The sequence below is a fragment of the Agrobacterium tumefaciens genome (assembly GCF_005221385.1).
In the GTDB taxonomy this organism is placed as follows: domain Bacteria; phylum Pseudomonadota; class Alphaproteobacteria; order Rhizobiales; family Rhizobiaceae; genus Agrobacterium; species Agrobacterium tomkonis.
Genome location: NZ_CP039903.1, coordinates 847,250 through 904,920, shown reverse-complemented (window position 1 = coordinate 904,920; position 57,671 = coordinate 847,250). Strand labels below are relative to the sequence as shown.

The following is a 57,671-nucleotide window of genomic DNA, read 5'->3' as shown; positions in this document are numbered from 1 at the left end:
CCCAGGAACGACAAACCACCGACCGTGATGAGCTTGTGGCCGAAACGCAGGAACGCCACGGCCGCAATCGGCCAGATCGTGTTCGGAATGATATGCCGGAAGATGATGAAGCGCCGCGTGCAGCCAAGCACTTCCGCCGCGCGGATATATTCGCGGGAATTGATCGACAGCGTCAGCCCGCGCGCCAGCCGCGCAAAAGGCGTCCAGCCGACAATCGTCAGCGACGCGATCAAGGTTCCATATCCCGGCCCGAAGATGGCGACGAGGAAGATGGCGATCACCACGTCTGGAATGGCGATGAGCAAATCGACCACGCGCATCAGGACTTCGTCAAGGATACCGCGGCTGCGGCCGCTGATGATGCCGACAAAAGTGCCGATGGCGACCGACAGAATGACGGTAATGGCGGCAATCGTGACCGTGAAACGACCGCCTATCAGCAACCGGCTGAGCACGTCGCGGCCGAGATGGTCCGTTCCCAGCCAGTAGGTGGCGCTTGGCGCATTCAACCGCAGGCGAAGGTTCTGCTGTGCGGGATTATAGGGCGATATCCATGGCGCGATGACCAGCAGCAGGATGATGACGAGAAAGATCGCCGATCCCGCATAAAAGGTCCAATGCCGCCGGCTGATGAAGTCCGTGAACCGGCTGAAGGCCGACGGGCGCTTGGGGGTGGCGGTCATGGGCGTGTTGCTCAGGGGCAAGGCGGCTACCGGCGCGCTCGGGAACTGGCTAATGGTCATTGTGACCTCGCATTGCTGGATTGATCAGGACATAAAAGCCGTCGGCCAAGGTATTGATCAGGATGGAGAGGGCGACGATGCAGATGAAACCACCCTGCAGCATGGGGATGTCGCGATTGACCACGGCGTCGTACAGAAGCCGACCCATGCCGGGGATGGCGAAGATGACTTCCACGACCACCGATCCGCCAAGCAGGCCCGCGAGCCACAATGCAAAGAAGGTGACGACCGGCAGCGAGCCGTTGCGGACGCCGTGCCGCAAGACTGTGCTATGCATGCCGAGACCCCGGCTGCGGGCCGCGGTGATATAGGGTGCGCGCAGAACCTCGGCCATCGCTGCACGTGTCACCTGCGTGAAATAGGCGAGCGGGCGCAACGTCAGGGTCAAGGCGGGAAGCACCAGTGAACGCCAGCTGTCCCATCCCGCCGACGGCAACCAGCCGAGATAGAGCGCAAAGACCAGCGCCGACATGGGCGCGAACCAATATTCCGGCGTCGCAACGAAGGTCTGGATCATCAGCGTCGCGAAATTGTCGAGCCGCCCGCCTGGGCGCATCGCCGCCAGCGTGCCGAGCGGCAGGGCAACGGCGACCGCGATTGCAAGCGCCGTCAGCGCCAGCGTTACCGATACGCCGAGAGAGCGCAAAAGCTCACCGGCCACGGGTTGGCTGCTGGTGAAGGAAAAGCCCAGATCGCCGCGCAGCGCGTTTGAGAGCCAGGCGAAATATTGCACATAGAGCGGCCGGTCGAGCCCGAGACTTATCCTCAGCGCCTCCACCGCGTGCGGATCGAGCGCGGTATCGCGCATACGGGAAAACAGGATGGTGCGGGCCGGATCGCCACCCGCCATATAGGGCAAAAGAAACGCGATGACGGAAACGATCGTCAGCATCAGGCACAGAATAAGGAAGCGTTGCAATATCTGTATCCACATGGCCCGGTTCCCTTCACCACAATTGGCGTTTGCTGCAATCGACGATCAGTTCCCGATGGGAACCGCTGTTTATTTCATAAGGCGCGATAACTCCGTCGCCGCGCCGGAGGTGCCCTTCAGCATTCCGGAGCGCTTGGGCACAACCGCCACCGGAACAAAATCGGGATCTTCGGATTGCGCCAGATCCTGAATGATCGGGCAATCCGGCTCGCCATTGTCAGGGCAATAGGTTGCGAGATTTCGAAGCGTGTCGGCCATGTCGCGGAGCGAATGCATCTTGGCTTCCAGATCCACGACATGTTCCATGACGATGCGTTTGACATCGCAGGACGCACCGCCGGGATCACGCCACAGGGTCATCAGCTGCCTGATCTTTTCTATCGAGAAACCAAGGTCGCGTCCGCGCCTAATGAAACGCAGCGTTTCCAGATCATTGGCCGTGTAGACCCGGTATCCGGCATCCGTGCGGTTTGCCGATTTGATCAGGCCGATCATCTCGTAATGACGGATCATCTTCGCAGAAACACCTGAAGCGGTGGCGGCTGAGCCGATATTCATGGATCCTGCTCCTATCTGTCCGGGGTGAAAAACACGTCTGCATGAATGTCGGCGGTGCGCATACCCCGCGCCACCAGTTGCGGCACGGTCGCCTCGATCATCGCCGGCGGGCCTGCGAGATAGGCTTTCCAGCCGTCAAGGTCGTCGAAATCATCCGCCACCGCATTGCCGACATAACCGCACCGCATCTGCGCATGTGGCTCATTGGAGAGAACCGGAACGAAGCTCAGATTGCCGTGCCGCGCGGTGAGCGCCTCGAAATGATCGACCATATAAAGGTCACGCAGGGCGCGGGCGCCGAAATAGACATGAATAGGACGGTCCCGGCCCGTCATCTGCCCCGTTGCAAGAGCAGCCTCGACAACCGCCTTGACCGGTGCCAGACCCGAGCCGCCGGCAATGCCAAGGATGGGCCCGCAATGTTTTTCCCGCAGGAATGATGACCCGAAAGGCCCTACCAATATGACAGGATCGCCTGCCTTGGCCTGCGCGAATATATGGCCGCTTGTCAGGCCGCCCGGCACATGCCGGATGTGGAATTCGATCAACTCCTCGTCGATCCGGCTGGCGATGGAATAGTCGCGCGGCGAACAGTCCGGGTAAAGCAGGCGCACATATTGACCGGGTTTGAAGGCGAACTGCGCCCGATCGTCGAGCCTGATGCGGATGAGCTTGATATCATGTGTCGCATCTACAGTTTCCGCCACCACGCCCTCGAAGCGGCCGGTCGGAATATCGGCGAATTCGTCCTCGCCATTGAGCCAGCCGATCGTCACGTCGCTCAACGGCACGGCGCGGCAGGCGAGCGTCAGGCCTTCCGCCTTTTCCTCATCGGTCAATGAAAAGGGCGTGTGCTTGAGAAGATCGACCTCGCCGGAGACGAGATGCGATTTGCAGGCGCCGCAGCGGCCCATGCGACAGCCGTGCGGATAGGTGATGCCTGCCGCCAGCGCGGCCTGAAGCACGGTTTCACCTTGCGCCACCATGATGCTGCGTCCGATCTGCGGCAGATAGATTGTGTTGCCAGGCGTCATCATATCCGCCCTCCTATTCGGCCGCTGCGAGCTGCATGCCGGCCGCTTTGTCCACCAGCGGGGCACGGAAGCTTTTCAGGCGCAGCGCGTTCGTCAGGACAAATACGCTGGAAAGCGCCATGGCTCCGGCGGCAAGGACCGGCGACAGCAGAACGCCGTTGACAGGATACAATATTCCGGCTGCCACGGGAACTAGTGCGGCGTTGTAGGCGAAGGCCCAGAACAGATTCTGGCCGATATTGCGGATCGTCGCCTTGGAGAGAGCGATGGCATTGGCAACGCCGCGAAGATCGCCCGACATCAGCACCACATCGGCGCTTTCAATGGCGACATCCGTGCCCGTGCCTATGGCAAGGCCGACATCGGCTGCCGCAAGCGCCGGCGCATCGTTGATGCCATCGCCGACAAAGGCGACGCGTCGCCCGCCGGCGGCAAGTCTCTTCACGGCCTCGACCTTGCCATCCGGCAGCACTTCCGCCACCACCTCATCGATGCCAAGACGGCGAGCGATGGCTTCGGCGGTGCGGCGGTTGTCGCCCGTAATCATCGTGACCTTGAGACCCAGCGCATGCAGCGCCGCAATCGCTTCCGGCGTCGTCTGCTTCACCGGATCGGCAACGGCGATGATCACGGCCAACCTGCCATCGACGGCGGCATAAAGCGGCGACTGCCCTTCCCTACCCAGCCGCTCCGCATCACCGGCGAACATGGCGACATCGTATCCGAGCTTCGTCATGAAGCGATCCGCGCCCGCCTCGACCTTACGGCCGTCGACTATCGCCGCCACGCCAAAACCGGGGGTGGCCTCAAAACCTTCCGCATCGGCAAGCGTCAGGCCGCCATGTTTCGCAGCCTCAACGATTGCCTCGGCGATGGGATGTTCGGAACGGCTCTCAAGCGAGGCAACAAGACGCAGCACCTCGTCAGGGTCGAAGCCCTCGGTTGTGCTGAAATGTACCATTTTCGGCTTGCCGAGCGTCAGCGTGCCGGTCTTGTCTACGGCGATAACATCGGCGTCGCGCAGGGTCTGAAGCGCGTCGCCGCGCCGGAACAGCACACCCATCTCGGCAGCGCGGCCGGTGCCGACCATGATGGAGGTGGGCGTGGCAAGGCCCATGGCGCAGGGACAGGCGATGATGAGGACGGCAACAGCGTTGACAAGCGCGAAGGTCAAAGCCGGGTCCGGCCCAAACACGAACCAGACGATGAAGGTGGCGAGCGCCGCCAGCATCACCGCCGGCACGAACCAGTTGGTCACCTTGTCCACCAGCGCCTGAATGGGCAGCTTGTCGGCCTGCGCTTCCTCAACCATGCGGATGATCTGCGCGATCAGCGTGTCAGCGCCCACCTTGGTGGCGCGGAAGGTGAAGGAGCCATTGCGGTTGACCGTGCCGCCGACGACTTCGGAACCCGCCGCCTTGGTCACCGGGATCGGCTCACCTGTTATCATCGATTCATCGACATAAGAGGAGCCATCGAGCACCAGGCCATCGACGGGCACCTTTTCGCCCGGACGAACGACGATCACATCACCCGTCTGCACATCCTGCAACGGCACATCGATGGTTTCGCCATTGCGCAGGACACGGGCCGACTTGGCCTGCAGGCCAACCAGCCGCTTTATCGCCTCGCTGGTGCGACCCTTGGCGCGCGCCTCGAGAAAACGGCCGAGCAGAATGAGCGTGACGATGACCGCCGCCGCCTCATAATAGACATTGGCCGTACCGCTTGGCAGGATTTCCGGCAGGAAAGTCGCGACCACCGAAAATCCCCAGGCGGCAGCGGTGCCAAGCACTACCAGCGAATTCATGTCGGGTGCGAGCCGTAAAAGTGCGGGTATGCCCTTTTTGAAGAAGCGCAGACCGGGTCCGAAGAGAACAAGCGTGGTCAGCGCAAATTGCAGATACCAGCTTTCCCGCATGCCGACCGTTTCCATCACGAAATCATGGATGGCGGGGACCAGATGCGAGCCCATCTCCAGCACGAAGACCGGCAGCGTCAGGACAACGGCCACGGCAAGGCTGATTTTCAGACCACGCAATTCGGCTTCGCGCCGGTCCGGCTCATCACCCTTGGTCTTATCTGCGGCGATCTCGCTCGCCTTGTAGCCAGCCTGGCTGATTGCTTGCGCCAGCCTGGCGGCAGAGACGGCATTGCCGGCAACGCGGACGGTGGCGCGTTCCGTCGCCAGATTGACGCTTGCATCGGCGACACCGGCAACAGCCTTCAGCGCCTTCTCTACACGCCCGACGCAGGAAGCGCAGGTCATGCCCTCAATATCGAGTTCGATGGTTTTCTCATCGACGCCATAACCCGCATTCCGCACGGCTGCGATGACAGCCAACACATCGGGCGGGCCGGAAAAGGCAATATCGGCGCGCTCCGTGGCCAGATTGACCGAGGCCTTCAGGACCCCCGGCACCTTGGCAATCGCCTTCTCGACACGACCGACGCAGGAGGCGCATGTCATGCCATCGATCGCAATCTGATGACTCGCCCGGATCTCTATTTGTGACATGCGTATGACCCCTCTTTTCTTTATATCGAAAAAGATAGGGCTTCCCATCGTGGCAAGGTCAATAGGTTCTTTTTGATGATTTTCAAGAACGGACGACGGCACATGAACGGGCGTTTTTACGCCGGCTCAGGACTTGGGATAGGGTATAAATCAAAGGGAAGATGGTGCGGACGGCGGGACTTGAACCCGCAAGACCAATGGTCGGCAGATTTTAAGTCTGCTGCGTCTACCGATTTCGCCACGTCCGCATTACCGCGCCGCCTGCCGATCCGGCTCCGGCGCTGCAACTTGCTTCGTCATTATTCGGTACAGGATTAAACAGTTCCGATCCCGAATGCTGACAGCGCCTCATCTACACAGGCAGAACGGTCTCGGTCAACGGGGCCTCAGCCACACCAGGACTGATTTTTTGCAGATGCCGGATGTGCCAGTCCTTCGCGTACGAGCTGATCGGCAAAGGAGACGCCTGAACGCGAAAGACGTTTGCGTTCCATGGCTTGCCCGCTGGCACCCGCGAAAGAGGCGACATCGAAGGTACCGGCATTCAACATGTCCCGAAGCCTGACCTTGGCGACGAAACCGCGCTGGCGTTCTTCCATGCAGCGCGCCCGGTCGATCTGCGGAACCTCGATGCCGGCGAGCTGCATTTTCACACCCTTCATCCAGAACGTGTTGCCGTCGGCCACGCAATTGTTAAGCCCGGAGCGGCCACAAAAGGCAAAGGCACCGCTCTTTTCGCCAATAGAGATTTTTTCGACCGTGGGCCGGGCTTCCGGCAGAATGGCGGCGACCTGGCTCTGCGATGATGGGGATGGCATGGCGATGGAGCGTGGCGGAACCGGTCCGTTGCCGGGCGAAACCGGCGATGCAGGCCGAATGCTCGCCACTTTTTCCGGTGCGGCCTCGCGTTTCGCTGCGGTTGCGAGTTTCGGGGGATTTGTTGTCGCGGATGTCGCCTTCGCAACATGGCGCTGCGGCAGAAGACTATCGCGATATTCGTAAGCCTGAATACCGCCGGCGACGAGGCCCAACATCAGCACCCATGGCCAGACGCTGCCACCAGCCGATTTCTTCGCCGTCCGGCGTCGCCCTGTCGATTTTCGATTGCTCACGATCGGACTCCTTCTTTACGGAGCCGCATTATCAGCCAAAGGAGTTTCCGAAAGGTTGGCATTTTAGAGCATTTGCGCATTCTTCGAATCACGAAAGCGCTCTAACTCTTTGTTTTGGCGCATTTCCGGACGGAAAATCGGGATTCATTTTTCCTGGAAATGCTCGAACAGACCTGTGGATAAACGATCAGCGAACCTGATCGAGAAGCCGCTTGCATTCGAGCAGATCGAACAGGGCTTCCTGAAGCAGCGCCTGATCATCCTTGCCGATGCCCGACTTGCCGACCGATATTTCCGCATCGCTGTTGCCGCCGCCGAAGCCGAAGAAGCGACCGCTCGGCTTGGCCTTTGGACGGCCGACGACCTCGTCCCCATCGGTATCGATGACGCGCGGTTCGGCAACTTCCTTCTCACCGCTCGCCGCCATTATGGCTTCCATGGTGGCGAGATCACCCGAGGCAATGGCCGCCACGAAACGGTTGCCATTGGCTTTCAGCAGCTTCTGCACGCCCTTGATGGTGTAACCATGGTCATAAAGAAGGTGACGAATGCCTTTGAGGAGATCGATATCATCAGGACGGTAATAACGGCGGCCCCCGCCCCGTTTCATCGGCTTGATCTGCGGAAAGCGTGTTTCCCAGAAACGCAGCACGTGCTGCGGCAGGTTCAGCTCATCCGCCACTTCACTGATCGTCCGAAACGCGTCGGGGCTTTTGTCCAAATTTCCACTCCCATCCGGACCTGGAGCGCCATGCATCCAGCCGGGTGCTGAACAGAACGCCTATCATCCGCCGCACATTGCACCGTCGCGAAAACCGTATTCGATCTTCACGCCGATGCCCGTCACGGCAAGATACCAATTATTAAAATTGATTATGATGCGAGTCGACCGGATTTCAACGGCTTGCACGTTGAAATTCAAGCATGTTCACAAGAAGAATGGGGAAAAGGGCTTGCCATATGGCAAAAATGCCGTGCCGCAGCCGGCTTACGCCCCGGCCTTTTGGCCCTTTTGCTTGGCCTTGCGGGCCGTGTGCGCCTTGAGAATGCGCTGCTTCAGCACATTCGACGCCTTGAAGGTCATGACCCGGCGCGGCGAAATCGGAACTTCCTCACCCGTTTTCGGGTTGCGCCCGATACGTTCGTTCTTTTCCCGGATCTGGAATGTCGCGAAGGACGAAAGCTTGACGACCTCGCCACGGGTGATCGCGTTGCAAATCTCGTCGATGATCGTCTCGACCAGTTCTGCGGATTCGGTGCGGGACAGCCCGACTTTACGAAACACAGATTCTGCAAGATCTGCGCGTGTCACTGTCTTCCCGGCCATTTTTCCCCACAAACCGTGTCTGAATTTTTCTCTAGGAGCCGCCGAGATTATTTCCCTTGTGGCGACCGGTCAAGGGATTGTTCCAGATTCATTTGAGGCTTTCGGCAATCAGTGCAAGGGCTTAGGGCGCTGAGCGCGGTTTTGCCGCAACGACAGGGTGCTAAGGCGCGACAGATCAGGCCCCGACTGCGAAAAACACAACCGATTTCGCTTCGACGCCTGCCCGCGCAATGAATTTACCGTTACCAGCGCAGCAGCACCGCACCCCAGGTGAAACCGCCGCCCATGGCCTCCAGCATGACCAGATCGCCCTTCTTGATGCGACCGTCGCTGGCCGCAACGGCAAGCGCCAGCGGAATGGATGCGGCCGAGGTATTGCCGTGCTTGTCGACGGTGATGACCACCTTTTCCGGATCGATGTTGAGCTTCTTCGCCGATCCGTCGATGATGCGCTTGTTGGCCTGATGCGGCACGAGCCAGTCGAGATCATCAGCCGTGGTGCCCGTCGCTTCGAAAGCCTGTTCGATGACGTCGGTGATCATGCCGACGGCATGTTTGAACACTTCGCGGCCTTCCATGCGCAGATGGCCGACGGTGCCTGTCGTGGACGGTCCGCCATCGACATAAAGCTTTTCCTTGTGCGAACCGTCAGACCGCAGCTGCGCGGTCAGGATGCCGCGATCGTCAGAAGTCCCCTCGCCTTCACCAGCTTCCAGAACGAGAGCGCCTGCGCCATCGCCGAACAGAACGCAGGTGGTGCGGTCTTTCCAGTCGAGAATGCGCGAGAATGTTTCAGAGCCGATGACCAGAACGCGCTTGGCCATGCCGCCGCGAATATAGAGATCGGCGGTCGAAACGGCATAGACGAAACCGGAACAGACGGCCTGCATGTCGAAGGCAAAACCATGGGTCATGCCGAGGCGATTCTGGATATTCACCGCGGTTGCCGGAAAGGTGTTGTCCGGAGTGGACGTCGCCAGAATGATGAGATCGATATCATCAGGGGTCAGGCCGGCATTGTCGAGCGCAGCGCGGGCCGCAGCCTCGCCGAGCGAAGCGGTCGTTTCGCCTTCGCCGGCGATATAGCGCTGCCGGATGCCGGTGCGCTGCACGATCCATTCGTCGGTCGTCTCGACGACCCCTTCGATTTCGCTGTTGGTCATGACACGCTTCGGAAGCGCTGCCCCGAAACCACGGACTATAGAGCGGATCATTCCCTTATTCCTCGTCAGCCACGAGAGCTTCGGGCGCCGGGGGCGGAAGCCGTCTTGCGTGGTAAATTTTCAGATCATTTTCAATCTTGGCCGTCAGACCGTTGTGCACCATGTCGTAGCCGACATCCACGGCGGAGGCAAAACCGATGGCATCCGTGCCGCCATGGCTCTTGATGACGATGCCGTTGAGGCCGAGAAACACGCCGCCATTGACCTTGCGCGGGTCCATCTTTTCCCTGAGCACGTCAAAGGCGCTTTTCGCCAGAACATAACCGATCTTGGCAAAGAAGCTGCGGGAGATCGCCTCACGCAGAAGCGTGGTGATCTGGCGTGCCGTGCCTTCGGCGGCCTTCAGCGCGATGTTGCCGGTGAAACCTTCGGTTACCACCACATCCACCGTGCCCTTGCCAATATCGTCGCCTTCAACGAAACCGCGATAGTCGATGGTGCCAAGGTCTGCCTCGCGGATCAGCCGTCCGGCCTCACGCACCTCTTCCTGACCCTTGACCTCCTCAACGCCGACATTCAGCAGGCCGACGGTGGGACGGTCGATATCGAACAGCGCACGCGCCATAGCACCGCCCATCAGGGCGAAATCCAGCAATTGCTGGGAATCGGCGCCGATCGTCGCGCCGACATCGAGAACGATGCTTTCACCCTTCAAAGTGGGCCAGATGCCGGCGATGGCCGGACGTTCCACCCGCGCCATGGTGCGCAAACAGAATTTGGCCATGGCCATCAGCGCGCCGGTATTGCCGGCGGAGACCACGACATCCGCCTCACCAAGCTTCACGGCCTCGATGGCGCGCCACATGCTGGAGACGTAGCGGCCGCGACGAAGCGCCTGGCTCGGCTTTTCGTCCATGCTGACCGAGACTTCACAATCGTGAAAGACCGACTTTTCCCGAAGTGCGGGATATTGTGCCAGAATGGGGTCGCATTTGCTCTTCTGCCCGTAGAGCAGAAAAGTTACATCGTTGTGCCGTTCAAGCGCCTTGGCGGCACCGGGTATGGCAACATCTGGGCCGAAATCGCCACCCATGACGTCAATTGCAATTCTGATCACTCGTCCCTTATCCTTTTTGCCGCCACTCAAGCGGATTTTGCGCGAAAATACCTTTTCCGGCTTTTGTTACAATAAAATTATTTCAGCCCAACCGGGCCATTCAGTCTTTTTTCCAATCTTTCAACGCGGCGAAAGGCGACGGGCGCTTTTCCTCTTCGGGCTCTTTGTCTGCTGCTTCCGGAAATTCCGCATCCGACTTGCGTGGATAGGGATCGATCGCAAGGGCGGCGAATTCGGCAACCGCAGCGCCGACATCGATGCTGTCACCGGTGAACTGGTCGGGAATGTCAGGGCCATCGGGGTCGAGTACGATCTCGCCCTCCTCATTGGTGACCATCCGCGCCAGTTTCGATCCCTCCGGCACGAAAATATGCTCCACAGGCTCGTCGATCTTGCTCGTGACCGGCTCCAGCGTCACGACGCAGGATTGGGTCACGGCCGCATGCACCTCGCCCTTGATCTTCACGCCGTCCTTCTTCCAACGGGTAACCTGCAATTCCGCCTTCAGATACTCGACAGAAACCACATTCCAGAATTTCGCCAGCGCCTTCAGCTCCTCGGCGTTGGCTTCCAGACCAATCCTGACGGGATTGGCGGAAATATGGCCTACCTTTACGGGATAGGAAAAAGGCAGGTCGTCATTTGCGGCGTGTCGCGTGTTCATGGTGAACCTCATCGTCCAGGCAAGGGCAGCGTCAGGCTTCCGGTTGCTATTGTTTCTTCGGAGCCGGCGGAAAGGGCTGAAGAGGCTTCCATCATCCAGCCCGCCAGCCCGTCCAGCGCCGGCGCCGTCTCGTCTGCCTGCGGATATATATTGCGCCGGAGCGCTGCGGCAAGGGCAACGGGGTCGGATGCATCCAGTGCCGCCGCATAGGATTCGAGCCGCCCGTAAAACATGCCGGCGAATTTCTTCATGCGTTTCGGCACACCCTGGTCACCGATACCGAGTTCACGGATGGAATGATCGATATCCTGAAAAAAGGCGTCGACGATCTCCTGCGCAATCTCCTGGCCGCTGACCCCGGAAGATTTGGTGCGACGGAAATAGAGAATCATGATGACCGACAGCATCTCGAAACGGCCCATCACGGTATCGGGAACGCCGAGATCGAGATAAAAACCGGGCGTGCGGGCAGCAGCCGTCAAGGTCTCATATTGCCGGTCGACTATGGCGCGATTGTTGTTTTTCTTCTTGAACAGCCCGAATATCATCGTTTTTTTCCGAACGTGACCGGTGAATTCACTTACCGCCCCTCGCACTTGTTGCATGATCGTCAAAGCTGGTTTACCGAAGCATCCACGAATTGCAATGCTGTCGCGGTCACGTTCGTCTTTCGGCTGAAACAGTCGAAGAGAACCGGAGGAGTTCCAAAAGGCCGGGAAAGCATTGAATTCGGGGGGTGATCGGGATTTTCCGTCCCCGGATTGACACAATCATGTGCACAGACACTGTGCACCACGCAATGCCGGAAGGTGCCATTCATGATCGCAGTCGGGGAAAAGCAGTTGAGCAAGCAGAAATCCGCAAGTCACGGCAAAATTCTGAGCAAGACGGCCATCGCAATTGTTCTCGCATCCGGCCTGCTTTCCGCCTGCACCAGCACCACCGACGTGTTCCACAATGGCTACGTCATGGACGAGCAGTCGCTGCAGCTGATCCCGGAAGGCTCCAGCCGCGAACAGGTTCTGCTGACCATGGGCACGCCCTCCACAACAGCGACCTTCGGCAACGAGGTGTTCTATTACATCTCGCAGAAGCGCGTGCGCCGCGCCGCCTTCATGAAGCCGACGCTGGTCGAGCAGAACATTCTCGCCATCTATTTCAACAAGGACGGCGTGATCGAGCGTAAGGCCAATTACGCGCTGCAGGACGGCAAGGTCTTCGACACGATTTCGCGCACCACCCCGACAGGCGGCAAGGATCTGACGTTCCTGCAGCAGCTGCTCTCCGGCGGCACCTCGGGCGCCAATATCGCCAAGAGCATTCTCGGCCAGGGCAACAATACGCCCTGACCGGCAGGCAAAAGCATTCGCAAAAAAGGCCCGAGGATTGCTCCCCGGGCCTTTTTTGTGTGTCAGGCATCAAGCTTTCAGTGAGCAAGAACCGCAAGCAGCAGCAGCGCCACGATATTGGTGATCTTGATGGCCGGATTGACGGCGGGGCCGGCGGTGTCCTTATAGGGGTCGCCGACGGTATCACCCGTCACAGAGGCTTTATGGGCATCCGAACCCTTGACGTGGCGCACGCCATCCTTGTCGATGAAACCATCCTCGAAGCTCTTCTTGGCATTATCCCATGCACCGCCGCCTGACGTCATGGAAATCGCCACGAACAGGCCGTTGATGATGACACCGAGCAGTGACGCCCCAAGTGCGGCAAAGGCTGACGCCTTGGAGCCCGAGATCAGCAGCACGCCAAAATAGACGACGAAAGGGGCCAGAACCGGCAGAAGCGACGGGATGATCATTTCCCGGATCGCGGCTCTCGTCAGCAGATCCACCGCCCTGCCATAGTCAGGCTTTTCCGTGCCCGCCATGATGCCGGGTTTTTCGCGGAACTGGCGGCGTACTTCCTCGACGATGGCGCCTGCCGCCTTGCCCACCGCCGTCATGGCGATCCCGCCGAAGAGGTAGGGGATGAGGCCACCGAACAGCAGGCCGGCAACGACGTAAGGATTGGCAAGGCTGAAGGAAATCTCGCCTATATCCTTGAAGTAAGGATAGGTATCGCCATTGGCGGCGAAGTAGGAAAGGTCGTTGGCATAGGCCGCAAACAGCACCAGCGCGCCAAGACCGGCAGAGCCGATGGCATAACCCTTGGTGACCGCCTTGGTGGTGTTGCCGACGGCATCCAGCGCGTCGGTCGCCTTGCGCACGTCCGGATCAAGGCCCGCCATTTCGGCGATGCCGCCGGCATTGTCCGTTACCGGGCCGAAGGCGTCGAGCGCGACGATCATGCCGGCAAGGCCAAGCATGGCGGTGACCGCGATGCCGGTGCCGAACAGGCCGCCGAGCTGGTATGTGCCGATGATGCCGCCGACGATGACGATGGCCGGCAGCGCCGTCGATTCCAGCGAGACCGCAAGGCCCTGGATGACGTTGGTGCCATGGCCGGTAACCGATGCCTGGGCGATGGAGTTGACCGGGCGCTTGTTGGTGCCGGTATAATATTCGGTGATGACGACGATCAGCGCCGTTACGACGAGGCCGACCAGACCGCAGAGGAAGAGGTTGGTGCCGGTGATTTCCATTCCGGCGACCGTTCCTACCGTTCCCCAGCCGACGGTTGCATAGGTGGCGACCGCAAGACCGGCGACCGAGAAGATGCCGGTGGCGATAAGCCCCTTGTAGAGCGCGCCCATGATGGAATTGTTGGTGCCGAGCTTGACGAAGAAGGTGCCGGCAATCGAGGTCAGGATGCAGGCGCCGCAGATCGCCAGCGGATAGACCATGGCGCTTTCCAGGATCGGCGTTCCGGCAAAGAAGATCGCGGCGAGAACCATCGTCGCAACAACGGAGACGGCATAGGTCTCGAACAGGTCGGCCGCCATGCCGGCGCAATCGCCGACGTTGTCGCCGACATTGTCGGCAATGGTTGCCGGGTTGCGTGGGTCATCCTCCGGAATGCCGGCTTCGACCTTGCCGACGAGATCACCGCCGACATCGGCGCCCTTGGTGAAGATGCCGCCGCCGAGACGGGCGAAGATGGAAATCAGCGATGCGCCGAAGCCGAGCGACACCAGCGCGTCGATGACCGCGCGCGAGCCGGGCGGATGACCAAGGACCGAAGTCAGGATGAAATAATAGATGGAAACGCCAAGCAGCGCGAGGCCGGCAACCAGCATGCCGGTAATGGCGCCCGATTTGAAGGCGATATCGAGGCCGGCGCCAAGGCTGTGGGATGCGGCCTGCGCGGTGCGCAGATTGGCGCGCACGGAAACATGCATGCCGACAAACCCGGCGACGCCGGACAGTACCGCGCCGATAACGAAACCGATGGCTGCGATTGCCGACAGCAGATACCAGGCGAGAACGGCGACGATCAATCCGACGATGGCGATGGTGAGATATTGACGGGTGAGATAAGCCTGCGCACCTTCACGGATAAAACCTGCTATTTCACGCATACGCTCGTTGCCCTGATCGGCATCGAGAACGCTCTTGGTCGTCCACACCGCGTACACCACGGACAGGACCCCACATAAAATCACTAACGGTATTACGGTCATGCGCACTTACCTCCCAAAAGGCCGGGTCTCACTCCCTCCCCGGCGCGGCGAACCATGTGCAAGGACATGGGCGTTCACACGCGCACCAGGTCCTGTCGGGGCCGTTTATTCCCCTCCCAAGGAAAAACAACCTGCGCGGCAAGATTGCGTTGGCGAAAGGTGCGGCGTCAAGCCCACAAATTTGCCTGAAACATGAAAGGGGTAGAGAAGGAACGCGACCTTATGCGGCGGTTTTGCGCTGCCTCAGCAGCAGCGAGAGGACGAGCAGCAGGCAAAGGCCTGCAACCGGCCAGATGACGAGGTTCATCACCGACCAGCCCCATGCCGTAAACACCTTGCCGGAAGAGAAGGACGAGAGCGCCACGGTGCCGAACAGTACGATATCGTGGAAGCCCTGCACCTTGTCCGCTTCATGCGGGCGATAGCTTGACGTGATGATGGCGGTTGCGCCGATAAAACCGAAATTCCAGCCAAGCCCGAGCAGAATCAGCGCCGCCCAGAAATTCCACAATTCGATGCCCATATGGGCAACGATGGCGCAGGCCATCAGCACGATAAGGCCGGCCGCCACGATTTTTTCCGCACCGAATCGGGAAATCAGCATGCCGGTGAAGAAGCTCGGAGCGAACATGGCCAGAACGTGCCACTGGATGCCGAGCGTGGCGAGTTCCGTGGGGAAACCGCAGCCGACCACCATGGCAAGCGGCGCACCGGTCATCATGAAGGTCATCAGCGCATAAGAACCGATGCCGCAGATCATGCCGGTGATGAAACGCTGGGTGCGGACGATTTCCGACAGCGGCCGCACGGCCTCCGTATGGGTGGATGCGGCCTTCGGGTCAGGCAATTTCAGGAATGCCAGAATGGCGATCGAGACAAGGCCGAGTGGCACCAGTGCGATGAACGCGCCGGCAAAAGTGACCGGTGCGAGCAGGTCCTTGCCGAGAATTGCCAGTTGCGGCCCGACGATGGCCGAAATGATCCCGCCTGCCAGAATCCAGGAAATCGCCTTCGGCTTGTAAAAGGATGGCGATGCGTCGGCTGCGGCGAAACGGATTTTCTGCGTGAAGCCGCCTGAGATACCGATCAGCAGCAGGCCGACGGCAAACAGCCAGAAATCCGTGCGAAAGAGCGCCACCGCGGCGATGCCGCCGCCAATCGAGCACATCAGCGCGCCGACCATGAAACCGGCCTTGCGGCCGAGGAACCGTGAGGCCGCCGCAACGCAGATGGCGCCGAGCGCCACGCCGATATTGAAGCCGGTGAGCGGCGCGGTTGCCAGTGACTTGTCCGCGCCCAGTAGCTGATAGCCGGCAAGCGCGCCGACCGAAAAGCTCAAAGGCGCGGCCGATCCCATGATCGCCTGCGCCATAGTCAAGAGGAAGACGTTGCGCTTCGCCTCGTCCAGTTGAACTTCAAGCCCGGGGACGGAAACGGCGCTCATGTCTTCCTCACTTAACGTATCTTACCGTTTTGCCTCGCCGCGCACCTGCTTGGCAATGCGGTCAAGCACCGCATTCACCAGCTTCGGCTCGTCGTGTTCGAAGAAAGCACGGGCGATTTCGACATATTCCGTGACGATGACGGCGACCGGCACGTCATTGCGCTCGAGAATCTCGAAGGTGCCGGCGCGAAGGATGGCGCGCACGGTGGCATCGAGACGCGACAGCGGCCAGTCTTCCAGAAGGGCGGAACGCACCAGGGGATCGATCTTCGTCTGGTCACGGACGACGCCGGAGACAATGGAACGGAACCACGACGGATCGGCCTTCAGATAGGTATCGCCATCGACTTCCTGACCGAGACGGTGCGCCTCATATTCGGCCACGACTTCCATCACGCCGGTTCCGCCGACATCCATCTGGTAGAGCGCCTGCACGGCCGCAAGGCGGGCGGCGCCGCGCTGGTTGGCCGGCTTTACCGAAGGCTGGCGCGGTTCGCCGCCATTATCAACATTCGACATGCGCTCAGCCACCCAGTTTTTTCTTCAGTTCGATCATGGTCAGCGCTGCACGGGCGGCAAAACCGCCCTTGTCCTTGTCGGAACGGCGCACGCGCGCCCAGGCCTGCTCGTCGTTTTCGACGGTGAGGATGCCATTGCCGATCGGCAGCGATTCGCTGACGGCGAGATCCATCAAGGCGCGGGAAGATTCGTTGGAGACGATATCGAAGTGGTAGGTCTCACCGCGGATGACCATGCCGAGCGCGACGAAACCGTCATATTCCGTGCCGTCATTGTCGGCACCGTCAAGCGCCATGGCGATGGCGGCGGGAATTTCAAGCGCGCCGGGAACGGTAATGACGTCATAGGTGGCGCCAGCCTCATCGAGCGCGAATTTCGCACCTTCGAGAAGGGCATCCGCCATATCGTCGTAAAAACGTGCTTCCACGATAAGAAGATGGGGTTTGGACATGATATTTTCCTGAAAAGCTTGATGCCGGATCATACCGGCTTTTGCGGCGGTCAAACCACGGCTGGCCGTTTTTGGCAAGTAATTTCATATGTCACAGGCGCAGGAGGCCGCGTTTGCGGGGCATTTGGCCGGGTTTCACGCCTCCCGGCGCGGCTCCGCGACAATCAGGTTTTCTGGAAGGCCAGATGCACGCCAAGCCCCATCAGCACCGTTCCTGCAGCGCGCCGGGCGAGCACCTGCACCGCGCTGGAGCGCTTCAAACGCCCGACCATGGCGCCTGCCAGAAGCACGCCGACGAGATCGGCAGAGGAAAAAATGAAATTGACCGCGATGCCGAGGATCAGGAGCTGCAACCAGACCGGAAAGGCGGCTGCCGGATCGACGAATTGCGGCAGGAAGGCCAGAAAGAACAGCGCGGTCTTCGGGTTGAGCACATCGACGATGATGCTGTCGATGAAAGCGCGGCGGGCCGATTTCGGCTCGATGGTCAGATTGACCGCCTCGCCCTCAAGCTTGCTGCGCAGCATCGAGAAACCGAGCCAGACGAGATAAAGCGCGCCGCAGAGCTTCACGGCGAGATAAAGCCAGGGAACAGCCTGAAACAGCACTGAAAGCCCTGCCGCAGAGGCAAAGATGTGGAAATAGCAGCCGACATGGATGCCAAGTACCGCCATCAGCCCGGCAAACCGGCCGCGCGCCATGGTCTGCGCCGCCGCATAAAGCATGGCCGGGCCGGGAATATAGGCAAACAGAGCGGTGGTGACGAAAAAGGCTGTCAGCAGTTCAAAAGACGGCATGATGTGTTCCCCTACCCTGTTTGGCTCGCAGTCGATTTCAAACGACCGAACGACGTCTTTACAATCTTTCCGGTTCGACCGGAAGCGCGGCCGCGACGAACACCCGATTGGGAGCAAGCTAGTTGCTCCCCTTCCGTCATTCCGGCCCTGAGCCGGAATCCAGCCAACGCGGCTCTCGCGCGTTGGAAAGAGTCTTTTCAGCCCAAGGACTTGGGCTGGCTGGATACCGGCTCAAGGCCGGTATGACGGAGGAGAAAGTCGCGGCCTTGGAGCACTATCAGATTAGGCCGAGGGAAATTCCGCAAGCCTTGCGGCGTAGCGTGCCATGGTGTCGACCTCGAAATTGACGAAATCGCCCGGCTGGCGCTCGCCCCATGTGGTGACGGTGAGCGTGTGGCGGATCAGCAATACGTCGAAATCCGTGCCTTCGACGGCATTGACGGTCAACGAGGTGCCGTCGAGCGCCACTGAACCCTTGGGCGCAACGAATTTCGCCAGATGCTCCGGCGCGCGCAGGCGGATACGTACCGCTTCGCCTTCCGGCTCCACGGCCAGGATTTCCGCCTTGCCATCGACATGGCCGGAGACGATGTGACCGCCAAGCTCGTCACCGATCTTCAGCGCCCGCTCCAGGTTGACATGGGTGCCTTGTCTCCAGCCGGCAATCGTCGTCAGGCGCAGCGCTTCTTCCCAGGCTTCGACCTCATACCAGCGCTCGTTGCTGCCGTCTTCCGGCAGCCTCGTTACCGTCAGGCAGATGCCGCCATGGGAGATGGACGCGCCCATATCGATGGTCTTGGGGTCGTAATTGGTCGCCACCCGCAGACGAATTCCTTCAGCCAGGGCTTCCAGCTCGGAAACGGTTCCAACGTCGGTGACAATTCCGGTAAACATCAAATCGGCCTTTCATAATCGAAGCAGCGATCCGGCCCATAGGCGGTTTCGCTGACCAGAGCATAATCGCCCGTGATATCGGCACGGCGGAGCGGCGTTTCAATGCCGCCCTCACCGATCACGACCGGGCTTTCGAACAGCATGATACGGTCCACCAGCCCGGCTTCAAGGAATGATTTTGCGGCAAAGGCGCCACCTTCGACCAGAAGTTCCGACATGCCGCTATCGGCTAGGGTGTGGAGGAGGTTTTCGAGGGTTGGGGCTTCGAGGATCTGGACGCCGGCGTTGGTTAGTTGCTGGCGCCGGTGGTCGGGGCTACCCCCCTCTGCCCTGCCGGGCATCTCCCCCTCAAGGGGGGAGATCGGCAAGGGGCTGGCCGCTCGCGCAGATTTTTTCCCGTTTTCCCATTCGCCTTCGTTGGAAAGCGGGCTAGACGGCGCTCCATCGATCTCCCCCTTTGAGGGGGAGATGCCCGGCAGGGCAGAGGGGGGTAAAGCGGCAACGACCACCGGCACCTCCCGCGCAGTCCTCGCCAGCTTCGACGTCAGCGGCAACTCTAACTGCCGATCCAGCACGATCCGCACCGGCGAGCGCTGTTCCATGCCGGCAATACGCACCGTCAGCTCAGGATCATCCGCAATCGCCGTGCCAATACCCACAAGGATGCAATCGCAACGCGCCCGCAGCTCATGCACGGCATGGCGCGCCTCAGGACCGGTGATCGCGACCTGCCCCTCGCCTTTCCTGCCGATCATCCCATCAGCGGAAACAGCAAGCTTCAGAATCACATGCGGACGTTTTTTCATCTGACGCGTGAGGTAGCCGGCAAGCGCGCGCTCGCCTTCCGCGCGCAGCAGGCCGGTTTCCACGACGATGCCGGCATCGCGTAAAATCGTATAACCTCTACCGGAAACCCGCTCATCAGGGTCATTCACCGCCACGACGACACGCGCGACGCCGTATTCCACCAGCGCATTGGCGCAGGGCGGGGTCTTGCCCCAGTGGGAGCAGGGTTCGAGCGTCACATAAGCGGTTGCACCACGCGCCGCCTCACCGGCCATTTCCAGCGCCTGCCGTTCAGCATGGGGTCGGCCGCCGATGGCGGTCACGGCTTCGGCGATGATTTTCCCGTCCTTGACGAGCACGCAGCCGACGGAGGGATTGGTAAGCGTCTGGCCCTGGTGGCGAAGCGAAACCTCGATTGCCCTTGCCATGAACCTTTCGTCATCGGCACGGCTCGTCACGGCTAGACTCCGGCGTCCGTATCGCGGGCGATCTTGGCGTTGATTTCGGCGATCACGTTTTCAAAATCCTCGGCATGGCTGAAATCGCGATAGACCGAGGCGTAACGCACAAAGGCGACGTCATCGAGGCTCTTCAGTGCTTCTAGAACCTGAAGGCCGATTTCTTCCGAAGGGATTTCCGTCTCGCCAGAACTTTCCAGGCGACGAACGATGCCGGAAACGGCCCGCTCGATCCGGTCGCGATCAACCGGGCGCTTGCGCAACGCGATCTCGAAAGATCGCACCAGCTTTTCCCGGTCGAAGGGCAGCTTGCGGCCGCTTTTCTTGATGACCATCAGCTCGCGCAGTTGCACGCGCTCATAGGTCGTGAAGCGGCCGCCGCAATCGGGGCAGATGCGCCGCCGGCGGATGGAGGTATTGTCCTCCGCCGGACGCGAGTCCTTGACCTGTGTGTCTTCGGAACCGCAAAATGGGCAGCGCATCGTTTTCCTCTCTTTTCAGGTGCATGTACAGGTACATGCGGCCTTTCTTACATGTACGGGTACATCGGGAAACGGTCGGTCAGGCCGACGACCTTTTCACGCACCGCAGCCTCGACGGAGGCGTTGCCCTCGTCCGAATTGGCAACCTTCAGACCATCGAGAACCTCGACGATCAGCTTGCCGATTTCGCGGAATTCCGCTTCCTTGAAGCCGCGCGTCGTGCCAGCCGGCGTGCCGAGACGGACACCGGAGGTGACGAAGGGCTTTTCCGGATCGAAAGGAATGCCGTTCTTGTTGCAGGTGATGTAAGCGCGGCCGAGTGCGGCTTCTGCACGCTTGCCGGTGGCGTTCTTCTTGCGAAGGTCAACCAGCATCAGGTGGTTGTCGGTGCCGCCGGAGACGACATCCAGACCGCCTTCGACCAGCGTTTCAGCCAGAGCCTTGGCGTTCTTGACGACCTGTGCGGCATAGTCCTTGAACTCCGGCTGCAGCGCTTCACCGAAGGCAACGGCCTTGGCGGCGATGACGTGCATCAGCGGGCCGCCCTGCAGGCCGGGGAATACAGCCGAGTTGAACTTCTTGGCCAGATCCTCTTCATTGGTGAGGATCATGCCGCCACGCGGGCCACGCAGCGACTTGTGCGTTGTCGTCGTTGCAACATGGCAATGCGGGAACGGCGACGGGTGCTGGCCACCGGCAACGAGACCGGCGATGTGGGCCATGTCGACCATCAGGTAAGCGCCGACTTCATCGGCGATCTCGCGGAAACGCTTCCAGTCCCAGACGCGCGAATAGGCGGTGCCGCCTGCGAGGATGAGCTTCGGCCGGGTTTCCTTGGCCTTGCGCTCCACCTCGTCCATGTCGAGCAGGTTGTCGCCTTCGCGCACGCCGTAAGACACGACGTTGAACCATTTGCCGGACATGTTGACCGGCGAACCATGTGTCAGGTGACCTCCCGAGTTCAGATCGAGACCCATGAAGGTGTCGCCCGGCTGCAGGAGCGCGAGGAACACGGCCTGGTTCATCTGCGAACCGGAATTCGGCTGGACGTTGGCGAAGTTGACGCCGAACAGCTTCTTGGCGCGCTCAATGGCAAGCTCTTCAGCAATGTCGACAAACTGGCAGCCGCCGTAATAGCGCTTGCCCGGATAACCTTCCGCATATTTGTTGGTCATGATCGAACCCTGCGCTTCAAGCACGGCGCGGGAAACGATGTTTTCCGAGGCGATCAGTTCGATCTCGTGGCGCTGGCGACCCAGTTCCTTCTCGATCGAGCCGAAAATATCCGGATCAACTTCGGCAAGCGGACGGGAGAAGAAAGCATCTGTGTTCGACATGGTGAAGGCTCCTGAAACAGTAATGCGATGGCGTCTTAGCGTTCCGCCCGGACAAGAGCAATACGAGGTGCGAGATTTGCCCGTCAAAACGCGACGTTGCGACAAAAAACGGCAGGTGTTTTTATGAAAACCGCAAGAAAAAAGCCGCACCGAGTGGCGCGGCTTATAAATCCCACGTTCCACGTCATCCTCGGGCTTGACCCGAGGATCCATTCTTTGTGCGGCTGTGGATCCTCGGGTCAAGCCCGAGGATGACGGAGGAGAGGTTTTCGCGCCTACATCAGCGATCAGAGCGAAGGGAAAACAATATCATCTCCGCTGCTGAAAGCCGCACCGAACCGATGCAGCTTCCTTTCACAAAACAGACGGCAGAGATCAGTTGCGCGGCAACAGGTCGTCATCAACAGGGCCGGCCGGCTGCTCCATGCCGGTGGTGGTGTTCAGCGCCAGTTCGGCGTTGCCATCCTTTTCATAGATGTCATCGCGGAACTGCACCACGCCGTCCTTTGCAGACCATGCGGTGATGTAGACGAAATAAACAGGCACTTCCTGCGCCAGCTTGATCGGCGTGTTGACGCGGGTGGCGATGACGCGTTCCATTTCCTGACGCGACCAGCCGGGCGTGTCGCGCAACAGCCAGCTCGTGAGGTCGCGCACGTTCTGCACACGCACGCAGCCGGAAGATTCGAACCGCATCAGCTTGTTGAACAGGCCCTGCTGCGGCGTGTCGTGCATATATTCGTTGTTGGGATTGTGGAAGTTGATCTTCGTCGAGGACATGGCGTTGATCTTGCCGGGGTCCTGGCGGAACATCAGGTTCGGAGCCTTCGGCGCGAACCAGTCGACCGCGGTCGGCGACACTTCCTGCCCCTTGCCGTCGATGAGGCGGATATTGTTCCGCTCCAGATAGGTCGGATCCTTCTGCATCAGCGGCACGATGTCCTTTTCGACGATCGAGCGCGGCGCGGTCCAGTAAGGGTTGAGGATGACTTCGTAGACCTTGGAATTGATGACGTGCGTCGGGCGGCTGGCGCGGCCGACAACGGCCGTGTTGCGCAGGACGACGCGCTCATTCTCCACGGCCTCGATGGCGGCGGCCGGAATATTGACCATCAGGTGACGCTGGCCAAGATCGCCCGACATGGACTGGATGCGCACGAGGTTGGTCTGCAATTGTGCCAGACGGATCTGGGCCGAAACATTGAGCGCCTTGGTGGTATACTCACCGCTGACGCCATCGGCCGGAAGGCCGTGGCGGGCCTGGAAGCGCTTCAGTGCGCCATCGACATAACTATCGAAAGCGCTGGAAATGCCGGCTTCGCGCGGCAGGTCGCCGGAAACCATCAGTCGCTGGCGAAGCGCCTGTACGGAGGGATCAGAGACGCCGATCTGAAGACGCTGCTGGCTGACCGGCACATCCGGCCAGCCGCCATTCTGCACGATCTGCTGATATTGCATGATCGCCTGCTGCATGTAGACCGGTGCTTCCCGACCGAGAACCGGATTGTTGGAAACGACGCCCACCGTGGAACGCGACGTATTGGCGTCGAACTGGTCATCCCAGTTGCCGCGGCGCGACGAACCCATAAGGTCGTTCAGAGCATTCTGCGCCAAGGCCGGCGCGGCAAGTGCTGCAACACCAACGGAAACGGCTGAGCGCAGAAGCGCGCGGCGCGATACGGAATCGGAAACGGATTTCTTTGTCATTTTACCTACCAGCCACTCTCTTCGGCATTCTCAACAATGCCTAAATCAATATGATTAACAAACACGTACAACGTGCCTGCCGGCCGGTAATGCTCGAGGCCCAGGGTCTGGGCACTACAGTCTGGCGGAACAGTCGGGACTTGCCGCGACAGCAGGAGAAACAGCCGGCTCCCTCACCCTTGCCGGTCCCATATCAATATGGCCAATTCGTGTCACGAGCCTTTTCTCACAAAGCTGTGTTGCCTGAAAATAAAGGCGAAGGCTCGGATAAGACACCGGGCTTGACATGAAAAATGAGCGCCGGCGTTGCGCGGAATCCGCAAGCCGGAGGCAAAGCGTTGCCCCCGGCTTAAACAGTGAAACCGTCGCGGATATTAGAGACGATAAGCGATCGAGTCGTTCCAGAAGCGATCGAGGCGCTGCAGCAGCTTGTTCATTTCGGAGAACTCGCCGGTGCCGATGCCGCCGACCTTTTCGATCGAGCCGACGTGGCGTTCATAAAGGCGGGCAACCGTTTCGGCGATGGCCTGGCCTTCTTCGGTCAGGCTGATGCGGACCGAGCGGCGGTCGACACGCGAGCGCTGGTGGTTGATGAGACCGAGGTCGACCAGTTTCTTGACGTTGTAGGAAACGTTCGAGCCGAGGTAATAACCGCGGGAGCGAAGTTCACCGGCCGTCAATTCGGAATTGCCGATGTTGAACAGCAGGAGAGCCTGTACGGCGTTGACGTCATCACGACCCTGACGATCGAACTCGTCCTTGATGACATCGAGGAGGCGGCGGTGGAGACGTTCCACCAGATGCAGCGACTCCATGTACAGCGAACGGATGGTATCTTCGTGTGCGTCGGCAACAACGGCCTGCGGCTTAACTTTGCTATTGATCATGACTGCCTCACTGTTTTGTTTGGCGGTGTGTTTGTTTGTCTCCCGCCTTGAGTGAGAACCTAATCAATGCGCATAAAATTCTACTTAAAAGCTACGATTAACAAATGGTAACCTGCATTTTCCCATGAGGACCCAACTTGTGGCGAAGCGGGAATGGTCAGAGGCCATGCATTATAAATCAATGACTTAGAGATAAAAAACAGCCTGAAAACAGGCCGCATTGCTTTATTCTTATGGTAAATCAATTCTTGCGCGTTCTTCATTCTGGCGGTGATCCAGCCAGAAAGCGACCAGAAATAGTATATAAATGGTTGCCACGAGACCGTGCATGACGGGTACCAGCGTGTTGGCGCCGAAGATATGTGGCCACACCTTATACATGGCGATCTGCGCGCCTGCCCCCATGACCCACATGACAGCGCCCCAGGAGGCGCCAAGCCAGAGGCCGAGTGCCGCAACCGGGAAAATAACCGCCAGTGCACTGCCCGCCACCCGCCAGGGCAGGTTCAGCATATCGAACCGCCCCTGCCCGCCCAGCGAGTACCCCGTGAGCATTGCCCAATATTGCAGGCCGAACCAGAAACAGGAGACCGCGACCAGCCTCATGAAGACCAGAAAGAGGATTTCCGTAAGCGGACGCTTCGGCAGAGGTTGAGAATCAGGTTCCATGGCCGGAAGATACGGCCTCGACGGGCGGGCGACCAGCCCATATTGAATCCGGTGGTCTGCCTTGTCAAAGCATCGCTGCCCGGCAAGGTAGGCAAGAGGGAAAGCCAGGGCGACATTGTCGCATTCGCACGGCGCATGCTTCATGTTATGCAGCTTGCGAAATTTGACCGAAGGACATTCTGACATGCAGGACAAAACGCATCTGGTCGACGAGATAACCGGCCATCGCCGCATGCGGCGCAATCGCAAGGCGGATTGGACGCGCCGTCTGGTGCAGGAGAACCGCCTGACCGTCGACGATCTCATCTGGCCGGTCTTCATCGTGCCCGGCAGCAATATCCTCGATCCCATTCCAGCGATGCCCGGCGTCAACCGCATGAGTATCGACAAGCTCGTCGAAGCGGCGAAGGAAGCCGCCGACCTCGGCATTCCGGCGATCGCCACCTTCCCGAATATCGAGATGGACCTGCGTGACGAGACCGGCTCGAACGCGCTCGAGGCCAACAATCTCATCAATCAGGCGACGATTGCAGTCAAAAAAGCCGTTCCAAATATCGGCATGATCACCGATGTCGCGCTCGACCCCTTCACCAGCCACGGGCATGACGGCATTTTGCGCGGCGACGAGATCGTCAATGACGAGACGGTCGATCAGGTCGTCAGGGCGGCGATCCTGCAGGCCGAGGCCGGTTCGGACATTATTTCTCCGTCGGAAATGATGGATGGCCGCATCGGCGCCATTCGTCGCGGTCTTGATGCCGCCGGGCACCAGAATGTCGGCATCATGGCTTACGCAACGAAATTCGCCTCCGGCTATTATGGCCCCTATCGCGAGGCTATCTCCACGGCCGGCCTGCTGAAGGGCGACAAGAATAGCTATTATATCAGCCCTGCCAACGGCATGGAAGCGATCCGTGATGCGGCGCTCGATGTGGAGGAAGGCGCGGATATGCTGATGGTCAAACCCGGCCTGCCCTATCTCGACATCTGCTGGCGGCTGAAGGAGAATTTTGGGCTGCCGACTTTCGCCTATCAGGTGTCCGGCGAATATACCCAGATCAAGGCGGCGGCCATGAATGGCTGGATCGACGGCGAACGGGTGATGATGGAAACACTTCTCTGTTTCAAGCGTGCAGGCTGCGATGGCATCTTGAGCTATTTCGCCATCGAGGCTGCACGCAAACTCGCAAAGGGCTGACGGCCACCTCTTATTGTATTCGGTCGTTTTCTTCCCATATTGTCTGCTGACACGGCATATAAGCCGCGCTGTCAGACCTTTTCAGGAGAAAATGAAAGATGAGCCTCGACCAGAACCCCACTTATGCCGCACCGGACGACTGGCGCGCCTATAGCGGCGTCCTGAGCCGGCGCGTCTTCGCATTCCTGATCGATTATGCGATCGTTCTGCTGCTTTGCATTCCGGCCGCCGTGATTGTCTTCTTTCTCGGCGTGATCACGCTGGGTCTCGGCTTTTTCCTCTACCCGGCGCTGTTCGTCATCGTCGCGGTGCTTTATTTCGGCGTATCGCTCGGCGGTCCCTCGCAGGCCACACCCGGCATGCGGGCGATGGGCATCGCGATGGCGCGCATGGACGGACGGCGAATCGATTTCCTGTTGGCGACCGTGCACATCGTGCTTTTCTGGGTCATCAACTCGGTTTTGACACCTTTGATTCTTCTGGCAGGCCTGTTTACCGAGCGCTCGCGCCTCGTTCACGACTTCCTGCTCGGCACCGTCATGGTCAGAACACGCTGATATCGAAGAAAGCCACGAAAACGTGGCTTTCAAAGACGGTAAATACCTCATCCCGCAGTTGACGTTTTCCGTCATTTTGCCATTCTGTGACATTATGCATGTCGCTTGAAGCGCCGCCGCCAACCCCGTGAAATCGCGGCGCGCTTTCATAACAGACGCAGGAGGCGATCACGGTTCGATGAACACGCAGGCGACGCCCTCCCCCCAATTCTATCTTACGGCGCCGGCCACCTGCCCCTATCTGCCGAACCAGATGGAGCGGAAGGTCTTTACGCATCTGGTTGGCCCGCGCGCCTCGGAAATGAACGACCTTCTGACCCAGGGCGGTTTCAGGCGTTCGCAAAACATCGCCTATCGCCCCGCCTGCGAAAACTGCCGCGCCTGCGTTTCCGTGCGCATCCTGACCGAGCAGTTCCAGCCGACGAAATCGATGCGGCGCGTATTGTCCATCAACAAGGATGTCGTCGCCACCGTTCACGCCGCCGAGCCTTCCACCGAGCAGTTCTCCCTGTTCCGCCGTTATCTGGACCACCGCCACCAGTCTGGCGGCATGTCCGACATGTCGGCGCTGGACTATGCGATCATGGTCGAAGACACACATGTGAACACCCGCATCATCGAATACCGCGTGCGCGAGCCGGGCTCAGGCATTGATTCCAGCAAACGCGGCGAGTTGCTGGCCGTGGCGCTCAGCGACGTGATGAGCGACGGGCTGTCGATGGTCTATTCCTTCTTCAACCCCGATCTCGAAAAACGCTCGCTCGGCACTTTCATGATAATAGATCACATCACCCGCACCCGGGCACTTGGCCTGCCGCATGTCTATCTCGGCTACTGGGTCGATGGTTCGGAAAAGATGGGCTACAAGACCCGCTACCATCCGCAGGAACATCTGACGCCCCGCGGCTGGGAGGTTTATGAGCCTGGCGAAGAATAACGGGGGCGCCACGTCCTATTCAATTCGGATAGCAAAAACACATGAAAGACGTCCCGAGTAAACTTCCGGGACGCCACTAAAATATTACCCACCAAACTTCCCGCTACGCGGAAACCCCTTTGGCACGGTGCGGCCCGCCGTTGCCCGGTCGGCCAGCCATTCGCGCAATTCCTCACCCACCTTGTTAAAGAGACGCCCGGCCGTGTCGGACCAGCTCAGACCCTCGGCAACGGCGAAACATTTCACGTCAATGACGCCGCCATCCTTGTAGCGTTGCAGGCGCACGCCCTTGCCGCGTGACATTTCCGGCACCTGCGACAGCGGGAAGGCCAGGAGCTTGCGGTTTTCGCCGACAACGGCGACATGATCGCCCGTCACCGGCACCGCGAGCTTGGCTTCATCAGGCATCGAGACATTCATGATCTGCTTGCCCTTACGGGTATTCGCGACCATTTCACTTTCCGCCACGACGAAACCGTTTCCAGCCGTGGAGACGAGCAGCAGCTTGCGCGACGGGTCGTGCACGAAGGCGGTCAGGATGTCCTGATCGTTCTCCATATCAACCATGATGCGGATCGGTTCGCCATGGCCGCGCCCGCCGGGCAGCTTGTCGGCGCCGAGCGTATAGGCCTTGCCGCCGGTGGTCAAAAGCAGCAGCTTGTCGGTGGTCTGCGCCGGGAAGGCAAGCTTCGGGCCGTCACCTTCCTTGAAGGTCAAGGCCGACGTATCGGACATGTGGCCCTTCAACGCCCTGATCCAGCCCTTCTGCGAGATGACGATGGTGACCGGTTCCTTTTCGATCATCGCCTGCTGGATGGCCTCGATATCGGCATCCGGCGCATCCGCGAACTGCGTGCGGCGACGGCCGATCTCGGTTGCCTTGGCATATTTCTTTTTGACCTCGCCGATTTCCCAGGCGACGGTCTGCCACTGCTTGTCGTCAGACGCGAGCAGACCTTCGATCTCGGCCTTCTCGCTGCTGAGTTCATCGAACTCCTTGCGGATTTCGAACTCCTCGAGCTTGCGCAGATTGCGCAGCCGCATGTTGAGGATGGCTTCGGCCTGATTGTCCGTGAGCGACCATTTGGCCATCATCACCTGTTTCGGCTCGTCTTCCTCGCGGATGATGCGGATAACCTCATCCAGATTGAGATAGGCGACCAACAGGCCGCCCAGAATCTCAAGCCTGCGGTCGATGGCGGCAAGACGGTGGCGGGAGCGGCGGACGAGAACGTCCTTGCGGTGCGCCAGCCACTCGCTCAGCACCTCATTCAGCGCCATGACCTTCGGCACCTTGCCAAGCGACAGCACGTTCATGTTGAGCGGCAGGCGGCTTTCGAGGTCGGACAGGCGAAACAGCGATTCCATCAGGAGCGTCGCATCGACGGTGCGGTTCTTCGGCACCAGCACAATGCGCACATCTTCAGCGGATTCGTCTCGAACATCTTCCAGCAGCGGCAGCTTGCGGGCGAGCAGCAGTTCGGCGATCTTTTCGATAAGCCGCGATTTCTGCACCTGGAAGGGAATTTCGGTAATGACGATCTGGTAACCGCCGCGGCCGAGATCTTCCGTTTCCCACTTGGCGCGCACGCGGAAACCGCCGCGTCCCGTCTTGTAGGCATCGAGAATATTCTCGCGGCTTTCGATGATGATGCCACCGGTCGGCAGGTCGGGGCCGGGAATGAACTCCACCAGCTTCTCGACCGTCGCATCGGGATGCTTGATGAGATATAGCGCCGCATCGCAAAGTTCGTGGGCATTGTGCGGCGGGATCGATGTCGCCATGCCGACGGCAATGCCGGAGGCGCCATTTGCCAGAAGATTCGGGAAAGCGCCCGGCAGGACCACCGGTTCCTCGTCTTCCTCATTATAGGTGGCGCGGAAATCCACGGCGTCCTCGCCGATGCCTTCCAGCAGCAGCGCCGCCACGTCAGTCATGCGCGCTTCGGTGTAACGATAGGCGGCAGCACCGTCGCCATCGATGTTGCCGAAATTGCCCTGCCCGTCGACGATCGGATAACGTTGTGAGAAATCCTGCGCGAGACGCACCAGCGCATCATAGACCGACTGGTCGCCGTGCGGGTGGAACTTACCGATAACGTCACCGACGATACGGGCGCATTTCTTGAAGGCCGAATTGGGACGGATGCCCATTTCGCTCATGGCGTGAATGATACGGCGATGCACCGGCTTCAGGCCGTCACGCACATCCGGCAGCGCACGATGCATGATCGTGGACAAGGCGTAAGCGAGGTAGCGCTCTTCAAGCGCCGCCTTCAAATCGACCGGATGAATGTTATCGTCTCCGCCAGACGGAGGTACAAGATTTTTTCCCATGGTGCTTGACTAGCGGAAATGCCGATTCCCGGCAAGAAATTCGGGGGTCTGCCCTGTGGATGAAAGCACCTCTCTCACGAGGTTTTTTGTTAACCGCGATCTAAATGCCGCAATGCCGCCGTCATGCGAATCGATCTAAATCCTATAGACCTTTGAATAATCGTGAATATAAGTATCACCATTAGCATTCTGACACGGTGCACATCCGTACGTTGAGGGAAGAAACATCATGAGACTGAAATCCACCCGGCAGGTTCTTTTCGCCAGTGCCGCGCTTCTTACGCTTTCGGCACCGGCTTTTGCGCTGGATGGCGGGGATGTGCTGAAGAAGATCAATGCAGCCTATGCCGCGCAGGGCGGCGAGATCGCCGCCGGCTCGGTTGCCGTCAACGGCTCGACGGTAACTCTGAACAGCGTGACCTTCAACGCAGCTGCCGATCCGGCCAAGAAAATCCCGGTCGGCAACATCACGCTTGAAGGCGTCGAGGAAAACAAGGGCGGTTATACGATCAAGAACGCCCGTTTCGACAATATCAACTACAGCCAAGAAAACGTGGAGATCAAGGCAAGCGACATCTACATGTCGGGCCTCGTCATTCCCGCCGATGCGACCACGGGCACCGTGGATGCACTGATGTTCTATGACGAAGCGCATAGCGGTCCGGTTTCGGTTTCCATCGACGGCAAGCCGGCTTTCTCGCTTGAAGAAAGCACCGCGACGATGTCCGTCAGCGATGACAAGGCCTCAATCGGTTTCGAACTCGATGCATCCGGCTTCAAGGCCGATCTCAGCGAAGTCACCGACCCGGCCACGAAGGACGCAATCGAGAAGCTCGAGCTCAAGGCCCTTTCCGGCGACATGACCATGAGCGGCAGCTGGGAAGTCGCCTCCGGCACCGTCGATGTCGAGGAATATGCCATCGACCTCGACAATGTCGGTCGCCTCAACATGTCATTCGGCTTCTCCGGCTACACGCTCGCCTTCATCAAGTCGATGCAGGAGACGGTAAAGGCTCAGGCCGCCAATCCGAACAAGGAACAGGCGGACCAGGCGGCAAGCCTTGCCATGCTCGGCCTGATGCAGCAGCTTTCCTTCATCAACGCCGAAATCAGCTTTGAAGACGCCAGCATCACCAAGCGCGCCATCGATTACGCGGCAAGCCAGCAGGGCATGACGAGCGACCAGCTTGCCCAGACCATCAAGGGCATGGCCCCCATCATGATGGCCTCGCTCAACGTTCCGGAATTGCAGAACATGGTGTCGGTGGCGATCAACACCTATATCGACAATCCGAAGAACTTCGCCATCACCGCAGAACCGGAAAAGCCGGTTCCGTTCCCGATGATCATGGGCGCTGCGATGGGCGCGCCGAACACCCTGCCGAAAATGCTCGGCGTGACGGTGACGGCAAACGAATAAACAAAAAAGCCCCGGTTTTGCCGGGGCTTTTTATTTGTACTCAATGCAGCGGGGCTGCCGCCGCACCCTGCTTGTCGTGCAAGGCGAAACGGTCGATCATGTGGGCGCTCGCCTCGTTGACACCGATCACTTCGACCCGCTTGCCGACTTTACGGAATTTCAGGACAACCTTATCCAGCGCGCCGACCGCCGAAATATCCCACAGATGCGCCTCCGTGACATCAATCGTCACCGCCTCCACCTCTTCGGCAAAATCAAAGGCGGCGATGAAGCTCTCCGTCGAAGCGAAGAAAATCTGACCGTCGACGCGGTAGATCCGCTCCCGGCCATCGGCTGAAAGCTCCGGCCGGACATGGAAGAGCTTAGACACCTTGCCTGCGAAAAACACACCGGAAAGAAGTACGCCCGCCAGCACACCCTTTGCAAGGTCATGGGTGGCGAGCACCGTGCCGACGGTTACCAGCATGACGATGCTTGAAGATGGCGGGTTGCGGCGGAGATCAAGGATCGAACGCCATGAGAAGGTGCCGATGGACACCATGATCATGACTGCCACCAGAGCCGCCATGGGAATGATGCGCACGAGATCGTCCAGCACCAGGATGAGGAACAGCAGGAACGCACCCGCGATGAAGGTGGACAAGCGGCCGCGACCGCCGGAGCTGACATTGATGACGGACTGGCCAATCATGGCGCAGCCGCCCATGCCGCCGATGAGGGCAGAGGCGATATTGCTCGTCCCCTGCCCGATGCATTCCTGGCTCTTGTTGCTGCCCGTATCCGTCATGTCGTCGACGATCTGGGCCGTCAGCAGCGATTCCAGCAGGCCGACGGCGGCGAGCGCCACGGAATAGGGAAAGATGATCTGCAACGTCTCGAAGGTCAGCGGCACCTGCGGCAGGGCGAATATCGGCAGCGTCGAGGGCAACTCACCGAGATCGCCGACCGTGCGGATGTCCATGCCGGAAAACACCGCAACGCAGGTCAGGACAACGATGGCGACCAGCGGTGACGGGATGATCTTCGTGACCAGCGGGAAGAGATAGATGATCGCAAGGCCAGCCGCGATCATGACATAGGTTTCAACCGGCACGCCGATCAGTTCGGGCAATTGCGCCATGAAGATCAGGATCGCCAGCGCGTTGACGAAACCGGTCATGACAGAGCGCGAGACGAAGCGCATCACCCGGCCAAGCCTCGCAAAACCCGCCGCGATCTGCAGCACGCCCATGAGGATGGTGGCGGCAAAGAGATATTGCAGGCCGTGCTCCTTGACGAGCGTGACCATAAGCACGGCAGTGGCAGCGGTTGCCGCCGAAATCATGCCCGGCCGGCCGCCGGTGAATGCGGAAACGCAGGCGATGGCGAAGGAGGCAAACAGCCCCACTTTCGGATCGACACCGGCAATGACGGAAAAGCCGATGGCTTCGGGAATGAGGGCGAGCGCGACAACGATGCCGGAAAGCACATCGCCGCGAATATTGGAAAACCACTCACGTCTGTAAGTCTGAAATCTGTTCATCTGATTTTTTCGCAAAGAATGACGCACCGGCCGGAGCCATGTCCGGTAGATTGAAAAGGAATGTCGGTGCTTTGCGTTGTCTGGCGGATCGGCGGCCAGAAGAGCCACCCGGGATTTCACCGGGTCCGTGGTGAGTACCCCACCTATAAACAGCAAAAAAGCGGGCGGCAAGTTGCGCGCCCGCTTTTCGATACAGTGAAATGAGGTATCAGGCCGCTTCGCGCAAGCCACGCTCCTCTATATGCATATCACTCAGCCGGAACTGACAGACCAGATCCTTGAGACGGGCCGTCTCGCTCGCCAGCATGGCGCTGGCGGCATTGTTTTCCTCGACCATGGCGGCATTCTGCTGTGTGCCCTGATCCAGATGATTGACGGCAGTATTGATCTCGGAAAGCCCGAGCGACTGCTCCTTTGTCGCGACCGCGATGGCTTCGATATGGCCGTTGATCGTCTTGACAGAGCCGCCGATGCGCGACAGGGCAGCACCTGTTTCCCGCACGAAACGCGCACCGTCCTTCACCTCGGTGCTGGAGTTGCGGATGAGCACCTTGATCTCGGCCGCCGCTTTTGCAGAGCGCTGCGCCAGTTCGCGCACCTCCTGCGCGACGACGGCGAAACCGCGCCCCGCCTCGCCTGCACGCGCGGCCTCCACGCCAGCGTTGAGCGCGAGAAGATTGGTCTGGAAGGCGATCTCATCGATGACGCTGATAATGCTGCCGATCTTGCCGGATGATTGCTCGATCTTTTCCATGGCCATGATGGTGTCGACGACAAGATCGGCCGTGCGGGTGGCATCCTCATCTGCCGAATGGGCGACCGTGCGGGCTTCCACCGCGCGTTCCGCCGAAATGCGGATATTCGCGGTCAATTCATCGAGAGCGGCGGCGGTCTCTTCCAGCGAGGCGGCCTGCTGCTCGGTGCGGCGGGCAAGATCGGCAGCGCTCTGGCTGATTTCCTGGCTGCCGCCGTCAATCGCAACGCTCGACTGCACGACGCCGGACATGGCGGCATCCAGCTGGCGGATGGTGCGGTTTAGATCGTGGCGCAAAGTCTCGAAATCCGGGGCGAAAGGCTCGTTCAACTCGAAGGAGAGATCACCGGCGGCGAGGCGGTGCAGCGCCGCCGCCAGACCGCTGGTCGCCTGCATCAGCCGCGCCTGTGCCTCGGCCTCCGCCTCTCGCTGGAAGCGGGCCTTTTGATCTTCCGCCTGTTGCCGGGCCGCAAAAGTCTGGTTCTCCAGTTCGATCTTGGCGATGGCGGCCTGCCGGAAAATTTCCAGCGCCTGCGCCATGGCGCCAAATTCATCCTTACGGCGCAGGCCGGGAACGGCGAATTCGGTTTCACCTTCGGCAAGGCGACGCATCGCACCGGTGATCAAAGTCGCGGGGCGGGTTATCGAACGGCCAATGAAATAGACCCCGGCAAAAAGGATCACGACGGTCAGGGCAATGAGGGCGACGACGATCGAAACCGTGGTTTCCGCCGCATTTTTGTTTTCCAGCGCGCTTGCCTGCCGCTCCTGCCGATAGGCCGAGGAAATATCGGCAACAATGGGCAGCAACGCATTGTAGGCGGAAGCGACCGTTTCGCGCGCTTTTTGCTCCTCCAGCACCGCCTGCGCATAAAAGCGGAATGAGGCGGTGTAGATTTCCAGCGCGTCCATGATGCGCTGGCGCTCCGCGCCTGGCCGATATTCCAGCTTTACCAGCGCCTTGAAGGTTTCCACCTCGGCGGCGTGTTTCGTCGCATAGGTTTCGTCGCGCCGCAGGATGAAATCCTTTTCGTGCCTGCGCATCATCAACATGCTGGCGCGGATTTCGGCATTGGCAACGGTGTCGATGTGTTTTTCAATGGAATGCACACCATTACGCATCGCGCCTTCAAGTCCGTCTGCGGGGGTGAGACCCAGCTCCTGATTTTTGGAAACCAGCGCTTTCATGCGTTCGCCATAGGCAGCAACACCCTGCGCCAGCGCATCAAGTTTCACGCTGGTCTGCGATGTCGCGCTGCCTTCGAGGGAATTGACGGACTGCGCAACCCTGCCCATCGTCTGGTTAAACTGCGCCACGGAATTCATGTCCCTGGAAAGCAGGAAGTCCCTCTGATGCAGGCGGCTTTCATGCAGAGCGTCCACCAGCGTCGTCAACACCCCGTCCCTCTGGATCAGCGTGTCTTCGGCGGCGCGATAACGCTCCTCCATCTGCCTTTGCCACAGCAGCATGCCGGCGATGACGGCGATACCGCACAGCGCAGCCAGCGCCAGCATGGACACGCGATGCGCAATTTTGAACGTCGAGACCAGCGAAAACATTCAACCCTCGTTTGTGAAACTTCGTGGGGCGATGAATGATCGACAAGGCTTAAGAAGTTCTCTACCGGATTTGTCAGTTTGATTAATTTTTTATGACAACCCACAGGTTAAACAGAATACGCAGCAGATGCCCGCAAGCAAAAGACGCTCCACGATTAAGATGCCTCTAGCAAAAAAAGAGTAGACAACAGGCGGGAAAACGTTGCCATCCCGCCCCAATATTCGCTCCCCGCTTTTCTCATCTGACACCAAGTCGGATAAGGAAAAACGGGGAGTTACGACGATTCGAGACCAATCTGGCTGGAGTAGGCTGGACTATGCCGCCTCGTTTGCGGAGTTGCGAATCTGCGATGCCCCTGCCCCCGACCAATCGACCCGGCGGGTGGCGTACATGGTTGCGGCTATGGCAATGAAGGAAATCACAGCACCTGCCAGCAACGCATACTCGTCTTCGTTCAAAACCAGATACATGACGCCGTAGGCGACCGCCAATGCGGTAAACAATGCCACACCGTTCCTGCGACTATTGGTTGCACTTCCGAGATACGATGCGATCAGTGCCGCCGTTGATGTTGATGCGGTGATATAGGCAGCCGTGAAGCCGGTATGCTCGGAGAGCGCCAGCAACAACACGTAGAAAATAATCAGCGCCAACCCCGTCAGCACATATTGTATCCAGTGCACGACAGTGCCGCCCCTGAGTTCTACGATGAAGACGGCAAGGAAGACCAGCGAGATGAAACCGATCGAATATTTCAGCGTCCGGGCGATGATCTGGTAGAATTTCACGGGTTCAACGAGGTTGATCGTCATCAGGCTGCCCGACAGCGGCAGACGCGTGCCCTCCACCACCCGATCTATGCCCCTGGCAAGATAAGGAATGGTCCAGTTCGCCTTGAAATCCGTGGCGGTGACGGTCTTCTGCTCGGGCAGGAACAGGCCTTCAAAGCCCGGATGCGGCCAATCGGCGTTTGCCGCAAAGCTCGTCGTCTGGCCGGCCGGCGCCACGGCGAAACTGCCTGAACCATTCAGGGAAAAGGCGATATCGAAGGCGAAGCCGGTTTCGATGAGGTTTCTTTCAATCACCCTGTGCACTCCGGCATCGGATCTGATGGCGATTTCCGGACCGGCGCGGTTGGTCAGTGCCGAAATATCCCGCATGCCGGGATCAAAAGGCAGAACTGGGCCGCCATCGATTTTGACGCCGGCGCTGGAGCGAATGCCGGTAATATCCTGTATGCTGAGGACGAGAATGGCGTTCTCCAGTCGCGGCGTGCCGGAAAAGCGCGCAAGATCCTGCAGGATGCCGGAACCGAAGCGGCCTTTCAGCATGACGTTGCCGTTATAGACCGGCAGGCTATAGATCGACAGCTGCTTTTCCTCGGTCTTCAGATCGGCCGCGACATCAAGCGTTTCCGGCATGACCAGCACCCATTCCGTCGTGCGGTCGACGATGCTCTGGCCATTCACCTCGCGGCGGCGATCTACGTCGAAAGGCACGGCAAGATAGGGACCGTTCACCACCTGATCACCGCCCCAGCCATTGGCAATCCGGCCCGACACATCTTCCGCCCGCGAGGCGCGCTCTTCCGTCAACCCCCAGACAAGCAGGAGCGGTACGAGCAGAACCATCGATATGAAGCCGATCATCAGGAACTTGGCGCCCGGCGAGCGCAGGCTGACGGCGAAATTGCCGCGTGGTGGGGCTGAATGTGCATATCCACCCGCCGGCGCGATGTCTTTTTCCGTTTCATGTACCATTCTGAAATCCTTATAAATATGATCGCGCCGAAACCGAAAGCGAAGTTCGGCCGGCGCTGTCCCAAGTTTAAAACCCCAAATAGTCTTGCGTCCCCCAGGTGAACGCGGGGCCTATACTGGAAGCGGATTTCGGCTGATTGTGCGCGGAATTCGGTTTAACTCGCGGTAAAATTGTGACTTTGCCGCGTTCGTTGCAAAAACAAAAAGGGCCGGCGTCACCGCCAGCCCTTTGTTTGAACCTGAATAAATCCAGATCAGTCCTTTTTGGACGGAACCACGCGCAGCGCCAGTTCGCGAAGCTGCGTCGGCGTTGCCGGCGACGGGGCATTCATCAAGAGGTCCTGCGCCTGCTGGTTCATCGGGAACAGCGTGATTTCGCGCAGGTTCTTGGCGCCGACCAGCAACATGACCACACGGTCGATGCCGAAAGCGCAACCGCCATGCGGAGGCGCGCCGTACTGGAAGGCACGGTAGAGACCGCCGAAGCGCTCTTCCACATCGCTCTGCGACAGGCCGACCTTTTCGAAGGCCTTGACCATCAACTCAGGCGACTGGTTACGGATCGAGCCGGAAGCGATTTCGAAGCCGTTGCAGACCGCGTCATACTGGAACGCCTTGATGGAAAGCGGATCCTGGCCTTCCAGCGCTTCCATGCCACCCTGCGGCATGGAGAAGGGGTTATGGGCGAAATCGATCTTCTTTTCTTCATCGTTGTATTCGAAGAAGGGGAAATCGACGATCCAGCACATTTCAAAACGGTCGCGGTCGATCAGGTTCAGTTCGTCGGCAGCGCGGGTGCGCGCCTCACCGGCGAACTTGTAGAACTTTGCGGGATCGCCGGCGACGAAGAAGCACGCATCGCCCGCTTCAAGGCCGAGCTGCGTGCGCAGCGCTTCGGTGCGTTCCTCGCCGATGTTCTTGGCGAGCGGGCCGGAGCCGCCGACCTTGCCGTCTTCTTCCTTCCAGAAGATATAACCGAGGCCAGGCTGGCCCTGGCTCTGCGCCCACACGTTCATGCGGTCGCAAAAAGCGCGCGAGCCGCCGGTCTTGGCAGGGATCGCCCAGACCTGAACCTTGGGGTTGGAAGCGATCATGTTGGCGAAGACCTTGAAACCCGAACCGTCGAAATGTTCGGTTACAGCTTCCATGACGATCGGGTTGCGCAGGTCCGGCTTGTCGGAGCCGTATTTGCGGATCGATTCGTCGTAGGGAATGCGCGGCCACTGTTTCGTCACCGGCTTGCCTTCAGCAAACTGTTCGAACACGGCCGTCATCATCGGCTCCATCGTGGTCCAGACATCTTCCTGGGTCACGAAGCTCATTTCGACGTCGAGCTGGTAGAATTCACCCGGCAGGCGGTCGGCACGCGGGTCTTCATCGCGGAAGCAGGGAGCGATCTGGAAGTAGCGGTCGAAACCGGCCACCATCAAAAGCTGCTTGTACTGCTGCGGCGCCTGCGGCAGCGCGAAGAACTGGCCTTCATGGATACGCGAGGGAACGAGGAAGTCGCGCGCACCTTCCGGCGAGGATGCGGTGAGGATCGGCGTGGTATATTCGGCAAAGCCCAGTTCACCCATGCCCTTGCGCATGGAAGAGATGATCTGCGTGCGCTTGACGATGTTCTTGTGCAGCGTCTCGCGGCGAAGGTCGAGGAAGCGATATTTCAGGCGCACGTCTTCGGGATATTCCGGCTCACCGAACACCGGCAGCGGCAGTTCCTTGGCAACACCAAGAACTTCGATCTCCTGCGCATAAAGCTCGATCTCGCCGGTCGCCATGCCCTTGTTGATGGTGTCCTCTGAGCGCGCCTTGACCAGACCGTCGATGCGGATGACCCATTCGCCACGCACCGTCTCGGCAACCTTGAAGGCCGGGCTATCAGGATCGGCCACCACCTGGGTGATGCCGTAATGGTCGCGAAGGTCGATGAAGAGAACGCCGCCATGATCTCGCACGCGGTGAACCCAACCGGAAAGGCGAACGGTTTCGCCGACGTCGGACTTGCGGAGAGCGGCACAGGTGTGGCTGCGGTAACGATGCATTTTTATATCCTGGAACGTGTCGTGCGCCATGTGGGCCGCACTGTCGAAATTGGCCGGAAAAACGCATGACCAGCCTGATTTGTCAAGGCAAAGCGCAAGATTGTCGCCTCCTGACTGTCCTTTCCCCCGCCTTGGCTTTAGATAGTGCTTATTCAGCCCGCCAAACCGAGTCGGCCCGCAATGAGCCAGATCAGACCCCTTATCCCGCTTCTCGTCACCGCCGGCATTCTGATCGGCGGCAATGGCCTGCAGGGAACCTATATCGCGCTGCGCGGCCTGTCCGAAGGGTTTTCGGCGAGTACCATCGGCCTCATCAGCGCCGCCTATAGTCTCGGCTTCGCACTCGGCTGCATTTCGGTGACGCGCCTGCTGCGCAAGATAGGTCATATCCGCACTTTTGCCACCATGGCGGCGGTGGCGTCGGCCGCGTCGATCGCCATGCCGCTCGTCCTGCATCCGCTGTTCTGGCTGGCGATGCGCTTCATCATCGGCATTGCGGTCGCCTGTCTTTTTGCGGCCATCGAAAGCTGGATCAATGCACAGGTGACGAATTCCAACCGGGCGCGGACGCTCTCCATCTATCGTTTCGTCGATCTCGGCTCCGTCACGCTCGCCCAATATGTCATTCCCGTCGCCGGCATCGACGGACCGGTGGTGTTTTCGCTGATCGCCATGGCGCTGACGCTTTCGCTGGTGCCGATCTCGCTTGCCGACAAATCCAACCCCGCCCCGCCGAAACAGATCCCCTTCAATCTGTTCGCCGTCTGGCGCATTTCACCACTTGCCGTGGTCGGCTGCGTCGCCGTCGGTCTCAGCATGGCGGCGTTTCGCAATATCGGCCCGATCTATGCCGAACAGATCGGCCTTTCGGTGACGGCCATCGCCACCTTCATGAGTGCCGGCATCATCGGCGGCGTGGTGCTGCAATATCCGCTCGGCGTCTACTCCGATCGCTATGACCGGCGCATCATCATTCTCGCCACCACCGCCGGCTCTGTCGTCGTCGGCCTGTTTCTTGCCTTCTTCGCCGGCACGGATGAATGGAGCAACATCATCGGCGTCTTCGTGTTCGGCGCATTCGCCCTGCCGCTTTATTCGCTCAGTTCCGCCCACGGCAACGACCATGCCAAGGAAGGCGAACATGCGATGGTTTCGGCCGGGCTTTTGTTCTTCTGGTCGGTGGGGGCCACCGTCGGGCCGCTGCTCGCCTCCGTCCTGATCGACCAGTTCGGTCCGAAGGCGCTGTTCAGCTATACGGCGGCGATCCAGATCGTTTTCATCGCCTACACCATATACCGGCTGCGGGTGCGTGAGGGCGTTCCAGTGGAGGAGAGGAACTGGCGGTTCCGTTCGCTTTTGCGCACATCCGCATATTTTCAGAAGCTCGCCGCCCCCATGCCGCCCAAAAAGGACGGGACGGAGCCCAATCCGCCCGAGAAAAACGATCCTTGAGCCTTCAAAAGCGGGCTTTGTATTGACATGCGCCCGGCAAAGGGAAAGTAAGACGGATAATTTTCACGAGTGGCCATTTGCAATGATTGAAACGACTGCCGCCCTCGCCGAAGCCTGCACGGAACTGGCGAAATCGGAATTCATCACCATCGACACCGAGTTCCTGCGGGAAACGACCTTCTGGCCGGAGCTGTGCCTCGTGCAGATGGCAAGCCCGACGCTTGAAGTGCTGGTCGATCCGCTCGCCAAGGGTCTCGATCTGACGCCGCTTTTCGAGCTGATGGCCAATCCTGCTGTCGTGAAGGTTTTCCACGCCGCGCGGCAGGATATCGAAATCATCTACCATCTCGGCGGGCTCATCCCGCACCCGATCTTCGACACCCAGGTCGCCGCCATGGTTTGCGGTTTCGGCGATTCGATCTCCTACGACCAGCTGGTGCAAAAGATCAAGAACGTGCAGATCGACAAATCCTCGCGCTTCACTGACTGGAGCCGCCGCCCGCTGACCGAAAAGCAGCTGGATTACGCGCTGGCCGACGTGACCCATCTGCGCGACGTCTATCTCTCGTTGAAGGCGCAGCTGGAGCGCGAAGGCCGCTCGCTGTGGCTGACCGAAGAGATGGATATTCTGGAATCGCGTGACACCTATGACATGCATCCCGACGATGCGTGGCTGCGGCTGAAATCGCGCCTGCGCAAGCCGACCGAACTCGCCATCCTCAAATTCGTCGCCGCCTGGCGCGAGCGTGAGGCGCGTTCCCGCAACGTGCCGCGTTCCCGCGTCCTGAAAGACGATGCGATCTTCGAAATCGCCCAGCAGCAGCCGAAGGATGCCGAGGCGCTGTCGCGCCTGCGCACAATCCCCAAAGGCTGGGAACGCTCCACTTCCGGCACCGCCATCGTCGAAACCGTAAATGCCGCGCTGGCATTGCCGAAAGAGGAAATGCCCAAGGCGCCGCGCCACAGCCACGCGCCGGAAGGCTCCGGTGCTGCCGTGGAACTCTTAAAGGTTCTGCTGAAGCTGACGGCCGACAAACACGGCGTTGCCGCCAAGGTCATCGCCAACAGCGACGATCTGGACAAGATCGCCGCTGAAGGCGAAAACGCGACCGTGGGGGCACTGAGCGGCTGGCGGCGCGAACTCTTCGGCGATGTGGCGCTGAAACTCATCAACGGCGAAGTGGCCCTGCGTTTTGCCGGCAAGAAGGTCGAGGCGGTTGAGGTTGCGGCAAGCGAGCCGTAATCACCCGCCCGCCGCTGGAGAGTTTCCGCTTTGACTGGAACTGCTCTACCCCAATTTTGCCCGTATCGCGTTCCATCTCTTTGCCGATGTTTGCGCTTTGAGGGTCTTTCCATGAAACCTGCCCGCACGCCGCTGCTGGTCGCCCTTCTGGCGGCCGCAGGTATTCTCCCCATCCCTGCCGCCCTTCCCGCCCGCGCCGACGACGGCAAGGTCGACCTTCAGGGCGAATGGACGACCGACTGCCTGAGGATCGGCAAGAGCGACTGGCACGGCGTCATCACCCGCATCACGATACGCGGCGACCGCATGCACGCCGTTTCGCAGATCTATGCCCGCAACGGCTGCCAGCAACCCACGGTGCAGGTGCGTTACGAAGGCACGCTGGATGGCGGTCTGAAAGAGCACGACAGCCTGCTCTTTGCCCATACCGTCACCTCGATCACCATGACGCCGAACGACGCAGACGTCGTTGCGCACTATAATGGCGACCCGAAAGGCGTCGGCTGCGGCCTGAGCGGCTGGAAGGAGAACACCCCCTTTAATGTCGAAGGCAGGACCTGCGCGGCCGCCAACTTCGCCGGCAAGGGAGATACCCTGTTCGACCGGGCATGGATCGACGGCAACCGGCTGCGTTTTGCCGCCTTTCCCGTCGAATGGTCCAACCGGTCACCGGACGACCGGCCGCAATCCCCGCTTGAAACGGTCTATTACAGAACATCATATTAGACGTAACGCGGCATCGGTGCCCGTTTTGCGGCAACAGGGCAACAACCTTTCCAATCCTTCATGTGACCTTACCGAAAGGTCACTTTTTGCAGCGCATTTTCCACATTAATGTCGCATATGACCGCAACAGAAGCTTCGCCGACGGGAGCGGCCAGTTCTTCCTTCCCGAGACCCAAGGCTTCCCTTCCCGAGACCCAAGAACCGACATGAGAAAATTGCTGCCCATTCTGGATTACGTGGTGCTCTTCGTTGCCGTGGCCGGCGCCGGGGTGGCCTACGCCTTTCTGGAATATGGCGGCGGCGCGCTGATCGGCGCGACCTATGCGTTATTTGCCTGCGCACCCATTCTCGCTTTTGAGCGCGGTTACATCATGCCCGGCCTGTCGCGGCGGGTCAGCGCATTGCCGACACCGGTCTATATCGCCGTCGGTCTGATCATCTATGCCGTTCTCGTTTTCTGCGGTTTCGGGCTTGGCGGCACCATCCTGTGGCTGAGCGGGATATTTCCCGGCACCTGGAAACGGGCGGTGCATGCAGAAGTGCAGACGCTCGTCTTCACCCTCATCGTCTGCGGCATCATCGTTTTTATCATGCGGGTGCGTGAACTTCTTGGTCGCGACATCTTCATCGATCTCATTCTCGGGCGCTATCGCCGGCCGGTCAGCGAAGACCGCGTCTTCATCTTCATCGATCTTGTCGGCTCCACCTCCTTTGCCGAAACCAATGGAGACCTGAAGGCCCAGGAGTTTCTCGGCGAAATCTTCGCGAGCTATGCCGCACCGGTCAGGAAACACGGCGGCGTCATCGATGACTATATTGGCGACGCCGCCATCATCACCTGGCCCTATCACATGGCGATCAGGCGGGCGGCCTGCGTGCGCTGTGTCTTCGATATTCTGGCGACCATCGAAGAAAAACGCAACATGTGGATTTCCCGCTTCGGTGAAGTGCCGCGCCTGCGCTTTGCCATCCATGGCGGGCCTGTCATTACCGCAGAAATCGGCGTCGACCATCACAAGATCACCTATTTCGGCGATACGGTGAACACGACCTCGCGACTCGAATCACTGAGCAAGATGCTCGGCCACCCGGTGCTGATTTCCGCCGACCTTGCCCATCAGCTGGTGCTTCCAAAGGGTGTGCGCAGCGAATATCTCGGCGAACATGCGGTCAAGGGCCGTGGCCAAACGCTGGGTGTATGCACGCTCAGCCAGTATCAGGCCCCTGCCGCATAAGGGCAATTGGCTGGAAAAAGCCGCGCCGTTCCGTTTGGATACGGCAGCCGTCATCAAAATTCATCAAAGCTTCAAACGACAATCACCTGCCTGTCATGCGGCGACCCTATCGCCTCAATCCTGTCTTCAACAGGTATCGAGGGGTCTCCATCATGAAGCACATTCTTTTCGCATCCTGCGCGGTTCTCGCGCTCGCCACCGCATCGCACGCGGCTGAGAAGGAGTTTCCGGCAAAGCTGGTCTCCCACGCCATTCTGCCGGCCAACACCATCATCGCCGCACCGACCGATGCGCCGGAGCACCTCAAGACGTCCGCCAAGTTCACCACGGCAGACCGCAAGCGCGCTGAAGGCCTCGGCACCGTGCCCGGCAAGGACGGCGTTCGCCCGACCGGCCTTTCCATGCCGTTCAACGGCCAGCCGATGCAGGGCTTTTCCGGCATCAAGGCAATGCCGGACGGCAGCTTCTGGAGCCTTTCCGACAATGGTTTCGGTTCCAAGCTGAATTCCAGCGACGCCATGCTGATGCTTCACCATCTGAAGTTCGACTGGGACGCCGGCAAGGTCAACGCGCTTGAAACCGTCTTCCTCTCCGACCCGGACATGAAGGCACCGTTCCCGATCGTTCTGGAAGGCACCGCAAAGCGTTACCTGACGGGCGCCGATTTCGATGTCGAATCCATTCAGCCGGTTGCCGATGGTTTCTGGGTGGGCGAGGAATTCGGTCCTTACATCCTGAAATTCACACGTGACGGCAAGCTGACCGACGTCATCGCCACCAAGGCCGGTGACATCGAGGTGAAGTCCCCGGATCACCCGGCTCTGGCCCTGCCCGGCAACCCGACGCAGAAAATGCCTGCCTTCAACCTGAAACGATCAGGCGGTTATGAAGGCATGGCGCTCTCCAAGGACGGTTCGAAGCTCTACGGCCTGCTGGAAGGCCCGCTCTACACCGCTGACGGACAGGTAGAGAAAACCGAAGGCGGTTCGACCGGCCTTCGGATCATCGAACTCGACACCGCCAAGAAAGAGTGGACCGGCCGCACCTGGCTTTATCCGCTGGCGGAAGGCGGCGAGGCGATCGGCGACTTCAACATGCTGGATGACGCGACCGCTCTTGTCATCGAGCGCGACAACGGTGCCGGCACCGCCGACAAGGCCTGCGCCGACCCCAAGGCTCCGGCCGCCGACTGCTTCGCCCGGGCTTCCAAGGTCAAGCGCATCTACAAGATCGAATTTAACGACGCCAATGTCGGCAAGGCCGCGCGCAAGATCGGCTATATCGATCTTCTGAAAATCTCCGATCCTGATAACAAGAAGCGCCAGGGCGGCGGCAACGGTTATTACGACATGCCTTTCGTCACCATCGAGAATGTCGACCGCGTTGACGCCACGCACATCATCGTCGGCAACGACAACAACCTGCCCTTCTCGGCCGGCCGCGCGCTGGACAAGGCTGACGATAACGAATTCGTCCTCCTTGAAGTCAAGGATCTGCTCGACGCCAAGTAAGCAAAACGGTGCCGGAACTGGTTCCGGCACCACCCGCGCGACCGCGCATATTCAACAGGGCGGAGCGTCCTTGCAGCCTCCAGGGGAGGCGCGGCGCTCCGCTTTTTTCTAGTCATGCCTGACCCGGAGCCCGGCTCCGAAACGGGAAAGACCCCTTCATGCAGGATCATGCCGAACGACTTTATTATGCGCTGAGGAAAAGCTGGTCGGGCGAGACCAGCAGCCTGTGGTCGCGGGAAAACCCCGCCCGCGGACAGGGCAGCGTCACCGCCCTGGTGGTTCAGGATATTTTCGGCGGTGAGATCGCCAAAACCGCCGTCAGCGGCGCCGATCATTTCTACAATATCGTCGATGACATTCGCTGGGATTTCACCTTCGCCCAGTTTGATATTCCCGTCGGTTATCAAGACAGGCCCGCCACCCGCACCGAAGCGATGGCAAAGATCACACCACTGCAATATGCCTATCTCAGCGCCTGCATCAGGAAGGCGTTGGGGCACGGTTAATCCACTTTAAAATGCATTGATCCCGGCGTTTCCCGCAATGCGGACACAATCCATGACATATGATCGGGCAACGAAACGAGGCGCACCAAGAGGAGAAATGCCCCGTGAATGACAGCTGCCCCATCCTGACACCCGCCGAACAGCAAGCCCAGGATATATTTGAACAAACAGAAGAAGCGATGATGGCTGCAATTTACGCGGCGCTTGAGCGGGCCAGCACAAAGGCCGCCGAAGAACTTCAGGCCATTGGCTCCGATATCGAGCCTCCCGCCTATGAATATTTTGTCGCCACCGCGCATCAGCAGCTCTTCCTGCGACTATGCGGAGCCGACGGGGAAACATTCGAAGGCGGGGACCCTGAAGTCGCATCCCATATCATCCGGAATGCGCAGAACATATCCGACCATTACTGGAGCAAGAGCCAAGCGAAGGCGGATGAAACTCACGACTGACGGCAAATGCCTTCTGCGTGATTTTCTGCCTAAAGACAGGGTGTTGCAGGACACGAGTGGCGCACAGGGTTGATCTTTAATAGGAGCAGCCGGCGCAACCGGGTCCTCTTAAGATTTACCGTCACAAGCCCTTCATCATCTCCGGATAGGCAGGCGCAAATCCGGAGACTGACATGGATTCGACCGCGCAATTCAATCGCCCAAAGATCGCCGAAACCGTTGTCCATTCGACAGCGAGCATCAGGGATTCAGGCATCGGCAAATGCTGTGAAATTTTGGCGGATACGGCGCTGAACAATGCCGAGCTGGGGGACTACTCGTATCTCGGGCCCCGTTGCATGGTTGGCGATGCGACGATCGGAAAGTTCTGCGCCATTGCCGCGGAGGTCAGGATAGGCGCTCCCAACCATCCGATGGACCGGCCATCCATGCATCGTTTCAGCTACTGCCCGGAATATTACTCGGCGGATGCCGTTCGCGACGACGCGTTTTTCGACCGGCGAAAGCAGGACCGCGCCGTCATCGGCAACGACGTCTGGATTGGGCACGGCGTTATTGTGCTGCCGGGTGTAAAGGTTGGAGACGGTGCCGTGTTGGCAGCCGGAGCGGTCGTTACCAAGGACGTGCCGCCCTACACCATCGTTGGCGGAGTTCCCGCGAAAATCATTCGCGAGCGGTTTTCGCGACCCATCGCGGAGCGGCTTGCCGCCATCGCGTGGTGGGATTGGCCATTCGAGACGATCATGGCGCGGCTTGCCGATTTTCAGTCAAGCGACATCGAAGCCTTCTGCGAGCGTTGGACCCCGCCGGCAACGCCTATCGCAAAATAAAACTCTCCCGTTGCGTTACTCGAACACGAACGCCAGCCGCTTGCCCGTCAGTTTCGCCAGCTGCTGCAAACGCCCATCCAGACGCTCGCCGGCAAAATCACAATAATCGTGCGGCACCACGAATTCCAGATCGAGATCGGGATTGGTGGATTTGCGGAATTTCAGGTGGTCGACAACGCCCGGCATCGAGGCCGAGAACAGGTAAACGACGCGTAGCAGGCCGCCGAGCAACTTGCCGAGCTCCAGCAGCCGGTCGCCCGCCATGGCCGCCAGCGGCTCGGTGGTGCCGTTGTCGTTCAGTCCCTCGAAGCGATAATAATTGGCGAGCGCAATATAGGCACGGCCCGGATGGGTGATGGCGACGAAGGAGGAATGGGCGATGATGTTGAGTGCTTGCAGGCCGCGATAATCCGGATGGGCGCGCCAGCTGATATCGGCGAGAAGGCAGGCTGCCTGGCGGTAACGGCTTTCTTCTTCCGTCTCGTCGATGCCGAAGACAGGAAAGGTGCGGCCGCTCCAGTCCGCCAGTTCACGCGCATGTTCGGGCGAACGGGCACGCAGAATGGCAAGTTCGTCGGCCGTGACCAGCAGCGGGTCCAGATCACGCTCCGTTTCCGTCAGCAGCGAATAGAGATAACCTTCGCGCACGCCCTGCGCGGAGAAGGCGATCTTTGCCGGCTTCATCACCTTCAGAACCTCACGCATGGCGATGGCGCCGAAGGGCAGAAGCGAACGGCGGTTCTTGGAAACTGCCTGCCAGGCCGGATCCTTGCTGTCCCTGGAGAGAATGACCTCCTCCAGAAAATTCAGCATTTCCTCCAGCGGCAATTCATATCCCTGCATCATATGCAGCGGGTAGCCGGTGATTTCCATATGCAGCTTGGCGATGTTTCGCCAGGTGCCGCCCACGGCATAAAAGGTGCGCCCCTCACCCGCCGTCAGCAGCTTTGCGAAGGATTTGACGTGTTTTCTGGCAATGGTCGCTGCTTTTTCGAGCGAACCATCCGATTGCTCGGAAAGCCTCAGGCCACCGAGCGGCAGCGTAATGCCCTCGCCGCAGCTTTTGCCCTTGATGTCGATGAGTTCGAGCGAACCACCGCCGAGGTCGCCGGCAATGCCATCCGGATCATGGAAACCGCTGATCACCCCATAAGCGGAATAAAGCGCTTCCTTTTCACCTGACAGCACTTCGACTTCGCAGCCGAGAATGGCTTCTGCCTCGCGGATGAAATCCGGACCGTTTTCCGCTTCACGCGCCGCCGCCGTCGCCAGCACGTAAAGTTCCTGCGCCTGCGCCTGTTCGGAAAGCGCGTGGAAGCGCCTGAGCGCCATCAGCGCCCGGCTGACACCTTCCTCATGCATGCGGCCCGTCAGCGCCAGTCCTTTGCCAAGGCCGCAGAGGACCTTTTCGTTGAACAGTACCGCGGGCGCGCGGGAGAGACCTTCATATACGACGAGACGAACGGAGTTCGAACCAATATCTATGACGGAAACGGGGGCAAGGCCGGTCAGCCGCCCCTGTGCTTCTGATCGAGTCATTCAGCCTGTTTCTTGCGGGAAGAAATCAACCCGGCAATCAATTTGGGCGCACTGGATTTCAAGGCTTCACCACGTCCGGAAAGGCTGGGATTGGTCATGAAATAGTGCTGCGCGTTGAACGGTTCTTCGCCTTTACGCACCTCGATGCGCCTCGACGTTCCGTCCGCAAGTATCTCGTAGCTCTGCTGGTTGTCAATGAGATTGCCCAGCATAATCTGTGAAAGAACCTGCTCGTGCACGGTGGGGTTGGTGAGCGGCACCAGCGTTTCGACACGGCGATCAAGGTTGCGCGGCATCATGTCGGCCGAGCCGATATAGACCAGCGCCTTGTCGGACGGCAGCCCGAAACCGTTGCCGAAGCAGAAAATCCGGCTGTGCTCGAGGAAGCGGCCGACGATCGATTTCACGCGGATATTGTCCGACAGTCCCGCCACCTGCGGACGCAGGCAGCAGATGCCGCGTATCACCAGATCAACCTCCACACCCGCCGCACTGGCGCGGTAAAGCGAATCGATGATCTCGGGATCAACCAGCGAATTCATCTTCATCCAGATCGCCGCCGGCGCACCGCGCTTGGCATGCTCGATCTCTTCGTTGATGTGCTTCACGATGCGCGAGCGCAGCGTATAGGGCGAAATCGCCAGCTTCATACCCTCTTCCGGCTCACCGTAACCGGTGATGAAATTGAAGATATTCGCCATGTCGTGGGCGATCTTCGGATTACAGGTGAAGAAGGAAAGGTCAGTATAAATCTTGGCGGTAATGGGGTGATAGTTGCCGGTGCCTAGGTGGCAATAGGTTCTAAGCTTGCCATCCTCGCGGCGCACCACCATCGACATCTTGGCATGGGTCTTCAGTTCGATGAAACCGAACACCACCTGCACGCCGGCACGCTCCAGATCGCGCGCCCAGCGGATATTGGCTTCTTCATCGAAGCGCGCCTTCAGTTCCACCAGAGCGGTCACGGATTTGCCGGCTTCGGCCGCGTCGATCAGCGCACGGACGATCGGGCTGTCATTGGAGGTACGGTAAAGCGTCTGCTTGATGGCGAGGACTTCAGGATCACGCGCTGCCTGCAGCAGGAACTGCACGACCACATCGAAGCTTTCATAGGGGTGGTGAACCACCATGTCCTTTTCGCGGATGGCGGCAAGGCAATCGCCGGCATGTTCGCGCACGCGCTCGGGGAAACGGGCGTTGTAAGGCTCGAATTTCAGGTCGTCGCGCGGCGCGCGCACGATTTCCGAAATGGTGTTGAGCGCGAGAAGACCGGGCAGAACCGCGACGCGATTGTCCGGCACGCCAAGCTCATGCACCACGAACTGACGCAGCGACTGCGGCATTTCGCTGTCGGTCTCGATGCGGATGACGGAGCCGCGACGGCGGCGCTTCAGCGCGCTTTCGAAGAAACGGACCAGATCTTCCGCCTCTTCCTCCACCTCGATATCGCTGTCGCGGATGATGCGGAAAGTACCGAAGCCGCGAACGGTGTAGCCCGGATAAAGCCGGTGGATGAACAGGCCGACCACATCTTCGAGCGTGATGTAACGAATGGCGTTCTTGTCATCCGGCAGACGCACGAAGCGGTCGAGCGCGGGCGGCAGGCGCAGCAGCGCCGTCATCGGCTCGCGGCCGTTGACGCTGTCGAGCTGCAGGCCCATCGAGAAGCCGAGGTTGGGAATGAAGGGGAACGGGTGCGCGGGATCGATGGACAGCGGCGTCAGCACCGGGAAAATACGCTCTTCGAATTCGGTGCCCAGCCAGGTGCGGTCGGCATCTGACAGTGCGGCAGGCCGCACGACGAAGATTTCTTCCTTGGCTAGATATTGCTGCAGAACGGCGAGCGAGGCCTGCTGCTCCATCTGCAGATTGTCGATTTCCTTCAGAATGTCTTCCAGCTGCTCGGCGGGCGTCTTGCCATCCGGCGTCCGGACAGTGATCTTCTGGCGAACCTGGCCTTCGAGGCCGGCGACGCGGACCATGAAGAATTCATCGAGATTGGCGGCAGAGATGGAGAGGAAACGCAGCCGCTCCAGAAGCGGATGATCCGTATTCAGCGTTTCTTCGAGAACGCGGCGGTTGAACTGGAGCCAGGAGAATTCGCGGTTCACAAAACGGGCGGGGCTATCCCAGAGGCTCTCGCCCTCGGTCACCGGTTGAACCTTGTTGAAGTCTTCCTGCGCGATAGCGTCCATGCCCTGTTCCATCCCCTGACCTGTTTCCGTCCCGTGATCCTGTTGCATCGCGTGATCGTCCTTCTTGCCCGTATAACAGTTTGACGACGGAACTGTGACAGTCGTCAATCGACGTCCAGCCCGCCGCCCGCCGCTGCGCTGTCCATCATATTGAGGACTTCCGCCGCCAGCGGGCGTGTTATTCTCGTTCCGCGCGCAAGCGCCAGCCTGTCGATGCGGTCCACAATCGTCTGGGCCGTATCGAGCGAGCGCTCCATTCTATTGACGATGTAACCTATGAGTTTGTCATCCATGTAAAGCTGCCGGTCGGCGAAGAGTTTTACCAGCACCTGCGCCAGCAGCCCTTCATCCGGCTCACCTGTCTCCACCACCGTCACAGCCTTCAGGCGCGAGCGCAGATCGGGCAGTGTCACCGGCCACGCCGCCGGCCATTGCCGGCTTGTCATCAAAAGCGTCGTGCCGTGCTGGCGCACGCTGTTGATGACGTGGAAGAGTTCGGTATCGTCAAAACCGCGGCGGTCGGCATCCTCGAAAAGAACGGGTCCGCTCTCAGCCGCGCGCGCGGCATCGCCGCCGGCCTGCGGGTGGATATCCCGGGCTCCGGCGATGTTTTTCCAGATATTGGCGAGATGCGATTTTCCCGAACCGGGCGGCCCGGCCAGCACGACGACCGGCGCGCGCCAGTTCGGCCATTCATCGACAAGGCTGACGGCGGCCGCAAGCGACGCGGACACAAGGAGATCGTCCCTGCCGGAGGCGGCCTGGTGTGAAAATGCGAGCGGCAGCTGCTCGGCCTTCGACCGGGCGTTATCGGTTTTGATTGGGTCAGTCATCGTCAGCCCTGACCATCCACCTTGGCGGAGGACGTTTCCTTTTCTTCCAGGCCAGGATTGGCTTCCCAGGGAAGATTGGCAGCGTGTCCGTGATAGAGATCGCTTTCAAGATACCGCGACAATGCAAAGCGGACAAGCACGCCGACGGCGGCCGCCGCCGGAACCGCGACCAGAAGGCCGACGAAACCGAACAATGCGCCAAAGGCGAACAAAGCGAACATCAGCCACACCGGATGCAGACCGACGCTTTTGCCCACGAGCTTCGGCTGCAGGATATTGCCTTCGATGAACTGGCCGGAAAAGAACACGGCGAGCGTCAGAAACACATAGATGTAGTCCGGCCAGAACTGCACGATGGCGACACCGACGGCAAGGATGAGGCCGACCATGGAGCCGATATAGGGAATGAAGCTGATAAGGCCGGAGAAGAGACCGATCAGCAGGCCGAAATTCAAGCCCACCAGCGACAGGCCGACGGCATAATAAACACCGAGAATGATGCAGAGCGACCCCTGCCCGCGCACGAAACCGGCGATCGTCTTGTCCATGTCGCGGGCGATCTGGCGGACGGTATGCACGTAGTCGCGCGGTATCCAGCTATCGACCTTGTCGATCATCCGGTCCCAGTCGAGCAGCAGGTAGAAGGCGACAACGGGGGTGACGACCAGCAGCGACACGACATCGACCAGCGATTTGCCGGAATTCCAGATCTGCGTCAGCAGGGTGCCGATGAAACCGGCGCCTTCTGTTAGGAGCTTGGAGAAATTCTCCTTCACGGCGTCGATCTGGCTGCTGACCCAGTCCGGCAGCAGGTTGGTATCGGCACCGGCAATCAACTGCTGCAAGGACGAGATATATTGCGGAATACGGGTGATGAATTCCGAGGCCTGGGCGGCGATGAGCGGAATGATGATGATGAGCGACAGCGCGAAGATCAGCACGAAGGAGACGAGAATGACGACCGTCGCCATCAGCCGGTTGAGACCGCGACGCTCCAGCCAGTCGGCAACCGGGTCAAGAAAATAGGCAAGCGCCATGCCCGCCACGAAGGGCAGCAGAATGGAGCTGAAGACCATCAGGAAAAGGATAAAGACGGCAAGCACGCCGATCCAGAAAAACACCTGCCGGCGCAGGCTCATACCGCTTACATGGGGTTGCATTCATTCATCCTCTTGTCGCCGTGCCGTCACCGCCCAAGATGGAAATAGGATGCCCATATGCACATGGTCAAGACCGCCGCGGTTGCGCACAGGCCACAGGCGACGGCAGGCCTGACCATCTTTTTCCCATGCAGGCTCGTCCGGCCGGCAAAATCCCGCGTTTCCGGGGCTTCGGGCCGCAACGGCAGGTTGACGGACCGCCGATATTGGACAAATATCAAATAATAGTCGGGTGAGCCCGCAGCGCTCTGTCATGTCCGGCGACCGGAGGCACGATGCAAGGCACCAGTGAAAATGGCATCGCGGAACACAATGCCGGTCTTTTCGATCACCCCGACATTGCCGAGTGGTACGACAACCAGCAGCTTTACCCGGCCGAACGCATCATTCTCGACCAGTTTCGGCATGCCTATGCCGGCAAACGGCTGCTTGATCTTGGGGTCGGCACCGGAAGGACGACGAAACCGCTCCTGCCGCTGGTGGGCGATTATATCGGCATCGACCGTTCGCAACCCGTGCTGGCGCTGGCGCGGCGCAATTTCCCGACAGCCACCTTTCTCGACATGGATGTGCGGGCGATCGGACAATTTGATGCGGAACGCTTTGACTGCGTGCTCGGGGCGCTCGCGATTTTAAGCGCGTTCGGCCATGAAGATCGGCTCGCCATCATCCATGCCATCAGCCGCATTTTGGCGCCCGGCGGTTATTTCATCTTCTCGTTTCATAACCGGCAGTGGAAACGGGCCGGCGGCATACCGTTGCACCGGCGATCCTGGCACCCGCGGGAAGTGGTGAATTCGCTGCATCCGCAAAGCTGGATCAACTATCTGCGCCTGCAGCCGGCCACCCGGCAGACGCCTGAATATGCCATTCTGGTGGATCAGGCGCATCGCTGGAGCGGCCTGTTTTATTTCATCGACCTTGCCACCCAGACCCGCCAGCTGGAAGCGGCGGGCTTCGAAATCGTCGCCCGTTTCGGCGAGAACGGCCGACCGATCGAGGAAAATTCCGATACGTCCAATGACGGCCTGCTCAATCTCGTCTGTTGCATCGGTTAGCCTGCATCGTGAGCGCCTCACATCGCAAGCCCTGCCCAAGCCGTTAAAAACCGGAGCTTTTGCCACTCAAACCCTTGCATAAGGCCCCGTGCCGTGCGAATGGCGACGCCAAAGGAACCAGCGGAGACGAGAGCCATGAGCCAGTCGGGCAAGAACGGTCTTACCTATAGTGACGCAGGTGTGGATATCGACGCCGGCAATCTGATGGTCGAGAAGATCAAACCGGCGGTGCGCTCGACACGGCGTCCCGGCGCAGATGGTGAGATCGGCGGCTTCGGCGGCCTGTTCGATCTGAAGGCAGCTGGCTTTACCGATCCGGTTCTGGTGGCCGCCAATGACGGCGTCGGCACCAAGCTGAAGATCGCCATCGACGCGGATTATCACGACACCGTCGGCATCGATCTCGTCGCCATGTGCGTCAACGATCTCGTCGTTCAGGGCGCCGAGCCGCTGTTCTTCCTCGATTATTTCGCCACCGGCAAGCTGGACCCGGATCAAGGTGCTGCCATCGTTTCCGGCATCGCCGCCGGTTGCCGCGAATCCGGCTGTGCGCTGATCGGCGGCGAAACCGCCGAGATGCCCGGCATGTATTCCGATGGCGACTATGATCTCGCAGGCTTTGCGGTTGGTGCGGCCGAACGTGGCCAGCTTCTGCCGGCCGGCGACATTGCCGAAGGTGATGTCATTCTCGGCCTGTCTTCTTCCGGCGTTCACTCCAACGGCTTTTCGCTGGTACGCAAGATCGTTTCGGTTTCCGGTCTTGGCTGGGACGCCCCTGCCCCCTTTGCCGAAGGCAGGAAGCTTGGCGAAGCACTGCTGACACCGACGCGCATCTATGTGAAGCCGCTTTTGAAGGCGATCCGCGAGACCGGCGCGCTGAAGGCGTTGGCGCACATTACCGGCGGCGGTTTTCCGGAGAATATTCCGCGTGTTCTGCCCAAACATCTCGCCGCCGAGATCGATCTCGACGCGATCAAGGTTCCGGCGGTCTTCTCGTGGCTGGCAAAGACCGGCGGGGTCGAGGCCAAGGAAATGCTGCGCACCTTCAATTGCGGCGTCGGCATGATCGTGGTCGTTTCGGCTGAAAATGCCGGCAAGGTTACCGACGCTCTTACAGCGGAAGGCGAAACCGTGTTCCCGCTCGGCCGTATGGTCGCCCGGCAAGAGGGCGCACATGGCACGATCTACAAGGGTGCTCTCGGCCTATGATGCGCGCCGCCTTGTCGTCCGGTCGCACACGTGTCGTCGTTTTCATCTCCGGCAGCGGCTCCAACATGGTGTCGCTGGCGAAAGCCTGCCAGGCGGCGGATTTTCCGGCTGAGATCGTCTGCGTCATCTCCGACAAGGCTTCAGCGGGCGGATTGGAAAAAGCCCGGGATCTCGGCATTCCGACGCTCGTCTTCGAACGCAAGACCTATGCCAGCAAGGCCGAGCATGAGGGCGCCATTCTTGCCGCACTCGGCGAAATCGCGCCCGACATCATTTGCCTTGCCGGTTACATGCGGTTGATATCAGGGGATTTCATCGCTCCCTATGAAGGCCGCATCATCAATATCCACCCTTCCCTGTTGCCGCTTTTCCCGGGTCTCAACACCCATCAGCGCGCCATCGACAGCGGTATGAAGATTTCCGGCTGCACCGTGCATTTCGTGACCGAAGGCATGGATGAAGGCCCGACCATCGCTCAGGGCGCTGTTCCCGTCCTTTCCGACGATACGGCCGAGACGCTCGCGGCGCGGCTCCTGAGCATCGAGCATCAGCTTTACCCACTCGCCCTGAAGCGACTTGCGGAAGGCAAGGTGCGGATGGAAGGCGGCAAAGCCGTCTTCACGGGCAATGAAAGTAAATCCGAGTATTCCAGTCTGATTTCCACTTTCTGATAAAGGCACCACTAAAGTACAACAATACTTAAAGTGGTATTTCCGGCAAAATAAACCGATAATTTACCATAATCATCTCTAGTGCCTGCAACGGCCCCGCATTTCGGGCCCTCCGGTCATTCAGGAGCGATTATGCCATTTTCGAGATTTTCCCTGCCGCTTTCGGCAATTTTGCTGATGAGCACCAGCCTGCCACTCGCCGCCGAACAAAGCGGCATTACCGCCTCGCTGGACGCCGGTGTTCTCAATCTCAGGGCAACTGAAACCGTTCATATCGGCGGCAGCAAGCTGAGCGAGCTGGAATGGGAAACGAAAAACGCCATGGCGTTGCGCGGCTCTCTCGGGCTTGAGCTTGCACCCGGCTGGCGCGTCAAGGCGGAAGGCCGCGTTGGCTTCGAGGGCGACGGCTACATGACCGACTATGACTGGTATCGACCGTTTTCCCGTGACACCTCCAAGAACAACTGGGCCAGTCGCTCCCAGCATGATGACACACGGCTTGACCACTATTTCTCAGGCAGTCTCGAACTCAATCGCATGTTGCTGGACGATCCGCAGCAATATCTGAGCGCAGGCGTGGGTTTTCGCTATACGGATGTGCAATGGACTGCCAATGGCGGCAGTTTCGTTTACAGCCTCTTCTCGCCAAGGGATGGGCGTATCAATTTCGCTGATGGCGAAAAAGTTATTACGTACCGCCAGCAGATACCGGTTTTCTACGGCAACCTGACCGGCGGGCAGAGATTCGGCAACTGGTCGCTCAATGCGGGTCTCGAAGGCGGCGCAATGGTGTCGGCAAAGGCAACCGACGACCATTGGCTGCGCGACATGCGCTTTACCGATAAATTCGACGTTGCCGGCATGTTCGGGGTGAAGGCGGGTGTTGCCTATGACCTGACCCAGAATGCCTCAATCTATATAGATGGCGCCTATGAATATACCAGCCTCGGGCGCGGAGATACGCATTATAGCGGCGCGGGCGCCGGGAACATGACATCGGAAAAGAATGCCGGCGGCGGCGACCTGCAGTCGATTTTCGTGGGCGCTGGTATCAAGGGCCGGTTCTGACACCCAATGAGGTCCGCCCAAAAACCGCGCCTCGTTAAAGGCGCGGCTTTAATTTATGGGCACAGTGCCCAGCCAGCATCTAAAACCAGTCCTGCTGCCAGACATAATCACGGTAGGCCCATGGCGGCGTGTTGGCCAAGGTTGCCTTGGAATATATCTTCAACAACTCGGCACCGAAGGTTGAAGCACCAGGAACAAGCCCGACTTCCCATTGAAAATGCCACCATTCCGCGCCGAGATAATCGCCACCCTTCTCGAAGGCTGCGCGTGCGCGGATCGGTTTGAAACCGTTCTTGGCAAAAAGGGCGGTCAGGTCGAGGAAATGACCCGTGACGGACACTCCCTTGACGCGGTTCTTGTTGGTCACGACATCGGCGATCGTCTGCTGCGGCGGCAAAGCACCTTTTTCAGCCTTATCCTGCCAGCAACGGGCATAAACATTGTAGCGACGCTCACCGATCCGCTGAGCGACATAGGCGTCGGTCGCCGGATCCTGCATGCCGCTCCAGATGAAAAGATCGAGCGCCCGCCCTGAGTAGTGAAAGGAAGTGGCGCTGCGGTTTTTGCTGACCGTGGCGTTCAAATCGCGGATGCCGCCGGAAGATGTCATCAATCCACCCTGACGATGGACCTCATCGCTAACCTGTCGGTAAGCCATCATCACATCGCTGCGAAGTTTGACCTGTCTATAGCCCTTTTCTTTGCCGGAACCGAATTCGTTTGTAGGGC

51 protein-coding genes, 1 tRNA gene and 1 other annotated feature (2 of these 53 running past the window's edge) are annotated in these 57,671 nt (G+C 59.6%); of the genes, 17 read left to right on the top strand and 35 right to left on the bottom strand.

The genetic code is table 11. The features are described 5' to 3' along the window. From CFBP6623_RS04535 to CFBP6623_RS04475, 13 genes are all read right to left on the bottom strand, one after another. Nucleotides 1-743, bottom strand: the 5' portion of a protein-coding gene (locus tag CFBP6623_RS04535; protein ID WP_080842173.1) for an ABC transporter permease. 181 nt of this gene lie to the left of the window's left edge; 743 of the gene's 924 nt are visible here — the first part of the coding sequence; it begins with the start codon at nt 741-743; the stop codon falls past the left edge of the window. Then, nucleotides 733-1,677, bottom strand: a complete 945-nt coding sequence (locus tag CFBP6623_RS04530; protein ID WP_046798882.1) for an ABC transporter permease — start codon at nt 1,675-1,677, stop codon at nt 733-735. The genes CFBP6623_RS04535 and CFBP6623_RS04530 overlap by 11 nt, the downstream gene beginning before the upstream one ends. 69 nt (nt 1,678-1,746) lie before the next feature. Next, nucleotides 1,747-2,235 (bottom strand): Cu(I)-responsive transcriptional regulator, encoded by a 489-nt coding sequence (gene cueR / locus CFBP6623_RS04525; RefSeq protein ID WP_046798881.1) that lies wholly within the window; start codon nt 2,233-2,235, stop codon nt 1,747-1,749. An 11-nt stretch (nt 2,236-2,246) separates the two neighbouring features. Then, the gene (locus CFBP6623_RS04520) at nt 2,247-3,269 is read right to left on the bottom strand and encodes a 2Fe-2S iron-sulfur cluster-binding protein (RefSeq protein WP_046798976.1); all 1,023 of its coding nucleotides are present in this window, start codon (nt 3,267-3,269) and stop codon (nt 2,247-2,249) included. A gap of 13 nt (nt 3,270-3,282) precedes the next feature. Further along, the gene (locus tag CFBP6623_RS04515; protein ID WP_062653912.1) at nt 3,283-5,787 is read right to left on the bottom strand and encodes a heavy metal translocating P-type ATPase; all 2,505 of its coding nucleotides are present in this window, start codon (nt 5,785-5,787) and stop codon (nt 3,283-3,285) included. A 162-nt stretch (nt 5,788-5,949) separates the two neighbouring features. Next, nucleotides 5,950-6,035 (bottom strand) — tRNA-Leu (locus CFBP6623_RS04510). Between the two features lie 138 nt (nt 6,036-6,173). Continuing rightward, nucleotides 6,174-6,899, bottom strand: coding sequence for a hypothetical protein (locus CFBP6623_RS04505; protein WP_046798880.1), 726 nt, complete (start codon nt 6,897-6,899; stop codon nt 6,174-6,176). Nucleotides 6,900-7,086: 187 nt separating this feature from the next. After that, nucleotides 7,087-7,620 carry a MerR family transcriptional regulator gene (locus tag CFBP6623_RS04500; RefSeq protein WP_046798879.1) on the bottom strand — a complete coding sequence of 178 codons (534 nt, stop codon included), beginning with the start codon at nt 7,618-7,620 and terminating at the stop codon, nt 7,087-7,089. A gap of 267 nt (nt 7,621-7,887) precedes the next feature. After that, nucleotides 7,888-8,226 carry an integration host factor subunit alpha gene (locus CFBP6623_RS04495; protein WP_003502236.1) on the bottom strand — a complete coding sequence of 113 codons (339 nt, stop codon included), beginning with the start codon at nt 8,224-8,226 and terminating at the stop codon, nt 7,888-7,890. A gap of 242 nt (nt 8,227-8,468) precedes the next feature. Beyond that, nucleotides 8,469-9,440, bottom strand: coding sequence for a beta-ketoacyl-ACP synthase III (locus CFBP6623_RS04490; RefSeq protein ID WP_046798878.1), 972 nt, complete (start codon nt 9,438-9,440; stop codon nt 8,469-8,471). A 4-nt stretch (nt 9,441-9,444) separates the two neighbouring features. Next, nucleotides 9,445-10,506 (bottom strand): phosphate acyltransferase PlsX, encoded by a 1,062-nt coding sequence (gene plsX, locus CFBP6623_RS04485; RefSeq protein ID WP_003496661.1) that lies wholly within the window; start codon nt 10,504-10,506, stop codon nt 9,445-9,447. Nucleotides 10,507-10,606: 100 nt separating this feature from the next. Beyond that, nucleotides 10,607-11,170 carry a YceD family protein gene (locus tag CFBP6623_RS04480; RefSeq protein ID WP_046798974.1) on the bottom strand — a complete coding sequence of 188 codons (564 nt, stop codon included), beginning with the start codon at nt 11,168-11,170 and terminating at the stop codon, nt 10,607-10,609. Nucleotides 11,171-11,178: 8 nt separating this feature from the next. Further along, nucleotides 11,179-11,718, bottom strand: coding sequence for a ubiquinol-cytochrome C chaperone family protein (locus CFBP6623_RS04475; RefSeq protein WP_046798877.1), 540 nt, complete (start codon nt 11,716-11,718; stop codon nt 11,179-11,181). A 270-nt stretch (nt 11,719-11,988) separates the two neighbouring features. Between CFBP6623_RS04475 and CFBP6623_RS04470 the strand changes: the two genes are divergently transcribed. Next, nucleotides 11,989-12,519, top strand: a complete 531-nt coding sequence (locus CFBP6623_RS04470) for an outer membrane protein assembly factor BamE (RefSeq protein WP_046798876.1) — start codon at nt 11,989-11,991, stop codon at nt 12,517-12,519. A 77-nt stretch (nt 12,520-12,596) separates the two neighbouring features. Here the strand turns inward: CFBP6623_RS04470 and CFBP6623_RS04465 are convergent, their stop codons facing one another. The 12 genes from CFBP6623_RS04465 to CFBP6623_RS04410 form a co-directional block, all read right to left on the bottom strand. Continuing rightward, nucleotides 12,597-14,735 carry a sodium-translocating pyrophosphatase gene (locus CFBP6623_RS04465; protein ID WP_046798875.1) on the bottom strand — a complete coding sequence of 713 codons (2,139 nt, stop codon included), beginning with the start codon at nt 14,733-14,735 and terminating at the stop codon, nt 12,597-12,599. Between the two features lie 220 nt (nt 14,736-14,955). Beyond that, complete coding sequence (locus CFBP6623_RS04460; RefSeq protein WP_046798874.1) at nt 14,956-16,179, bottom strand: MFS transporter; 1,224 nt, start codon at nt 16,177-16,179, stop codon at nt 14,956-14,958. Nucleotides 16,180-16,200: 21 nt separating this feature from the next. After that, on the bottom strand, nt 16,201-16,698 hold the full coding sequence (gene nusB, locus CFBP6623_RS04455; protein WP_046798873.1) for a transcription antitermination factor NusB: 498 nt from the start codon (nt 16,696-16,698) through the stop codon (nt 16,201-16,203). A 4-nt stretch (nt 16,699-16,702) separates the two neighbouring features. Continuing rightward, entirely contained in the window at nt 16,703-17,149 is a 447-nt protein-coding gene (locus tag CFBP6623_RS04450) for a 6,7-dimethyl-8-ribityllumazine synthase (RefSeq protein ID WP_020809943.1), read from the bottom strand. A 164-nt stretch (nt 17,150-17,313) separates the two neighbouring features. Further along, nucleotides 17,314-17,946 carry a LysE family translocator gene (locus tag CFBP6623_RS04445; RefSeq protein WP_046798872.1) on the bottom strand — a complete coding sequence of 211 codons (633 nt, stop codon included), beginning with the start codon at nt 17,944-17,946 and terminating at the stop codon, nt 17,314-17,316. Nucleotides 17,947-18,228: 282 nt separating this feature from the next. Next, the gene (locus CFBP6623_RS04440) at nt 18,229-18,840 is read right to left on the bottom strand and encodes a riboflavin synthase (protein WP_046798871.1); all 612 of its coding nucleotides are present in this window, start codon (nt 18,838-18,840) and stop codon (nt 18,229-18,231) included. Beyond that, nucleotides 18,840-20,084, bottom strand: a complete 1,245-nt coding sequence (gene ribD / locus CFBP6623_RS04435) for a bifunctional diaminohydroxyphosphoribosylaminopyrimidine deaminase/5-amino-6-(5-phosphoribosylamino)uracil reductase RibD (RefSeq protein ID WP_046798870.1) — start codon at nt 20,082-20,084, stop codon at nt 18,840-18,842. Before ribD ends, CFBP6623_RS04440 begins: the two co-directional genes overlap by 1 nt. 2 nt (nt 20,085-20,086) lie before the next feature. Continuing rightward, a complete protein-coding gene (gene nrdR, locus CFBP6623_RS04430) occupies nt 20,087-20,566 on the bottom strand; it encodes a transcriptional regulator NrdR (protein ID WP_003496675.1) in 480 nt (159 codons plus the stop codon). Between the two features lie 47 nt (nt 20,567-20,613). Next, entirely contained in the window at nt 20,614-21,903 is a 1,290-nt protein-coding gene (gene glyA, locus CFBP6623_RS04425; protein WP_046798869.1) for a serine hydroxymethyltransferase, read from the bottom strand. A 375-nt stretch (nt 21,904-22,278) separates the two neighbouring features. Then, on the bottom strand, nt 22,279-23,610 hold the full coding sequence (locus CFBP6623_RS04420) for a L,D-transpeptidase family protein (RefSeq protein WP_046798868.1): 1,332 nt from the start codon (nt 23,608-23,610) through the stop codon (nt 22,279-22,281). A 374-nt stretch (nt 23,611-23,984) separates the two neighbouring features. Next, nucleotides 23,985-24,494: a transcriptional regulator LdtR gene (ldtR, locus tag CFBP6623_RS04415; protein WP_169539083.1), complete on the bottom strand. Its 510-nt coding sequence runs from the start codon at nt 24,492-24,494 to the stop codon at nt 23,985-23,987. A 234-nt stretch (nt 24,495-24,728) separates the two neighbouring features. Beyond that, entirely contained in the window at nt 24,729-25,166 is a 438-nt protein-coding gene (locus tag CFBP6623_RS04410) for a DUF6163 family protein (RefSeq protein ID WP_046798867.1), read from the bottom strand. A 184-nt stretch (nt 25,167-25,350) separates the two neighbouring features. Here CFBP6623_RS04410 and hemB point away from each other — a divergent pair, with 184 nt between their 5' ends. The 3 genes from hemB to CFBP6623_RS04390 all read left to right on the top strand — a co-directional run bounded on the left by hemB (nt 25,351) and on the right by CFBP6623_RS04390 (nt 27,858). Further along, entirely contained in the window at nt 25,351-26,364 is a 1,014-nt protein-coding gene (hemB, locus tag CFBP6623_RS04405; protein WP_046798866.1) for a porphobilinogen synthase, read from the top strand. Between the two features lie 98 nt (nt 26,365-26,462). Further along, complete coding sequence (locus tag CFBP6623_RS04400; RefSeq protein ID WP_046798865.1) at nt 26,463-26,921, top strand: RDD family protein; 459 nt, start codon at nt 26,463-26,465, stop codon at nt 26,919-26,921. Between the two features lie 178 nt (nt 26,922-27,099). Next, nucleotides 27,100-27,858, top strand: coding sequence for an arginyltransferase (locus tag CFBP6623_RS04390; RefSeq protein ID WP_046798863.1), 759 nt, complete (start codon nt 27,100-27,102; stop codon nt 27,856-27,858). A gap of 84 nt (nt 27,859-27,942) precedes the next feature. Here CFBP6623_RS04390 and parC read toward each other — a convergent pair whose 3' ends face one another. Continuing rightward, nucleotides 27,943-30,195 carry a DNA topoisomerase IV subunit A gene (parC, locus tag CFBP6623_RS04385; RefSeq protein ID WP_046798862.1) on the bottom strand — a complete coding sequence of 751 codons (2,253 nt, stop codon included), beginning with the start codon at nt 30,193-30,195 and terminating at the stop codon, nt 27,943-27,945. Nucleotides 30,196-30,424: 229 nt separating this feature from the next. Here parC and CFBP6623_RS04380 point away from each other — a divergent pair, with 229 nt between their 5' ends. Continuing rightward, entirely contained in the window at nt 30,425-31,615 is a 1,191-nt protein-coding gene (locus CFBP6623_RS04380; protein WP_046798861.1) for a hypothetical protein, read from the top strand. Between the two features lie 40 nt (nt 31,616-31,655). Here the strand turns inward: CFBP6623_RS04380 and CFBP6623_RS04375 are convergent, their stop codons facing one another. The 4 genes from CFBP6623_RS04375 to aspS all read right to left on the bottom strand — a co-directional run bounded on the left by CFBP6623_RS04375 (nt 31,656) and on the right by aspS (nt 39,254). After that, complete coding sequence (locus tag CFBP6623_RS04375; protein ID WP_046798860.1) at nt 31,656-33,137, bottom strand: SulP family inorganic anion transporter; 1,482 nt, start codon at nt 33,135-33,137, stop codon at nt 31,656-31,658. Between the two features lie 74 nt (nt 33,138-33,211). Further along, nucleotides 33,212-33,267: a sequence feature (sul1 is cis-regulatory element that is thought to sense ions involved in sulfur or methionine metabolism; They are found in Alphaproteobacteria), on the bottom strand. A gap of 78 nt (nt 33,268-33,345) precedes the next feature. Then, the gene (locus tag CFBP6623_RS04370; protein ID WP_046798859.1) at nt 33,346-35,451 is read right to left on the bottom strand and encodes a methyl-accepting chemotaxis protein; all 2,106 of its coding nucleotides are present in this window, start codon (nt 35,449-35,451) and stop codon (nt 33,346-33,348) included. 315 nt (nt 35,452-35,766) lie between these two features. Further along, complete coding sequence (creD, locus tag CFBP6623_RS04365; protein ID WP_046798858.1) at nt 35,767-37,212, bottom strand: cell envelope integrity protein CreD; 1,446 nt, start codon at nt 37,210-37,212, stop codon at nt 35,767-35,769. Nucleotides 37,213-37,466: 254 nt separating this feature from the next. Then, nucleotides 37,467-39,254: an aspartate--tRNA ligase gene (aspS, locus tag CFBP6623_RS04360; RefSeq protein ID WP_062653910.1), complete on the bottom strand. Its 1,788-nt coding sequence runs from the start codon at nt 39,252-39,254 to the stop codon at nt 37,467-37,469. A 180-nt stretch (nt 39,255-39,434) separates the two neighbouring features. On the opposite strand from aspS, the gene CFBP6623_RS04355 reads away from it, so the two are divergent. The 8 genes from CFBP6623_RS04355 to CFBP6623_RS04320 all read left to right on the top strand — a co-directional run bounded on the left by CFBP6623_RS04355 (nt 39,435) and on the right by CFBP6623_RS04320 (nt 47,209). Next, a complete protein-coding gene (locus CFBP6623_RS04355) occupies nt 39,435-40,706 on the top strand; it encodes an MFS transporter (RefSeq protein ID WP_046798857.1) in 1,272 nt (423 codons plus the stop codon). Between the two features lie 82 nt (nt 40,707-40,788). Next, on the top strand, nt 40,789-41,949 hold the full coding sequence (rnd, locus tag CFBP6623_RS04350) for a ribonuclease D (protein ID WP_052818588.1): 1,161 nt from the start codon (nt 40,789-40,791) through the stop codon (nt 41,947-41,949). Between the two features lie 111 nt (nt 41,950-42,060). Further along, a complete protein-coding gene (locus CFBP6623_RS04345; RefSeq protein WP_046798855.1) occupies nt 42,061-42,675 on the top strand; it encodes a hypothetical protein in 615 nt (204 codons plus the stop codon). 206 nt (nt 42,676-42,881) lie between these two features. Continuing rightward, on the top strand, nt 42,882-43,910 hold the full coding sequence (locus tag CFBP6623_RS04340; protein ID WP_046798854.1) for an adenylate/guanylate cyclase domain-containing protein: 1,029 nt from the start codon (nt 42,882-42,884) through the stop codon (nt 43,908-43,910). 152 nt (nt 43,911-44,062) lie between these two features. Next, on the top strand, nt 44,063-45,421 hold the full coding sequence (locus tag CFBP6623_RS04335) for an esterase-like activity of phytase family protein (protein WP_046798853.1): 1,359 nt from the start codon (nt 44,063-44,065) through the stop codon (nt 45,419-45,421). A gap of 158 nt (nt 45,422-45,579) precedes the next feature. Continuing rightward, on the top strand, nt 45,580-45,927 hold the full coding sequence (locus CFBP6623_RS04330) for a YunG family protein (protein ID WP_046798852.1): 348 nt from the start codon (nt 45,580-45,582) through the stop codon (nt 45,925-45,927). Nucleotides 45,928-46,031: 104 nt separating this feature from the next. Beyond that, a complete protein-coding gene (locus CFBP6623_RS04325; RefSeq protein WP_046798972.1) occupies nt 46,032-46,379 on the top strand; it encodes a hypothetical protein in 348 nt (115 codons plus the stop codon). 173 nt (nt 46,380-46,552) lie between these two features. Continuing rightward, nucleotides 46,553-47,209 carry a DapH/DapD/GlmU-related protein gene (locus CFBP6623_RS04320; RefSeq protein ID WP_046798851.1) on the top strand — a complete coding sequence of 219 codons (657 nt, stop codon included), beginning with the start codon at nt 46,553-46,555 and terminating at the stop codon, nt 47,207-47,209. Between the two features lie 15 nt (nt 47,210-47,224). On the opposite strand, the gene ppx is transcribed toward CFBP6623_RS04320, so the two are convergent. The 4 genes from ppx to CFBP6623_RS04300 all read right to left on the bottom strand — a co-directional run bounded on the left by ppx (nt 47,225) and on the right by CFBP6623_RS04300 (nt 52,936). Next, nucleotides 47,225-48,748 (bottom strand): exopolyphosphatase, encoded by a 1,524-nt coding sequence (ppx, locus tag CFBP6623_RS04315; RefSeq protein WP_046798850.1) that lies wholly within the window; start codon nt 48,746-48,748, stop codon nt 47,225-47,227. Beyond that, nucleotides 48,745-50,943 (bottom strand): RNA degradosome polyphosphate kinase, encoded by a 2,199-nt coding sequence (locus CFBP6623_RS04310; protein ID WP_046798971.1) that lies wholly within the window; start codon nt 50,941-50,943, stop codon nt 48,745-48,747. Before CFBP6623_RS04310 ends, ppx begins: the two co-directional genes overlap by 4 nt. Before the next feature lie 104 nt (nt 50,944-51,047). Further along, the gene (gene hdaA / locus CFBP6623_RS04305; RefSeq protein WP_080842175.1) at nt 51,048-51,776 is read right to left on the bottom strand and encodes a DnaA regulatory inactivator HdaA; all 729 of its coding nucleotides are present in this window, start codon (nt 51,774-51,776) and stop codon (nt 51,048-51,050) included. Nucleotides 51,777-51,778: 2 nt separating this feature from the next. Further along, nucleotides 51,779-52,936, bottom strand: a complete 1,158-nt coding sequence (locus tag CFBP6623_RS04300) for an AI-2E family transporter (RefSeq protein ID WP_080842176.1) — start codon at nt 52,934-52,936, stop codon at nt 51,779-51,781. Between the two features lie 275 nt (nt 52,937-53,211). Between CFBP6623_RS04300 and CFBP6623_RS04295 the strand changes: the two genes are divergently transcribed. From CFBP6623_RS04295 to CFBP6623_RS04280, 4 genes are all read left to right on the top strand, one after another. After that, nucleotides 53,212-53,994 carry a class I SAM-dependent DNA methyltransferase gene (locus CFBP6623_RS04295; protein ID WP_080842177.1) on the top strand — a complete coding sequence of 261 codons (783 nt, stop codon included), beginning with the start codon at nt 53,212-53,214 and terminating at the stop codon, nt 53,992-53,994. A gap of 135 nt (nt 53,995-54,129) precedes the next feature. Then, entirely contained in the window at nt 54,130-55,203 is a 1,074-nt protein-coding gene (gene purM, locus CFBP6623_RS04290) for a phosphoribosylformylglycinamidine cyclo-ligase (RefSeq protein ID WP_052820373.1), read from the top strand. Next, nucleotides 55,200-55,874: a phosphoribosylglycinamide formyltransferase gene (gene purN, locus CFBP6623_RS04285; protein ID WP_080842178.1), complete on the top strand. Its 675-nt coding sequence runs from the start codon at nt 55,200-55,202 to the stop codon at nt 55,872-55,874. The genes purM and purN overlap by 4 nt, the downstream gene beginning before the upstream one ends. Nucleotides 55,875-56,006: 132 nt before the next feature. Then, entirely contained in the window at nt 56,007-56,942 is a 936-nt protein-coding gene (locus CFBP6623_RS04280) for an omptin family outer membrane protease (protein ID WP_046798844.1), read from the top strand. A 79-nt stretch (nt 56,943-57,021) separates the two neighbouring features. Here CFBP6623_RS04280 and CFBP6623_RS04275 read toward each other — a convergent pair whose 3' ends face one another. Continuing rightward, nucleotides 57,022-57,671, bottom strand: partial view of a peptidoglycan-binding domain-containing protein gene (locus CFBP6623_RS04275; protein ID WP_046798843.1) — the 3' portion only. It continues 304 nt past the right edge of the window; 650 of the gene's 954 nt are visible here — the last part of the coding sequence; its start codon lies beyond the right edge, outside the window; its stop codon occupies nt 57,022-57,024.

Coding starts and splice junctions, on each gene's coding strand:
- CFBP6623_RS04530 (WP_046798882.1), bottom strand. CDS start 1,677: ATGTGGATACAGATATTGCAACGCTTCCTTATTCTGTGCCTGATGCTG.
- cueR (WP_046798881.1), bottom strand. CDS start 2,235: ATGAATATCGGCTCAGCCGCCACCGCTTCAGGTGTTTCTGCGAAGATG.
- CFBP6623_RS04520 (WP_046798976.1), bottom strand. CDS start 3,269: ATGACGCCTGGCAACACAATCTATCTGCCGCAGATCGGACGCAGCATC.
- CFBP6623_RS04515 (WP_062653912.1), bottom strand. CDS start 5,787: ATGTCACAAATAGAGATCCGGGCGAGTCATCAGATTGCGATCGATGGC.
- CFBP6623_RS04495 (WP_003502236.1), bottom strand. CDS start 8,226: ATGGCCGGGAAGACAGTGACACGCGCAGATCTTGCAGAATCTGTGTTT.
- CFBP6623_RS04490 (WP_046798878.1), bottom strand. CDS start 9,440: ATGATCCGCTCTATAGTCCGTGGTTTCGGGGCAGCGCTTCCGAAGCGT.
- CFBP6623_RS04480 (WP_046798974.1), bottom strand. CDS start 11,170: ATGAACACGCGACACGCCGCAAATGACGACCTGCCTTTTTCCTATCCC.
- CFBP6623_RS04475 (WP_046798877.1), bottom strand. CDS start 11,718: ATGATATTCGGGCTGTTCAAGAAGAAAAACAACAATCGCGCCATAGTC.
- CFBP6623_RS04470 (WP_046798876.1), top strand. CDS start 11,989: ATGATCGCAGTCGGGGAAAAGCAGTTGAGCAAGCAGAAATCCGCAAGT.
- CFBP6623_RS04465 (WP_046798875.1), bottom strand. CDS start 14,735: ATGACCGTAATACCGTTAGTGATTTTATGTGGGGTCCTGTCCGTGGTG.
- CFBP6623_RS04460 (WP_046798874.1), bottom strand. CDS start 16,179: ATGAGCGCCGTTTCCGTCCCCGGGCTTGAAGTTCAACTGGACGAGGCG.
- nusB (WP_046798873.1), bottom strand. CDS start 16,698: ATGTCGAATGTTGATAATGGCGGCGAACCGCGCCAGCCTTCGGTAAAG.
- CFBP6623_RS04450 (WP_020809943.1), bottom strand. CDS start 17,149: ATGTCCAAACCCCATCTTCTTATCGTGGAAGCACGTTTTTACGACGAT.
- CFBP6623_RS04445 (WP_046798872.1), bottom strand. CDS start 17,946: ATGCCGTCTTTTGAACTGCTGACAGCCTTTTTCGTCACCACCGCTCTG.
- CFBP6623_RS04440 (WP_046798871.1), bottom strand. CDS start 18,840: ATGTTTACCGGAATTGTCACCGACGTTGGAACCGTTTCCGAGCTGGAA.
- nrdR (WP_003496675.1), bottom strand. CDS start 20,566: ATGCGCTGCCCATTTTGCGGTTCCGAAGACACACAGGTCAAGGACTCG.
- glyA (WP_046798869.1), bottom strand. CDS start 21,903: ATGTCGAACACAGATGCTTTCTTCTCCCGTCCGCTTGCCGAAGTTGAT.
- CFBP6623_RS04420 (WP_046798868.1), bottom strand. CDS start 23,610: ATGACAAAGAAATCCGTTTCCGATTCCGTATCGCGCCGCGCGCTTCTG.
- CFBP6623_RS04410 (WP_046798867.1), bottom strand. CDS start 25,166: ATGGAACCTGATTCTCAACCTCTGCCGAAGCGTCCGCTTACGGAAATC.
- hemB (WP_046798866.1), top strand. CDS start 25,351: ATGCAGGACAAAACGCATCTGGTCGACGAGATAACCGGCCATCGCCGC.
- CFBP6623_RS04400 (WP_046798865.1), top strand. CDS start 26,463: ATGAGCCTCGACCAGAACCCCACTTATGCCGCACCGGACGACTGGCGC.
- CFBP6623_RS04390 (WP_046798863.1), top strand. CDS start 27,100: ATGAACACGCAGGCGACGCCCTCCCCCCAATTCTATCTTACGGCGCCG.
- parC (WP_046798862.1), bottom strand. CDS start 30,195: ATGGGAAAAAATCTTGTACCTCCGTCTGGCGGAGACGATAACATTCAT.
- CFBP6623_RS04380 (WP_046798861.1), top strand. CDS start 30,425: ATGAGACTGAAATCCACCCGGCAGGTTCTTTTCGCCAGTGCCGCGCTT.
- CFBP6623_RS04375 (WP_046798860.1), bottom strand. CDS start 33,137: ATGAACAGATTTCAGACTTACAGACGTGAGTGGTTTTCCAATATTCGC.
- CFBP6623_RS04370 (WP_046798859.1), bottom strand. CDS start 35,451: ATGTTTTCGCTGGTCTCGACGTTCAAAATTGCGCATCGCGTGTCCATG.
- creD (WP_046798858.1), bottom strand. CDS start 37,212: ATGGTACATGAAACGGAAAAAGACATCGCGCCGGCGGGTGGATATGCA.
- aspS (WP_062653910.1), bottom strand. CDS start 39,254: ATGCATCGTTACCGCAGCCACACCTGTGCCGCTCTCCGCAAGTCCGAC.
- CFBP6623_RS04355 (WP_046798857.1), top strand. CDS start 39,435: ATGAGCCAGATCAGACCCCTTATCCCGCTTCTCGTCACCGCCGGCATT.
- rnd (WP_052818588.1), top strand. CDS start 40,789: ATGATTGAAACGACTGCCGCCCTCGCCGAAGCCTGCACGGAACTGGCG.
- CFBP6623_RS04345 (WP_046798855.1), top strand. CDS start 42,061: ATGAAACCTGCCCGCACGCCGCTGCTGGTCGCCCTTCTGGCGGCCGCA.
- CFBP6623_RS04340 (WP_046798854.1), top strand. CDS start 42,882: ATGAGAAAATTGCTGCCCATTCTGGATTACGTGGTGCTCTTCGTTGCC.
- CFBP6623_RS04335 (WP_046798853.1), top strand. CDS start 44,063: ATGAAGCACATTCTTTTCGCATCCTGCGCGGTTCTCGCGCTCGCCACC.
- CFBP6623_RS04330 (WP_046798852.1), top strand. CDS start 45,580: ATGCAGGATCATGCCGAACGACTTTATTATGCGCTGAGGAAAAGCTGG.
- CFBP6623_RS04320 (WP_046798851.1), top strand. CDS start 46,553: ATGGATTCGACCGCGCAATTCAATCGCCCAAAGATCGCCGAAACCGTT.
- ppx (WP_046798850.1), bottom strand. CDS start 48,748: ATGACTCGATCAGAAGCACAGGGGCGGCTGACCGGCCTTGCCCCCGTT.
- CFBP6623_RS04310 (WP_046798971.1), bottom strand. CDS start 50,943: ATGGACGCTATCGCGCAGGAAGACTTCAACAAGGTTCAACCGGTGACC.
- hdaA (WP_080842175.1), bottom strand. CDS start 51,776: ATGACTGACCCAATCAAAACCGATAACGCCCGGTCGAAGGCCGAGCAG.
- CFBP6623_RS04300 (WP_080842176.1), bottom strand. CDS start 52,936: ATGCAACCCCATGTAAGCGGTATGAGCCTGCGCCGGCAGGTGTTTTTC.
- CFBP6623_RS04295 (WP_080842177.1), top strand. CDS start 53,212: ATGCAAGGCACCAGTGAAAATGGCATCGCGGAACACAATGCCGGTCTT.
- purM (WP_052820373.1), top strand. CDS start 54,130: ATGAGCCAGTCGGGCAAGAACGGTCTTACCTATAGTGACGCAGGTGTG.
- purN (WP_080842178.1), top strand. CDS start 55,200: ATGATGCGCGCCGCCTTGTCGTCCGGTCGCACACGTGTCGTCGTTTTC.
- CFBP6623_RS04280 (WP_046798844.1), top strand. CDS start 56,007: ATGCCATTTTCGAGATTTTCCCTGCCGCTTTCGGCAATTTTGCTGATG.